General features: G+C 62.1%; 50 protein-coding genes, 1 tRNA gene and 4 pseudogenes. 22 read left to right on the plus strand and 33 right to left on the minus strand.

Going from position 1 to position 46864, the window contains the following annotated elements:
- The 17 genes from CRO75_RS29820 to CRO75_RS29900 form a co-directional block, all read right to left on the minus strand.
- The coding region (locus CRO75_RS29820) for a phage baseplate assembly protein V (RefSeq protein ID WP_143504051.1) at window positions 1–317 on the minus strand (317 nt) is incomplete at its 3' end.
- Window positions 314–844: a hypothetical protein gene (locus CRO75_RS29825; RefSeq protein ID WP_097140171.1), complete on the minus strand. Its 531-nt coding sequence runs from the start codon at window positions 842–844 to the stop codon at window positions 314–316. The genes CRO75_RS29825 and CRO75_RS29820, both read right to left, overlap by 4 nt.
- Window positions 837–1502 (minus strand): hypothetical protein, encoded by a 666-nt coding sequence (locus tag CRO75_RS29830; RefSeq protein WP_097140089.1) that lies wholly within the window; start codon window positions 1500–1502, stop codon window positions 837–839. Before CRO75_RS29830 ends, CRO75_RS29825 begins: the two co-directional genes overlap by 8 nt.
- The gene (locus tag CRO75_RS29835; protein ID WP_097140092.1) at window positions 1499–1819 is read right to left on the minus strand and encodes a hypothetical protein; all 321 of its coding nucleotides are present in this window, start codon (window positions 1817–1819) and stop codon (window positions 1499–1501) included. The genes CRO75_RS29830 and CRO75_RS29835 overlap by 4 nt, the downstream gene beginning before the upstream one ends.
- A 2-nt stretch (window positions 1820–1821) precedes the next feature.
- A complete protein-coding gene (locus tag CRO75_RS29840; RefSeq protein ID WP_097140094.1) occupies window positions 1822–2817 on the minus strand; it encodes a major capsid protein in 996 nt (331 codons plus the stop codon).
- A gap of 163 nt (window positions 2818–2980) precedes the next feature.
- On the minus strand, window positions 2981–3325 hold the full coding sequence (locus CRO75_RS29845; RefSeq protein WP_097140096.1) for a head decoration protein: 345 nt from the start codon (window positions 3323–3325) through the stop codon (window positions 2981–2983).
- On the minus strand, window positions 3319–4464 hold the full coding sequence (locus CRO75_RS29850; protein ID WP_097140098.1) for a head maturation protease, ClpP-related: 1146 nt from the start codon (window positions 4462–4464) through the stop codon (window positions 3319–3321). The genes CRO75_RS29845 and CRO75_RS29850 overlap by 7 nt, the downstream gene beginning before the upstream one ends.
- Window positions 4461–5942 (minus strand): phage portal protein, encoded by a 1482-nt coding sequence (locus CRO75_RS29855; protein ID WP_097140100.1) that lies wholly within the window; start codon window positions 5940–5942, stop codon window positions 4461–4463. The genes CRO75_RS29850 and CRO75_RS29855 overlap by 4 nt, the downstream gene beginning before the upstream one ends.
- Window positions 5942–6148, minus strand: a complete 207-nt coding sequence (locus CRO75_RS29860) for a hypothetical protein (RefSeq protein ID WP_097140102.1) — start codon at window positions 6146–6148, stop codon at window positions 5942–5944. Before CRO75_RS29860 ends, CRO75_RS29855 begins: the two co-directional genes overlap by 1 nt.
- Before the next feature lies 1 nt (window position 6149).
- The gene (locus CRO75_RS29865; RefSeq protein ID WP_097140104.1) at window positions 6150–8171 is read right to left on the minus strand and encodes a phage terminase large subunit family protein; all 2022 of its coding nucleotides are present in this window, start codon (window positions 8169–8171) and stop codon (window positions 6150–6152) included.
- Between the two features lie 4 nt (window positions 8172–8175).
- Window positions 8176–8775, minus strand: a complete 600-nt coding sequence (locus CRO75_RS29870) for a terminase small subunit (RefSeq protein WP_097140106.1) — start codon at window positions 8773–8775, stop codon at window positions 8176–8178.
- 145 nt (window positions 8776–8920) lie between these two features.
- Window positions 8921–9265, minus strand: a complete 345-nt coding sequence (locus CRO75_RS29875) for a phage holin family protein (protein ID WP_097140108.1) — start codon at window positions 9263–9265, stop codon at window positions 8921–8923.
- A gap of 541 nt (window positions 9266–9806) precedes the next feature.
- Complete coding sequence (locus CRO75_RS29880; protein ID WP_097140110.1) at window positions 9807–10166, minus strand: hypothetical protein; 360 nt, start codon at window positions 10164–10166, stop codon at window positions 9807–9809.
- Entirely contained in the window at window positions 10159–12378 is a 2220-nt protein-coding gene (locus CRO75_RS29885; RefSeq protein ID WP_097140112.1) for a VapE domain-containing protein, read from the minus strand. The genes CRO75_RS29880 and CRO75_RS29885 overlap by 8 nt, the downstream gene beginning before the upstream one ends.
- On the minus strand, window positions 12368–12595 hold the full coding sequence (locus CRO75_RS29890) for a TraR/DksA family transcriptional regulator (RefSeq protein ID WP_097140173.1): 228 nt from the start codon (window positions 12593–12595) through the stop codon (window positions 12368–12370). The genes CRO75_RS29885 and CRO75_RS29890 overlap by 11 nt, the downstream gene beginning before the upstream one ends.
- On the minus strand, window positions 12588–13106 hold the full coding sequence (locus CRO75_RS29895) for a phage regulatory CII family protein (protein ID WP_177409811.1): 519 nt from the start codon (window positions 13104–13106) through the stop codon (window positions 12588–12590). Before CRO75_RS29895 ends, CRO75_RS29890 begins: the two co-directional genes overlap by 8 nt.
- Before the next feature lie 328 nt (window positions 13107–13434).
- On the minus strand, window positions 13435–13659 hold the full coding sequence (locus CRO75_RS29900) for a helix-turn-helix transcriptional regulator (protein WP_097140116.1): 225 nt from the start codon (window positions 13657–13659) through the stop codon (window positions 13435–13437).
- A 101-nt stretch (window positions 13660–13760) separates the two neighbouring features.
- Here CRO75_RS29900 and CRO75_RS29905 point away from each other — a divergent pair, with 101 nt between their 5' ends.
- The 11 genes from CRO75_RS29905 to CRO75_RS29955 all read left to right on the plus strand — a co-directional run bounded on the left by CRO75_RS29905 (window position 13761) and on the right by CRO75_RS29955 (window position 18901).
- The gene (locus tag CRO75_RS29905) at window positions 13761–14480 is read left to right on the plus strand and encodes an XRE family transcriptional regulator (RefSeq protein ID WP_097140118.1); all 720 of its coding nucleotides are present in this window, start codon (window positions 13761–13763) and stop codon (window positions 14478–14480) included.
- Between the two features lie 76 nt (window positions 14481–14556).
- The gene (locus CRO75_RS33080; protein ID WP_177409812.1) at window positions 14557–14733 is read left to right on the plus strand and encodes a hypothetical protein; all 177 of its coding nucleotides are present in this window, start codon (window positions 14557–14559) and stop codon (window positions 14731–14733) included.
- Window positions 14730–15320 (plus strand): hypothetical protein, encoded by a 591-nt coding sequence (locus tag CRO75_RS29910; protein ID WP_097140120.1) that lies wholly within the window; start codon window positions 14730–14732, stop codon window positions 15318–15320. The genes CRO75_RS33080 and CRO75_RS29910 overlap by 4 nt, the downstream gene beginning before the upstream one ends.
- Before the next feature lie 10 nt (window positions 15321–15330).
- Window positions 15331–15615, plus strand: a complete 285-nt coding sequence (locus tag CRO75_RS29915; protein WP_097140122.1) for a phage antirepressor KilAC domain-containing protein — start codon at window positions 15331–15333, stop codon at window positions 15613–15615.
- 155 nt (window positions 15616–15770) lie between these two features.
- Window positions 15771–16094, plus strand: coding sequence for a pyocin activator PrtN family protein (locus tag CRO75_RS29925; protein WP_097140126.1), 324 nt, complete (start codon window positions 15771–15773; stop codon window positions 16092–16094).
- 45 nt (window positions 16095–16139) lie between these two features.
- Entirely contained in the window at window positions 16140–16559 is a 420-nt protein-coding gene (locus CRO75_RS29930; protein ID WP_097140128.1) for a hypothetical protein, read from the plus strand.
- Window positions 16556–16777 (plus strand): hypothetical protein, encoded by a 222-nt coding sequence (locus CRO75_RS29935; protein WP_097140130.1) that lies wholly within the window; start codon window positions 16556–16558, stop codon window positions 16775–16777. The genes CRO75_RS29930 and CRO75_RS29935 overlap by 4 nt, the downstream gene beginning before the upstream one ends.
- A complete protein-coding gene (locus tag CRO75_RS29940; RefSeq protein ID WP_097140132.1) occupies window positions 16774–17310 on the plus strand; it encodes a phosphohydrolase in 537 nt (178 codons plus the stop codon). The genes CRO75_RS29935 and CRO75_RS29940 overlap by 4 nt, the downstream gene beginning before the upstream one ends.
- Entirely contained in the window at window positions 17307–17597 is a 291-nt protein-coding gene (locus CRO75_RS29945; RefSeq protein ID WP_097140134.1) for a hypothetical protein, read from the plus strand. The genes CRO75_RS29940 and CRO75_RS29945 overlap by 4 nt, the downstream gene beginning before the upstream one ends.
- Window positions 17597–17833 carry a DUF4224 domain-containing protein gene (locus CRO75_RS29950; protein WP_053279510.1) on the plus strand — a complete coding sequence of 79 codons (237 nt, stop codon included), beginning with the start codon at window positions 17597–17599 and terminating at the stop codon, window positions 17831–17833. Before CRO75_RS29945 ends, CRO75_RS29950 begins: the two co-directional genes overlap by 1 nt.
- Before the next feature lie 3 nt (window positions 17834–17836).
- Entirely contained in the window at window positions 17837–18901 is a 1065-nt protein-coding gene (locus tag CRO75_RS29955) for a tyrosine-type recombinase/integrase (RefSeq protein WP_097140136.1), read from the plus strand.
- A 32-nt stretch (window positions 18902–18933) separates the two neighbouring features.
- Here CRO75_RS29955 and CRO75_RS32755 read toward each other — a convergent pair whose 3' ends face one another.
- The 3 genes from CRO75_RS32755 to CRO75_RS29965 all read right to left on the minus strand — a co-directional run bounded on the left by CRO75_RS32755 (window position 18934) and on the right by CRO75_RS29965 (window position 20883).
- Entirely contained in the window at window positions 18934–19473 is a 540-nt protein-coding gene (locus tag CRO75_RS32755) for a hypothetical protein (RefSeq protein WP_143504252.1), read from the minus strand.
- On the minus strand, window positions 19470–20399 hold the full coding sequence (locus CRO75_RS29960; protein WP_097140138.1) for a hypothetical protein: 930 nt from the start codon (window positions 20397–20399) through the stop codon (window positions 19470–19472). The genes CRO75_RS32755 and CRO75_RS29960 overlap by 4 nt, the downstream gene beginning before the upstream one ends.
- A gap of 410 nt (window positions 20400–20809) precedes the next feature.
- Window positions 20810–20883: transfer RNA gene (locus CRO75_RS29965), tRNA-Cys, on the minus strand.
- A 435-nt stretch (window positions 20884–21318) separates the two neighbouring features.
- Here CRO75_RS29965 and CRO75_RS29970 point away from each other — a divergent pair.
- The gene (locus tag CRO75_RS29970; RefSeq protein ID WP_097140140.1) at window positions 21319–22293 is read left to right on the plus strand and encodes a quinone oxidoreductase; all 975 of its coding nucleotides are present in this window, start codon (window positions 21319–21321) and stop codon (window positions 22291–22293) included.
- Between the two features lie 58 nt (window positions 22294–22351).
- Window positions 22352–23290: a LysR family transcriptional regulator gene (locus tag CRO75_RS29975; protein ID WP_097140141.1), complete on the plus strand. Its 939-nt coding sequence runs from the start codon at window positions 22352–22354 to the stop codon at window positions 23288–23290.
- 6 nt (window positions 23291–23296) lie between these two features.
- On the opposite strand, the gene CRO75_RS29980 is transcribed toward CRO75_RS29975, so the two are convergent.
- A complete protein-coding gene (locus tag CRO75_RS29980) occupies window positions 23297–24190 on the minus strand; it encodes a LysR family transcriptional regulator (protein ID WP_085530607.1) in 894 nt (297 codons plus the stop codon).
- Between the two features lie 85 nt (window positions 24191–24275).
- On the opposite strand from CRO75_RS29980, the gene CRO75_RS29985 reads away from it, so the two are divergent.
- Window positions 24276–25052 (plus strand): NAD(P)H-dependent oxidoreductase, encoded by a 777-nt coding sequence (locus tag CRO75_RS29985; RefSeq protein ID WP_097140144.1) that lies wholly within the window; start codon window positions 24276–24278, stop codon window positions 25050–25052.
- Between the two features lie 119 nt (window positions 25053–25171).
- Here CRO75_RS29985 and CRO75_RS29990 read toward each other — a convergent pair whose 3' ends face one another.
- Window positions 25172–25732, minus strand: coding sequence for a TetR/AcrR family transcriptional regulator (locus CRO75_RS29990; RefSeq protein WP_239990676.1), 561 nt, complete (start codon window positions 25730–25732; stop codon window positions 25172–25174).
- A 276-nt stretch (window positions 25733–26008) separates the two neighbouring features.
- Here CRO75_RS29990 and CRO75_RS29995 point away from each other — a divergent pair, with 276 nt between their 5' ends.
- The 6 genes from CRO75_RS29995 to CRO75_RS30020 all read left to right on the plus strand — a co-directional run bounded on the left by CRO75_RS29995 (window position 26009) and on the right by CRO75_RS30020 (window position 31491).
- Window positions 26009–27037, plus strand: coding sequence for a hypothetical protein (locus tag CRO75_RS29995; RefSeq protein ID WP_085530601.1), 1029 nt, complete (start codon window positions 26009–26011; stop codon window positions 27035–27037).
- A gap of 28 nt (window positions 27038–27065) precedes the next feature.
- A complete protein-coding gene (locus tag CRO75_RS30000) occupies window positions 27066–28010 on the plus strand; it encodes a DMT family transporter (RefSeq protein ID WP_097140147.1) in 945 nt (314 codons plus the stop codon).
- Entirely contained in the window at window positions 28007–28795 is a 789-nt protein-coding gene (locus CRO75_RS30005) for a glutathione S-transferase family protein (protein ID WP_097140149.1), read from the plus strand. Before CRO75_RS30000 ends, CRO75_RS30005 begins: the two co-directional genes overlap by 4 nt.
- A complete protein-coding gene (locus tag CRO75_RS30010; protein ID WP_007923604.1) occupies window positions 28785–29228 on the plus strand; it encodes a thioesterase family protein in 444 nt (147 codons plus the stop codon). The genes CRO75_RS30005 and CRO75_RS30010 overlap by 11 nt, the downstream gene beginning before the upstream one ends.
- 12 nt (window positions 29229–29240) lie before the next feature.
- A complete protein-coding gene (locus CRO75_RS30015) occupies window positions 29241–30527 on the plus strand; it encodes a cation:proton antiporter (RefSeq protein ID WP_097140151.1) in 1287 nt (428 codons plus the stop codon).
- A 151-nt stretch (window positions 30528–30678) separates the two neighbouring features.
- Complete coding sequence (locus CRO75_RS30020; RefSeq protein ID WP_097140153.1) at window positions 30679–31491, plus strand: enoyl-CoA hydratase-related protein; 813 nt, start codon at window positions 30679–30681, stop codon at window positions 31489–31491.
- A gap of 130 nt (window positions 31492–31621) precedes the next feature.
- On the opposite strand, the gene CRO75_RS30025 is transcribed toward CRO75_RS30020, so the two are convergent.
- Complete coding sequence (locus tag CRO75_RS30025; protein ID WP_097140154.1) at window positions 31622–33223, minus strand: serine/threonine-protein kinase; 1602 nt, start codon at window positions 33221–33223, stop codon at window positions 31622–31624.
- A 373-nt stretch (window positions 33224–33596) separates the two neighbouring features.
- On the opposite strand from CRO75_RS30025, the gene CRO75_RS30030 reads away from it, so the two are divergent.
- Window positions 33597–34358 (plus strand): alpha/beta hydrolase, encoded by a 762-nt coding sequence (locus CRO75_RS30030; RefSeq protein WP_097140156.1) that lies wholly within the window; start codon window positions 33597–33599, stop codon window positions 34356–34358.
- A gap of 87 nt (window positions 34359–34445) precedes the next feature.
- Here CRO75_RS30030 and CRO75_RS30035 read toward each other — a convergent pair whose 3' ends face one another.
- Window positions 34446–37589 carry a multidrug efflux RND transporter permease subunit gene (locus CRO75_RS30035; RefSeq protein WP_097140158.1) on the minus strand — a complete coding sequence of 1048 codons (3144 nt, stop codon included), beginning with the start codon at window positions 37587–37589 and terminating at the stop codon, window positions 34446–34448.
- 12 nt (window positions 37590–37601) lie between these two features.
- Window positions 37602–38798: an efflux RND transporter periplasmic adaptor subunit gene (locus tag CRO75_RS30040; RefSeq protein ID WP_097140160.1), complete on the minus strand. Its 1197-nt coding sequence runs from the start codon at window positions 38796–38798 to the stop codon at window positions 37602–37604.
- A gap of 96 nt (window positions 38799–38894) precedes the next feature.
- Between CRO75_RS30040 and soxR the strand changes: the two genes are divergently transcribed.
- Window positions 38895–39380 carry a redox-sensitive transcriptional activator SoxR gene (soxR, locus tag CRO75_RS30045; RefSeq protein ID WP_097140163.1) on the plus strand — a complete coding sequence of 162 codons (486 nt, stop codon included), beginning with the start codon at window positions 38895–38897 and terminating at the stop codon, window positions 39378–39380.
- A 165-nt stretch (window positions 39381–39545) separates the two neighbouring features.
- Here soxR and CRO75_RS30050 read toward each other — a convergent pair whose 3' ends face one another.
- The 8 genes and pseudogenes from CRO75_RS30050 to CRO75_RS30080 form a co-directional block, all read right to left on the minus strand.
- Window positions 39546–41402, minus strand: coding sequence for a hypothetical protein (locus CRO75_RS30050; RefSeq protein WP_143504258.1), 1857 nt, complete (start codon window positions 41400–41402; stop codon window positions 39546–39548).
- A gap of 202 nt (window positions 41403–41604) precedes the next feature.
- Window positions 41605–43530 (minus strand): lipase family protein, encoded by a 1926-nt coding sequence (locus tag CRO75_RS33435; protein WP_345789177.1) that lies wholly within the window; start codon window positions 43528–43530, stop codon window positions 41605–41607.
- A pseudogene (locus CRO75_RS33440) lies at window positions 43513–44013 on the minus strand (AAA family ATPase); the annotation flags it as partial. The gene CRO75_RS33435 and the pseudogene CRO75_RS33440, both read right to left, overlap by 18 nt.
- A 142-nt stretch (window positions 44014–44155) precedes the next feature.
- A complete protein-coding gene (locus tag CRO75_RS30060; protein WP_097140167.1) occupies window positions 44156–45514 on the minus strand; it encodes a coproporphyrinogen III oxidase in 1359 nt (452 codons plus the stop codon).
- A 91-nt stretch (window positions 45515–45605) separates the two neighbouring features.
- Window positions 45606–46049 (minus strand): hypothetical protein, encoded by a 444-nt coding sequence (locus tag CRO75_RS30065; protein ID WP_097140169.1) that lies wholly within the window; start codon window positions 46047–46049, stop codon window positions 45606–45608.
- Between the two features lie 12 nt (window positions 46050–46061).
- Window positions 46062–46260, minus strand: a pseudogene (locus CRO75_RS30070) (molybdopterin synthase sulfur carrier subunit).
- A pseudogene (locus tag CRO75_RS30075) lies at window positions 46257–46391 on the minus strand (cyclic pyranopterin monophosphate synthase MoaC); the annotation flags it as partial. The pseudogenes CRO75_RS30070 and CRO75_RS30075, both read right to left, overlap by 4 nt.
- 332 nt (window positions 46392–46723) lie before the next feature.
- Window positions 46724–46864: pseudogene (locus CRO75_RS30080) on the minus strand (IS5/IS1182 family transposase); the annotation flags it as partial.

The following is a 46864-nucleotide window of genomic DNA, read 5'->3' on the forward strand; positions in this document are numbered from 1 at the left end:
CCATCGTCGAAGCGCCAGGTCTCGACGTGGTCGCGGTTGTCCGGCTGGGCACCGGCGTTGCCGTACAGCCCCGGCACGAAGGTGCCCTGAGCGGGCTCGCCGCTCGGGCTGATCAGGACACCCTGCTCATTCAGGCTTGGTGCCCGCCAGTGACGCGCCTTACCCGCCGCCTGGCTGTGCCAACGCACCCAGGCACTGGTCCAACCGCTGCCGTCCGAAACCCGGACCATGGCGGCGGCGAGGTCGACCGCGACCACCCGACAAGGAATTACCAGGCAGGCCAGCATGCGGTCGTGCATTGCCGATACATAGCTCACTCCATGGCCTCCGGTGGCAGATAGTTGCCTTCACCACCCGGGCCGGTGTCGGGAACAAAACCCCAGACAAGCGAGCCTGGTGGCTGATTGAGCCAGGGCCACTCTTCCTCGCCGAGATAGATCTGCTGCGTCCACTCCACCAGCCAGACGGTGTAACTATCCAGCTCCGGCTTGGTCCAGTCCTGCATGGCCTGGACAAACTCTGCCTGTTCGATTTCCAGTCCCCAGGTCTGCATGCGCAATAGCACCGCGAGCCGGCCCGCCAGAAATACCGCTTGCTGATGATGATCAGCGTGAAGTGGGTCGGTCACAATCCGGGCTTCCATCTTGCAGACCAACCCCGTCTCGCCTGTTCCCGGATCCCTCCCTGGTTCGAACTCTGCCAGTTCGATGAAGATCGCCGGCAGCGGGATGCTGGTTCCAATGACCGGCCAGACCTTCACAATCGCAACACGGGGCAAACTTAACTGCAGGTGCTGCTCGATGGCCCCATAAAACTGCTGGAGGCTGGATTCTTCATCAGCCACGGGCATTCCCCTTCAGATACTTTTGCAGTTCAAAGTTGAGTTCCTGCTGCAGGACCTGCAGCAAGCGTTGGTCGGCTTTACGCGTCCAGCTGTCAAAGTGCGGTCGCGCCTGTTCCAGCGAGACCTTGGCCTTGGCCAAGGGAAAGCGATTGTCGTTTTCGGCGATCCAGCCCGAACTTGCCCCGACCTGCCTGGTCACCTCGCTGTCGGGATAATCCTCGGCATCGAAGTGTTTGCTCGCAGTACGGATCCAGATATCGGGGCTGTTGCCGTAGACCGTCTTGAGAAACGCGCCCTGAAAGCGCCGCCCCGCGACCGACACCCCGGACCTGTTCTGCCGGGCCCGACCGGTGCGGCTCGCCTCAATGGCATTGAGACCGAACCACAGCTTGCCGACCTGGGCGCCATTGGAAACCGGATAGCTGCGCAGTCGCTGCCGGACGGCCGCCAGAGCGACCCGCTCCGACCGGCTGACAGCCCGGGCAATATGCGTGCGCAACCACCCAATGGTCTTGTTGATAGCTCTCCGCTGAGCCGCAGCAGCAGCCTTGGGCACCACCGCCGCGAAGTCCTTGAACGCCTGCAGATCAGCCGACGACGCCTGCAGAGAAATCATCCCGCCGCTGGCCGAGGGCTTGTAATAGCTGCCGACGCTCATGGCCGCTTTCTCAGAATGAGAGCGACCAGACCGTCACCAGATGGCTCCAGGTTCATCAGATCGTAGTCGCCCCCACCGTCCAGCTCCGGCACATCTACCGTTACCAGCAGACCCTGGCGCAGACCACCGGAATCGCTGACGCGGATCTCAAACCGCGGCTCACGAATGGGCGTGCTGATCCTCCCCATACGAGGCTGAAGCCAGGGTGCTGCGAACATCCCCAGCACGGGCTCCTCCTTGCCCTCGATCCGGGCAGAGTCGCCCAGGGTCGAGAACACGGTTTCATCGGCGTCGCGTATCAGATCGCGAATGCCCATGATCAGAGTTCCAGCAGGATCTGCGCCAGTGGCCGGGTGCACAGGTGCAGCGGGTTGGACTGCGCTTCGCCGGCCATGCCTTTGCCAAAAGGCATTGGCTCGATCTTGCTGTAGTACGGCAGGCCTTCAGTGTTGACCGTTTCCATGTAATCGGCCGGAGCAAACCTCGAGATGTACAGTTCAGGAACCCCCTCGGGGATCAGCAGCGCCTTGTCATCGTGAACAAAGGCCACGCCTGCGATCTTGCCGCGATAGCGTTCCCAGACGATCCCACCGAACTCGAAGCTTTCACGAGCATCACCGCGCAGCGCCGCTGCCTGCTGACTGGCCAGGTAAGTCTCCTTCACGGAGCGATGAACAATCAGCCTGTTCCAGAAATTCTTCCCACAGAGCGCACGGGACCCGCTGCTGGTGATGCTGCCCAGCGCTTCCTCCTGCAAGTCCAGCGCCTCACCACATTTCACCCGCAACTCGGTATCGGGACTGGCAAGGCCCATGGACATCTTTTTGCGAGTCACCCCGAAGGTCTTGTAGATATCCAGGAGAGGAGTTTTTCCGTCCGCATCAAGGATCAGGCCATTCAGAGCCCCCATGCGCTGGAACTCATGGGTCGCGTCCAGCTGTCGACGGCACTTGGCCAGACGCTTGTTGACCACATCCGACACTGCTTGCAGTTCCGACCGCGTACCGAAAGCACGAATGCCCTGGATCTCGTCGGCTCTGATGGAGAATGTCTGAGGCAGGTGAACAGTATTGAATGGGATCAGGTTGCGCTTGCTCCCACCAACCACCAGCCCCGCGGTGCCACGCTCACCTGCTGGCACCAGCGCCAGGGTGTCACCGTCTTTTTCGATCTGCACCGTGATGGTGGGGATGCCCTCCTCATGAAACAGGCCCAGACTACTGATGCGGCCCGGCAGGTATTCCTGTTCGTTGATTGCTGCCGTGAGGGACGACACGGAAAACGCATCGTCGTTGAAGATTTGAATATCAGCCATGAATCTTTCTCCAGAAAGCAAAAAACCCGCTTAAGCGGGTTTGGGATTTGTCTGATGGATAGCAGCACCGTGTGCGGCTACCTTTTAGAAGTCCGTCCGGGTGGTTGTCCTGGCCCCTTTCGAGGCTGCCGACTGTAATCTGCCCGGGCGGGCCCTTCTGGCATCAGCGAACAATCACAGAATGGGTGGCCAGGGCCTTCTCAGCGGCAGGATCCAGGCCGGTCAGGTGCGCTTCGCTAACCTCGGCCAGACGGACCACAGCACGGCCTCGCCGCACCACGTCAGATTCGCCCAGCGGACCATAAAGAATCGCCTGGGCGTTCTCGCTGCCGTCTTCAGCGGTCGGGTTGTAAGGGGCGAACTCACCGGTCGCCGTGACCAGCCCGAGGATCTGGCCGGGCTCCAACGCTGGGCCGGCCTGAACGTTGATGGCTTCGCGAGAAATGGTGCCGGCCCCCTCGGACAGCAGGAACTCACCCGCGTGCATTGGCTCTCGTTGATTCATGATTTTACTCCTTTTGCGGATGGGGTATGTGCGACCTGGCGGGCAGCCCAGATAGAGGACTGATCAATCTGCCTGGCCTGCATCTTGGGTGGTGGATCGCTTTCCAGCGGCAGGCTGCTGTCGATTTCAAAGCCCTTCCCACTGCTGACGATCTTGTCGAACAGGCGAGCCCGAACAGCCGACGCATCCAGGCCAGCCTTGACGTACTCGACGCTGAACTCAGGTAACCGAGCTGCGACACAAAGGTCGTGCACGGCATTGGCCCGATCCAGCGCAGCCAGGACGATGGATTCGCTTTCCAGCTTGGTGGATGCCAGCAACGGCTCTACCAGATTGCTGATACCACCCGCGGCGCAGCGCTGGGTGATCATCAGGGCCAGCTTGGACGCATCAGCCACAGCCGGCACAGGAGTCGGGTCATCGGGCTCCAGTTCAGGATCCGACTCCGGCGGTTCATTGAACTGAGCGAGCAGCTCGGCAGGAGCATGCTGGTAGCGTTGCAGCACCACGCCTTGGCCGAGACAGGCCTTGACCTTCACCCCGTCGCCGATTTCGTCTGCCAGCCCCAAAGCCACCGCCTCGTTGGCAGTCAGCCAGGTTTCAGCATCGACCAATCGCCGCAACTCGGCCTCATCGATGTCCGGCGCCTTCGCTTTGTAAGCGGCAATGATAGCTTCCATGGTCTGATCGAGCACATCGGCCACCTTGCGGAAGTCTTCGGCATCGCCCGAGGCGTAGGTCCACGGGTTGTGGATCATCAGCATGGCGTTGCTCGCGATCACTACCTTGTGCGCGCCGCATACCGCGACACTGGCCGCGCTGGCCGCCAGCGCATCGATACGCCCCGTGCAACGCTCGCCCAGGCGCGCCAATGCGTTGTGCATGGCCAGTCCGTCGAACAGGTCACCACCGACGCTGTTGAATGCCGCGATCACCGGAGAAACACCGTCATCCAGGGCGCGCAGATCCTGCACGAACTGATTGGCGGTGATGCCCCAGGTGCCGATCTCGCCGTAAACAAAAATTTCAATGAGCCGTTCCGTGGCTTCGCCGTTGACCTGCAACGCGTACCAGGTCTTGTCCTTGACCTGCACTTGCTTGCCGGCGCGGTTGTAAATGCGCGGTCGCGCTGTTTTGCTCATGGTTGCTCCTTGTCGTCGAGCGGCTCGACGGCATCGAGGGTTGTGTAATTGAGGCCCAGGCTGGTCGCCCGAGCCAGATCGGCGGCGTTTTCTGCGTCGACCGCTTCAGCGTCATAACCGGTGCGCAGACACATCTCGCTGCGAGATGCGAACCCTGCCTGCACCTCCATCCGCCGTGCCTGTACGTCCTGTACCGGCTGAATGTAGGCCCAGCCCTGTGGAACCCAACGCGTGCGCAGGTATTCGCGGCGTCGTTGTGCGTAGTTGGCCAGCTCCACGGCACCCGACAGGATCGCCATGTCCAGCCACGCTGCCCGTACTGGCCGGCAGAGCTGATGCACATACACGCTGAACTGCAGCTGCTCCAGCCGCCGCCGAAACTCGTTGAGGACCACCCGCAACGCCCGGTCATTAACCTCCCGCATGTCGCCGGTGAGGATCTCGTAAGGCGTGCCCGTACCAGCAGCAGCGGCCATCAGTTGCTGTCGCATGAAGTCCGGATAGTTGTTGCCCGCGTCCGGTGGCTTGGAGAACTCCACCTCCTCACCTGGTGCTAGTTCCTGCATGGTTCCGGGCTCCAGCGCGACCATGGGCGTGAAGCCATCATGGTCGAGCGTCAACAGCTGGCCGGTGACCGGATCCCTCGGCGCTTGACCAGAATCCGGTGGCGGTCGACTGATGAAGCCAGCGAACAAGTTGGCCACCTCCTGCCGGAACAGCACGGCGTCGTCGTAGTTATCGAGGCTGCGCAGGCGTTTCAGAACCGGTGAAAGGCGCGGCACACCGCGCAGTTGGCCCGGCTCGACCGGCTCGAAGATGTGCAGCACCTGAGTGGCCGGCACGCGCACCAGCTGGTTGTAGCCGGCGTTCAGCGATGTGGCATCACGCGGATGTGCCAGGTACATCCAGTACGCCACCCGCTTGCCGCCTGGGGTGAACTCGATCCCGGCGCGGATGAAGTTACCGTCTCGCGTGGTCTCGTACTTGTCGTGAGGCACGAACTCAGGCGCCAGCGCCTGGAGTTGGAGAGGAACCGCTAGGCCCTCCTCCAGACTGCGTGGACGCAGTCGAACAAAGCATTCGCCTGAGGTCTCAACCGTCCGGGCGACCAGCGCCTGCTGGCCATAGAAGTCGGTACGATCATCGGCGTCCGACTCATCGACCCAGTCGTCCCACAGCTCCTGCAGCAAATTGCGCAGGGTGTCGTCTTCGATTCGCGGCCTTGGCGTGATGCCGGTGCCGATCAGGTTGCTGACGCGCTTGTCGATCACGTTGAAGGCATACGGGTCATTACGAACTGCTGCCCGCGAACGGGCACGCAGGTTGCGCAGCGCTGGGGTGTTGATGCTGTTGATCCCGTTGTCGGGAGCATCCCAGCCAGTGGACCGGCGGCCCTCTCCGGCGCCTTCGTAACTGGCCTTGATGTTCGACGGCAACAAGAATCCGCTACGGCTCAGCGTCGGATAATGTCGGGCCATCAGACTCCTTTGCCTCCGTGATAGATCCGAACCACGCGGGAGCGCGGTGCGGCCGAGTTGACCAGCGAGGTGCGGATCTCGTCGCGAGCCCTGATCAGCTCGTCGATGGACCGGTATTCCACGGTGCGGTCGCCGTAGCGCACGGTTTTCTCACCGCGCGCAATGGCCCCCTCAACCGCGTCGAGGTGCTTCTGGGTAAAGGACATATCAGCGTCTCTTCAGGTAACCGCTGCTGGAGCTGCGGCGTTGAGGTGGCGCAGCCGGTCGTGATTGCACAGCCGGTGCAAGGGGTTGCGGTGCGGGTTGTTGCGCTGCTGATTCAGGCACCGACACATCGGCACTGCTGAGGCGCTCGCCCTGAACGGGCTTGATGCCCTGGGCATCGTCGAACAACCCGGACTGAGCCAAGGCCTGACGCACCCGCTCCCAGTCGTGTTCCTTGTAGCGGTTGAGGCCCAAGTAATGAGCCATGGCCAGGCAATACACCATCAGGTCGAGCGCTTCGTTTCGCTCGGCCTTGCCCTTGACCCACTCGATGCGCTTATGGCCGCGCACGTAACGAGCGACCTTGCGCTCTGCGACGCACTGCGCGAAGAAGTCATCGGGCAAGTCATTGGCGAAGTGCAAGGCACCTGGTCCGGACTCGAACGGATAGCGGTTGTAGATCCAGTCCTTTGCCGTGTCAGTACCAACAAACCACAGCTCGGCACCACCCCGCTCCGTCTGGCCCTTCCAGGTGACATCCACCATGGACGGCCGCTGGGCAATCACTGGCTTACCGGGCTTACTCGCACCCTTGATGGCAAACACGTTGCGCCAGCGCCGCACACGGCAGAACTGGTAAACCTCGTCCGTGTGGTGACCGCCAGAGTCGACAGCCACCGCCAGAATGCCCAGGCCAACGCCGCACGGATGGCGATATTTGACCTTGAGCAACTCGTCCAGCGCCGCCCAGGTACGTTCGTCCGCTGGGTCGCCCGCGACAATCTGGTAGTCGATAACCCAGCGCTCCATACCGACGCCCCAGCCCATCGCCATAAACTCCAGGCGGTTGGCCTGTACGTCGACAGCACCGGTAATCATCAACACACCTGCAGGCATCGAGCCGAGGCCGTAAGCCTCCAGCCGTGCCCTGGCCTTCAGCGTGTCGGCCTTGGTCTGCTCTTGCGCGGAGTCCCAAACCTTCGCCAGACGGGTGTTGTAAAACACCTGCATGGGCTCAAGGTCGCCTTTAGCCTGGGCTTTTTTCGCTTTCTCGAACTGCTTGGCCAGGGACCGCCAGTCCATCCAGCCCGGCGGCGAGTACAGCGCATTGAGGTGGAACCCAATTGTCTCGCCGTCACCCTCGGCGTGGGCGCGCCATTCGCCTTTGGCGAGCATCTCGCCCTTGTGGTGTTCCTCGATCAGCACGTCACAGTCAGAGTTTGCGCACTGGTAATGCACAATGCTGTAGTCCTTCGAGTAGTACAGGCGCTCCCATTCCAGGGTTTGCATGTGCCCACAGGTCGGACAAGGGACGTAGAAGTAACGCTGGTCGCTACCCTGAAACAGATCGTCGATCCGGGAGGCGCCCTTGATCGTCGGCGAACTGGAGAAGTAGAACTTGGCGTTACGGCCAAAGGTACTCCCCCGAGTCTCCGCCAACTCGATAGGGTCGCCCTCTTCCCCCACGTCCACCTGCCATCGGTCAATCTCGTCACCGTAGACATAGCGCGCCGACAGCTCGGCCAAGTTGGCCGCCGATCCGGCGGTGGTGACGTACAACGAACCACCCTCGAACTCCTTAGTGTCCATGGTGTTGCGCGCATCCCGCGAGCGACTGGAGGCCACACGCTCGCGCAGAACCGGCGTAGCCTTGATCGTTTTATTGATCCGGGACGACACCCGCTTAGCCAGGCCGAGGCTTGGCAGCAGCGCCAGAATGTTGGACGGCGCCATGTGAATCAGGCCGCCAATCCAGTTCAAGGCGATCTGCGTTTTCATCAACTGCGAGGCCACCATGGTGACCACTCGCTTACAGGGGTGAGCCGGTGACAGGCAACGCATAGGCTCGCGTGCATACGGCGTGCGCGAGGTGCGGTACTGGCCGGGCTCGGCGGCACCGGCATCACGCGGGATGCGTATGTAATCGTCGGCCCACTCATTGATCCAGAGATCCGGGTCAGGTCGCAGCCCTCGGAAATACGCCTCGCGGTACACCTCTGCACCGTCAGGAAATTCCGTAGGCATGGGCTTAACTCGTTAGGTCGTGTTCAAGGTCCGCCGAGGACAGCCGCTCGGCATCCTCCAGCGAGCGGCGGAGCGCCGCCGTCAGGTGCTTCTCGATTTCCCAGGGATCCGTCATGGCTGCCAGTTCGGGAGCCAGTTGTGGCGGCATGCCCAGCAGCTGATCACGCAGCAAGCGACCGGCGTTGTAGGCGCCGGTTTCCACGGCCTTCATGACAACCAGCGAGCCCCTGGCCTTGTGCAGCTCGATTTCCGCCAACTGGGCCAGGTTGTGTTCGCGCAGTGCGCGGGCTTTCTGGAAGTCGGGAAGCTGCCCCGCAGGGGTGATCGCGGGCGGCGGCGCAGCCGTGGAAGTCGGCTCGGCCGAGGTGGAAAGCTGGCCGTAAACGTCGCGCTGAATCCGCTCCTGTTGGTGGCGGTCGGCGACGGCGGCCTTGCTCGGGTCCGCGGTGTCGCGAATCAACGCCTCGCTGGCCAGAACATCCACCAGCTTGCCGTCATCGGTCAGCACCAGTCGGTTGTTGTTTTTCAACCAGGTGATGTAACTGGGCGCCCTGCCAAGTCGAGCCGCGAAGGCGCTCTTTGACAGGAAAAGTGGTTCTGCCATGAGCCCTCCTTTTCAACGGCTTTTCAATGGAAACCTTTCAATTTCAATGGATTGAATTTCAGTAAGCTGGCAGCCCTGCCGCTAACACTTTCCCGCGGGTTTCGAGCCCCGTGTCCTCTGGATATCCCCAGGGTCCCCGGCAATTTCAGGCCGCCCCGCCGCTGCCGGGAGGCAAATCGGAAACGCCCAACCGCTTGGCGGCCCAGCGTTCGTACAAGCCAATCGCAACATCGGCGCCGGCCATTGCTGTGAGGCATCCGATCCCGCCTGCTGCGAGGATCGAAACCCCGGCGGCGTGCAACAACATGATGGTGCCCAGCCCGCAGACCACGCAGGCTCCCGACCGAAGTGCCAGGCGGCGAATCAAGGCCCAGCCCCGGGCGCCCGCCTTGTCAGCTCGCCACATCTCTCCGGAAACACCGCCGACCAGTGAAAGCACAATCAGCATCCAGATCGGCATGTCCACCAGCGTTTGCTGCTCGTTCGTCATTCCCCTGCCCCTTAAACGCAAAAACCCGGCGCAAGGGCCGGGTTTGGTGAGTGTGGTGCCTGCCGCTCTCTGCGGTCGCACCTATCGAAGATGGGTACTTTTTACAGGTCGATTCCGGTGGCAGCAAGTAACTTTTAATGCCACCGAGCAATACGGGTGCGATGTGGGTGTAATGCAGGGACAACACAGAGGTAACGCGGGGAGATTCAACACCTCGGCTATCAGAGCCTTCGGCTCTGTCTGGGCTGTCCCACTTTGCTAGGTCGAAGTAGGACGGCTACAGGCGCCTAAATTCGGGGCTCCGCCCCACTGTCCTACTTTTAACTCTGATTTCTCGTGTAAAGAAGGAATTATTAATACACGCTTGCGCGCCCATGGCGCGTATGCGCTCCCGCTGCGCTCATGTGTGTGCATGGCGTGCGGGAAGGCTGGACGGTAGGACAGACCAGAAACAACGCGGCCCGCGCTTGTCCGGCTGCATTAAAGTGCAGCTGGACAAGGCGAGCCAATAGGACTGTGACAGGCGAAGCCAGGGTAGGAGTCAAGCAGCCTTCCCCATCAACACCCACCATATGCACACGTGTGCGTCGTGCAGACGCTGGTAGTAGGTGTCACGACCGCACCCGCAGTGTGCGTAACGCAGCGGCATGTTGGAGTCATGACTGCAATAATGCTCACGCACGACTGTGGCAAGTTGTTCGTCCAGATGCTTCGTCACAATGAGTTCCATATCCAGCGAGCTTTCCAGCGGCGCCTTGCTTGCGCGTTTGCCGCGGATCAATTGACCATTGCTTTCCATCATCATCGCAACCATGTTACCACCAGCCAGCCCGCCGCTGGATAGATCACTATGAAGTTCCAGAGCCCATACCCTCAGTAGTGCGTCGATTTCCTTAATCATCGAAACAGGGCTCCTCGAACTTCTCCTGCACCAGGGCAACAGCCTTCCCCCACCCTGCCGGCTTCTTGTATGCCCATGGCCGGATCCCGCTTTTGGCGAGCGCTGACAGGCGCACCTTGCGCCATCCAAGCCGATGCATGATCGCTCCGACGCGCATCTGCTCAGGCTTACCCCAATGACCGAAGTCCAGCTTCAATGCACCGGACAGAATGTCCGTACCGGTCGCGGTCTCGCCGATCTGGGACTCTTCCAACCAGCTGAGAATTGGCCCCTCCCATTCGTCCATCACAAAGCGCTCCTCCTGCGCCTCAGCGAACAGCGGGGACTCATCCCGATTTACCCACCAGATATCCCCGGATAGGTAGCAAAACATCGCCTCTGCCCAGAGCTGATCGCGGATCTGCCGCAGCAGCTCAAGCTCGACCTTGGTGCATGCCACCGGCCAATAGCGACGGTTGCCCGTGGCGTCCTTCAGGTATTCGTCCTGGTTGGTCGTACCGACGAACACACACTGGCGTGGCACGTCCATAGTTCTGCGGCCATAGCTCTCGCGGTAGGTGTCGGTCGAGGCCGAGAAAAACTGCTTGGCCTTGGTCGACTCAGCCTTGTTGAAGCTGTCCAGCTCGCCCAGCTCGACGATCCACTTGCCGCGAATTGCCTGAAACCCGTCCTTGTCACCCAGGGCAAAAGGTGTGTCCATGAACCACTCGCCACCGAGGATGCTCATTGCGGTGGATTTACCAGCGCCCTGGGCGCCTTCGAGGATCATTACCGAGTCCGCCTTGCAGCCCGGTTTCATAACCCGGCCCACGGCGGACACCATCCAGCGCTTGCCAACTTTCGAGCTGTATTCAGTCGGAGCAACACCCATGATATCTGTCAGCCAAGAGTCAAGCCGAGGCACTCGGTCCCACTCCAGGCCGTTCAGATAGTCCCGCACGGGATGGAACGCGTGATCATGGGCAACCACGCTGACGGCCTCGATCACATGTGTGGATTTGACCCGCAAGTTGTATTGCTGCGCGAGCCATTTCATTACAAGCATGTCGTCGATGTCGGCCCAATCACCAACGCCACCGCCGTAGGGAGCTGCTCGCAGCTTGACGATCTTGGAGCTGAACGCGCTGAAACCGATCACCCCAGACCAACGCTCATCATTGCCAAGGATCAACTCCACGTTCTGCATGTGCGCAATCAGCGAACCGTTCTCAGTGCGTGCGAGCTGATCTTTCCAGCCGCCTGCTGCCGGCGGTTTGACCACCGCCAGCACTTGCCGGCGGACGGCCTCCAAACCCTCTGCACAATGCAGGTCGTTGAAGTCCGTCCACTTATCCTCGCGCTCACCAGAAAAGATTGGAGCCACCACCTGGCCGCCAACAACCGTTGCGGCGTTATTGGCCTTCTCCTCTCCAGGGTTCCAGGGTTCACCGTTTGGGCGCTTGGTCTTCCAGTCATCATCCCGGCAGACAATGATTGGGCGCCCCGGGAAGCGTTCACGCATGGCCTTGGCGACCGCCAGCAGATTGCCCGCATCAAAAGCAATCGCCACTGTCAGCGAAGTTGCCATATGCAGGCTGGTGCCGGTTGCATAGCCTTCACAGACCAGCACCGGCTCACCTGGCTCAGGGTGCGGGCCAATCAGGTGAAAGGAGCCTTCCTTCGCCATACCATAGGGCCAATAGGACTTGTCACGACCTGTCTCTGGTTGCGCCCCCGGATAGATCACCTGCAGGCCGACAATCTGATCCCGAACGTTGCACATAGGAACGAGGACCGCCCCAGTGCGCGGCGCATAACGCACCTTGAGGCCGACGATTTGCTTACGATCCAGATACGCGCTTCTGCCCTTCTCCGGCATGCGTCTGAACAGGCCCGCCGCCCGGTTCGCCGCCCGGCGAGCGGCATTGGCGGCAACCTCAGCTGCGCGACGCTTGGCCTCCTCTTGCCGAGCGCGCATTACCTCGCGCTCCTCTGGCGACATCCGCCCGGCCTTGACCTTGATCTTCTGCGTCTCGCCCGAGCGCCAGTCACCGAAGCTCCCGAAAATCAGCGTTTCGCCCTTTTCCGTCCGATGTTCGTGGACGACGTACCACCCGTTTTTTTCCTTGCCCTTGTCCTGCGCTGTCTTGCAGCGAGTCAGCTTGCCGAAAACCAAAGGCTGCGCGGGCTCAAGGCCGTAGTCTGCGAATTGCCCCAATACCTCATCGAGCATACCGGGCCTCCCGCGACTCAGTGAGAACCTGACAGCTCACACACTGGGTACACCCAGCCTGGGCCAAGCGGCGGGCCTCGGGGATCGGATCGTCACAATCCTCACAAAATATAAAGGAAGCAGCCGGCAATATCGGCTTGGCGGCACTGCGAGCAGCAAGAGCTTGATCGATACGCTCCTGCACCAGGTCGTTGGCGAAGTCGGCAATGTCAGCCACGGTCAGCACCCCGCGTTGTCTGGTTGACGTACGTGGCGCGGTTGAACAACCCCAGCAGCCCCTGAATACCGCGGAACACCTGCAGACGAATCGCGGCCAGCTCTTGGTCGCTCACCACCCCATCGCCGATGCTCTTGGCCCAAGTCTCGGCCAGATCAGCGACTTGCCGGAAGTACTCTGCGATGCCAGTGGTCAGGGTTTCGGGCATGTCGTTTGTGTAGGTCTCTGCCAGTTCCTGCCAGATCGTGTCGCCGACCAGGGCATGAACGGCATCAAGAATCCGGCGATCCTTGGTCAGTTCCAGGATCTCGCCGAACTCCTGAATGTTCACTGTGTGGCTGGGGTGGGTCGGGGACAACTTGTGCTGCAGCGTGGTGGCGTTTCTGCCGGTGGTGGCGGCGATGGCTGCGGCGCCGCCGGGGTAGTCCCGTGCAGCATGGTAAAGCGCTAGATCGAGTGGCAGGACTTCCCGCTGCGCCCGGTCAACACAACTAAGAGCAATTCGGCTCATGGCATTAATCCTAATAAGTTGCCAGTGCCGCGCGACATGCAGTGGTGATACATTTGCCGCGTGGCTTGAAAGGGCCCAAAAGCCGGCTAGGTCCGCAAGACCGACACCGGCACCGTGCCGGGGCAAGCGATCCGTCGCTCACCCCTGGCGCAACAGCTGCCTCAATCTGTGGTGGAGAAAGGCAGCAACCCAAGGCTTCCAAGCCCTGGAAAGCGCGGTAAAGGAAAGCGGTTTGCATGTGGTGTGCCCGCCTACCTTTATCGCGACCCGACAGCGCTGTGGTGGTGCGTGCCGGGAGGAACTGGGCGGCCTTTCGGTCGCCTTTTTTCTAAGCTGCACTCGGATAAACGGCATCCGGAGGAAAAACATCATCAAGTGAACAGGTCGCCCCCAAGTGATTCAGCGCCGCCGTAATTGCCCTACATTCGCTTAAGCCGGGCGTCCTATGACCAGACTCATAATTGCTGAGTCGAGCCTGAGTCCACCCAAGTAACTCGAACAAATCCCTTTGCTTGATGTTCGCCCCTTTTCTGAGGTGAGCAATTCGGTTCATACAGAAAACTCCTTTCGACGCCGCAACTCTAATCACGTTACGTGATTTTTTCAACACGATAAGTGAGAAAAATACATTTCAATACGTGATAAAAATCTGACATGGATACTTTAGGCTCCCGCATCAAGCGGCTCAGAAAAAACAAAGGGCTCAGCCAGAAAGCTTTGGCTGAGGTTTGTGGCTGGTCATCTCAATCGAGAATTGGAAATTATGAGAGTGATCTCAGAGAGCCGAACCTAACCGATCTGATTCTGCTAGCCCCAGCTCTGGGCGTTTCTGTTGCAGAACTGATAAGCGGAATTGACTCAAATTCCCTGCAGGACTCCATAAGCAATGTGGACCCAATGATCCTTGGCTTATCAACACAGGATCCAAACGGCGCCGTAACAAACCTAGGTGCAACTAAAAAGGGAGTGGTACCCGTTGTGGGGACAGCCAAATTGGGCGTAGATGGTTTTTTTGAACCGCTTGATTTCCCCGTCGGCCATGGCGATGGATACCTGCAAATTTACAGTGATGATCCAAATGCCTACGGCCTACGGGTCATAGGCGACAGCATGCATCCGCGCATAAAAAACGGTGAGTATGTGCTGATCGAGCCGAACAAAAGCTATTTAGCAGGCGACGAGGTCATGGTGCAGACCCATGATGGTCGATCCATGATTAAAGAATTCATCTATCTGCGTGACGGTATTTTTCGATTTGATAGCGTCAACAAGGACCATGGCCCCATCCACCTCACTCAAGTAGAAGTGTCCAAAGTTCATCTGGTTGGAGGGATCCTCAAGTCATCACGGTTTGTACATGATCACTCAAAATAATCACATTTCGTGTTGACTAAATAATCACAACACGTGATATTCGCCTCACTCTTCCACCACAGAGCGAGGCAATACCATGCACACCACAGCAACTCTGCACGTCCACCCGGCTGCTGCTGATCCATTCCGTACCTTTGAAATCCGCCGCCTGGCCCGTGAAGCCGGGTGCGAGTTCGTCGCCAGCAAACCCAAGCAGAAACCCCGCAGCACCCCTGCCCCCTTCGGCCCGAACGGCGGAGGGCATGCGGCATGAGGAAGTACAAACTCGACAATCGCACGCTGCAGCTGCTAAACGCCCAGGTCAATCTGACCGAAACCTTTACTCATACGCTCCGGTCCACCCCGCGGCGTGATGTGCTGTCGTTCCGTCTAAAGGTTGAACGCAGCAAATCCGACACGCTCTTCACTGTCGAGCTGGGTAGCGAACGCCACACGCTGACCCTACCGAACGAAAAGAAGATGCACCTCAAGCTGGCCGACTTTATCGAGGAGATCGTAAACGGCCCCTTCGACCCAAGCAGTTCAGGCGATCTGCTGACAGCTCCTCATGCAAACCGCCGCTTCGGCACCTTTGAAGCCGAACAACGGCAGCAGGTGTTTGAGCTGGTCCGGACAGGCGGCACTCTCAGCCTGGACATGGGGTTCGACCTCCCCATTCACATTGCCCTCCATCGCAACATCACGCGCAAAGCCGTGACGACCATCATGAGCATTGGTGTGAAAAAGCCCCGCACCAAGTGCTTCACCGTGTGCGGTAGCGACACCGAGATGTACGAGAAGATCGTCGAGTCCATCAACCACCTGGCTGCAGTCGCAACTCCTGCAGCACACGCGGCATAGGGGGTTAACCATGGAACGCAATCTCGCCAAAGCAGCCCAGTACCTGGGCATCACCCGGCCAAAACTGATCGACCTCATGCGCGAAAAGGGGCTACTCAACGAGCGCAATCTGCCGGCCTACCCCACCCGCGACCGTGAGTACCTGCGGATCAAAGACGGCCAGTGGTGGCACCCGGAGCTAGGCATGCAATACAGCCAATCCACCCGGGTGAAGCAAGCCGGCCTACCCTGGCTCGCCGAGCAGTTGGGACTTGAGATGCCAGCGATCCCGGCAGACCGTCGTGACGTGGCCTAGGGAATACGCCCGCCAGATCTTAGCCCTGAGCACCAAAGAGGAGCGCAACGCCGCGCTCCTCGAAGTACCAGAACATCTGCGGGAACTGACCAAACGCCACTGCCTTAATGCTTGGAACCACCCGGCAAGAAACAGACGCAAGGAGGCCCAGCCCCATGAGCAGTAACAACCAAGCACCGCTTCGACTACTACCCGCACCGGATTCATCCACCGTAGAGATGCTGCACCACATCTTTGGCGATGTACTTATCCCCCTAGACAAGCTGCGCGTGCACTACTTCAAAAATCTCAATGAGAAGACATTTACAGAGGCAATCAACAGCGGCCGCATACAGCTCCCAGTAACCACCCTGGACCACAGCAGCAAGTCATTGAGATACGCCCATATCCGACACGTTGCGGCATTGATCGACGTCCGCGCCTACAAGGCAGATGAAGAAATGCCGCGCCAATACGGTGTATCACCAGAGCAACCCTAATCGGCCGCCACCACCGGCCCAGCAAAACCACCAGGAGCACACCACATGACTACCACTGAAATCTGCGCATTGATCGCCCTCATCATCAGCACCGGCATGGTGTACTGGGCCGGCTACAGGTGCGGCCTCGTCAATGGCCGCACCGAGGGCATGGAGGAAGGAAAAAGTATCCAGAAAGCTGACAGTTCAGAAGAAATCCGAGAACTGCAGCTGCTGCTCGAACACAGCCGAGGCGAACACAAGAAGCTGTATACCCACTACAAGCACGCCTGGGCGGCTTCGAAACTCGGCGAAGGCGACCGCCAGACGCTGCTGGATATTGCGGAAAAGCTGCGAATTGCTGCAGCCACATTCAACGCGCTACGCACCGGCAAGGCCATCACTCGCGAAACAAACGCCCTCCGCGATCAAGCCCTCGCCATGGCCGCCCTACTTGAGCCGGTAGCTCAGGAGGACGCAGCATGAAGCGTCCTATCCCATTACTGCGCTTGAGCCCAGAGGCCGCCGGTGAACTGCAGCAGGCTTGCACCAAGGCCACCACCGAGTTGCAGGAGCTGTCGCGCTTTCGTAAAGAGTTCGACCGCCAGCTGACCGAGCGGATCGGTGCCGACGCCGTGCGCCAACTGCACAAAGACACCAAGCACGCTCTGCTGCTGGCAGATCTCGTCAAGGAGGCCGCATGAGCGGGATCCTCACCTTTACCGGTAAGCGATTTGACCCATGGTCGCCGGCCGCCAATCTGATCGAACCACGCGACATCACCCACTCGCTGGCGCTCCTGTGCCGTTTCAACGGGCACACCCGAGAGTTCTACAGCGTAGCGCAACACTCCTGCATGGTCGCCGACCTGGTGCCCGACGAGGATAAGCTTGCGGCACTCCTCCATGCCGCAACAGAAGCATACCTCGGCAACACGGGGCGACCGCTGAAGGAGCGAGTACATGTCGATGCAGAGGATTGGATCTGGCACTGCATCTGCACCCGCTTCAACCTCGACCGAAAGCTACCCGTAACCGTCCGCCACGCAGACCTGATCGCGCTGGCCACCGAGCGCCGCGACCTCATGCCAACCGATTCGGCTATCTGGGATTGCTTGGTCGGAGTCGAGCCCATGGTGGAAATCATCCGCCCCTGGTCCGCTGCCGAGGCACGGACCACCTATCACCAGCGCCTGATGGACCAGCTCGCTATCGAAAATCGGAGAAAAGCGGCATGAAAATCGAACAGAAAAAAAGCCAATCCATGCCCGTTTTGCTCCGCAACGCTTGCGGCGTCGACGCGCAAGAAACAAAGAGTCTCTGCTGCGAAGCAGCAGGCATTATTGACCCTATCAGCGCCACTGACGAAGCACTTATACCCCACGAAAAGCTGCGCGAGGCAGCCAGTGTTGATGCAGCGCTGATCGCTCAGGAACGCCCGCCCGCGCAGCCTGTCGTGGGGTATACGCCCCTTCCAACGATGCACAACTACCTATCCTTGCTACAGCCTAAGGACATTCGGTAATGGAACTACAAAGTGAAACCCTGGCCGATGAGGAGCTGTGCACGATCACCGGCTACCAGCTCCCGTCCAAACAAATCCAATGGCTGACAGAAAACCATTGGCAGTTTGTTTTGACCGGCGCGCGACGCCCTGTTGTGGGCCGTGTTTACGCCAGACTGAAGCTGGCAGGAGTAAAGCCTTCTTCGGTCAACGCGGTTGCTGAAACGTGGTCACTCAATCTGGCGAATGTGAGCTGACGCATGCGCAAGAAAACCACAGCCAACCGGGACCTGCCGCCACGTATGGTGCGGCGTATCAGAAAGGGTAAGAGCGGCCAGATCTGGACGTCTTACTACTACAACGGCAGGGATATTAACGGCAAACGAAAGGAGATCCCGCTGGGTACGGACCTCGATCAGGCTAAGGTGGAATGGGCCAGGCTGGAGCGTAAAGCGCCGCCAAAGCCCAACCACCTGATGAGCTACGTATTCGATCGATATGAAAGAGAAATCATCCCAGGCAAGTCGATCCGTACCCAGTCGGATAACCACAAGGAGCTCAAGCAACTCAGGAAAGCCTTTGAAAGTGCTCCTATCGAATCGATCACACCCCAGGTGGTCGCCCAGTACCGCGATGCCAGAACAGCCAAGGTCAGAGCCAATCGGGAAATCGCCCTGCTCTCTCACACATTCACCATTGCCCGAGAGTGGGGCCTGACCGATAAAGCCAATCCGTGCTTCGGCGTTCGTCGCAACAAGGAGAAGCCCAGGGACTACTATGCCGGCGAGACCGTATGGAATGCGGTCTACGCCGAGGCAGTGCAAGAGCTTAAGGACGCGATGGACTTAGCCTACTTGACCGGACAACGCCCCGCGGATGTGCTCAAGATCGCCGCCACCGACCTGAACAACGGTTTTTTGCTGATTGGTCAGGGTAAAACCGAAAAGAGGCTGCGTCTGCGGCTGGAAGAGGCAGGTGTCCAGTCTGGCTTAAGTGCGTTTATCGAGGATCTACAGGAACGCAGGGCCATTAACAGCATTAGGACATCAACGTTGATCACCAACGCATCAGGGCTGCGGATGAGCCAGCAAATGCTACGGAACCGATGGGACGATGCACGAGAGAAGGCCGCAATCAAAGCAGCGACTGATGGCGACCCGACACTGGCTGCTAGCATTCGGCAGTTTCAGTTCAAGGACATCCGGCCGAAAGCGGCAAGTGAGATTGAGTTAGCGCATGCAAGCCGGCTGCTGGGTCACTCAACCGAGGAGATGACCAAGAAAGTCTATCGACGAGTTGGTGAGATTGTTAAACCTACAAAATAGAAATCGCACAGCGCTGACCACATATGAAACAACTATATGGTCAGCATTGCATGCATTCTCTTCACTATCATTACAATTGTAAGAAGCAAATTTGCAGTAACAAAAATCACTAAAGGAGTAACAACATGCTTAGCATAACTAAACTGAAAAGCAGAATCCCCAATACCAAGATCGTATTTCATTCTATAAATAACCGAATGAACAAAGCATAGAGCAACGAGAACAATAGAACTCAATATTGAAAAGCAGATATTATAATAGAGCTGACCGAGCAATTTTCTTTTTGATTCATAAAGAGGGTCCTCTCCCTTTCTGGACTCTAACTTGCTCTCTTGATCGTAAACCAGGACTAAAACCGACAATAGTAAGGCAGTAAAAATTGCCCCAAAATTGACCAGCATCGACGAAACGTCCTTATTGAGATTGTATCCAGCCAACAAACCCAACCCGGCGACTAACACGGGAACTAAAAAAAAAGTAACATAGTCACCTATCGATCTTTTCCCTGCGGGATCAGATAGCGTTGCAATGTGACCCATCAGAATATCAGTTACATTTATCTTGCTACTCATACCTTTACCCCCATCTTAGGATAAAGCGAATCTGCGAGATCTTGTAGGACTCTTGTACACCACTTGTGCAGCGATTTCGACTCCGGGTTTCCAGCTACAAAATCTACGTCTTCTTCATCAATAGCGATCTCGCAAACCTGCTCATCTGCTGGCCTACCAATTGTGAATGTCCGTTTCTTACCGTCAAGTTCGAAAACAACTTTTACATGGGCACACATCGGCGAAAGATATTCAACAACTTTATATTCTTCGCTATTCGGATCAAGATAATCTTTGAATCTACCTAAGGAGGCGCGGCTTGGAGGCTTAATAACAAGCTGCTGTTCTTTGTGACCCAACCTCTTAATCTGATCTGTAATATCATTCATGCCTTCAAACTTTGTTAGCCTTAATTCTTTAGCATAAGCTTTCTCCCACGCAACAAATGCTTTCTTATACGCCAGTGGATTCATCTGCATATTTAATCTTGTTATCTTTAAAAACTCCACACGAAGCAAATCGTGCAGCAATGTTTTTATACCGCCCCCCTTAAAACTGTGAAGCAACGCAATACCTTCATTAAATCCAACGGGCACAAAAAACCTAACATAATGGCGTATTATTTCGGCGTTCTCTTGAGTTTTCTTATAGTCAACATTCCCTGTTTTAATATCTATAATATCATTTTTTACGCCATAGCTTCCGACCTCAAACCAACCAGCGACCTGACGTCGCTCAGGAAAAGTCTTCATCCCCTTGAATCGATAGACCTGTTTCGTTTCCTCAACGATGACAAACTTATCATCCAGTCTATTGACATAATCTTCTAAAACCTTAAACGCATCATACGCCCCAATCTTATCTAGCTTCGAGTACCGATCCTCGATATTTTTTTCATTGCTATTAGGGTCGTAAAAGCGGATCGAATAAGGTGCGATGGCATGCATAAAGCACTTCCCTGTGTATGTCAGCTAATTAGCCAAACCAAAATTTATTTTTCATCCCATGAAAAAGCGCAGCATTAGTTCTAAAATCGTAGCCACGACTTGCTCTACTGGGGCCCATCAACCACCCGTGCTCATGAACGGATAACATACTTTCCAGCCATGGAGCTTATGCTGGCATTGTGACCGCTGCAACATGAATCCCCTAATTTCAGAGGTACCTCAAGGCCGCTTAGACAGTCCAAGGTTCTGAGCCCGCAGGTTCATCAAGAGCGTTTCTCTACTAACCGTAACACCTCCATCAGCAGGAAAAAGGAGCACGTTGCGGAAGCGATGACAAAAATTGCGGAAGTGCCCCCCAAATCGCAGGCAATAAAAAACCCCGTAGACCTTGATCTACGGGGTTTTCAGTTTGGAGGCCGAGGTCGGAATCGAACCGGCGTAGGCGGATTTGCAATCCGCTGCATAACCATTTTGCTACTCGGCCAAACTTTCGATGCTTTGCAACCGCATCAAATGCATACAACTCGAAGCTGGAAACCTGAACTTGATCTAGCTTCCAACCCTTTGAATTCTAAGGGGTTTTTCGCATTCCTGAATCAGGAATGGACGCAATTCTGGACTTGTTCGCCGGGTATGTCAAGAACAGGAATAAAATAATTCAATGCGTTGCGCCTGCATGAGTCATCACTGGCGCACCCACCTTACCGGCCGAAAGAATCCACCCGCGCTATCAGGGCCCACGATAAGCGGCGAACGATGGTGCAACTGCCCTGGCCTGCGCACCGAAGCTCTCAATTAATTGCTGCACTCTATGCAGCAGTCAAATGCAAACAGACCAGATTGTTGAGCCTCTGGCACAGCCCTATCCTCGTTTCCTGCATCCCAGCTTCCTACCGCAAAGCTTCCAAGGAGATCGAGCATGGTCACACGTGTACAGCTTCACCAAGTCGGCGCCCCTCAGGTCCTGCAGTTCGAGCAGGTGCAAGCCCAGGCGCCCGGTGCCGGCGAGGTCTGGCTGGAGCAGACGGCCATCGGCGTCAATCCGCTGGACCTCAGCCAGCGCAGCGGCGCGGTGCCGGTTGCCCTGCCCTGCGGGCTCGGCCTGGAAGGCGCGGGGCTGGTCAAGGCGATTGGTCCCGGCGTCACCCAGGTCCAGGTAGGTGATCGCGTCGCCTATGCCACCGGGCCCCTCGGCGCGTATGCCAGCGCCCGCCTGTACCCGGCCGAGCGCCTGGTCAAGCTGCCGCCGGCGCTGGCCTCGGACGCCGCCGCGGCGCTGCTGTTCAAGGGCATCACCGCCCAGTACCTGCTCAAGACCACCTACCCCGTCGGCCCTGGCACCCGGGTGCTGATCTATGGCGCCGCCGGGGCCCTGGGCCAGTTGATGGTGCCCTGGGCCAAACACCTGGGGGCCACGGTCATCGGCGTCGTCTCCAAGGCGCAAAGCGTCGAGCGGGCCCGGGTCGCCGGTTGCGACGAGGTGCTGGTGTTCGATGCCGCGACCCTCGCCCAACAGGTCGTCGAGGTCACTCAAGGGCACAAGGTCGATGTGGTGTACGACCCGATCGGCCGGGTGTCCTTCGCAGCCTCCCTCGACAGCCTGCGTCCCCGTGGCTTGCTGGTGTCCTTCGGCGCGGCGTCGGGCGCTCCGGAGGCGGTGCAGGTCGGCACCCTCAACGCCAAGGGCTCGCTGTTCCTCACCCGCCCGTCCCTCGCCGCCCACAGCGCCAGCGCCAGCGAATACCAGGCGCGCGCCGCCGATGTGCTGGACGCCTTCGCCGCGGGTATCATCCAGCCCCGGATCTGGCAGCGTTACCCCTTGGCCGACGTGGCCCAGGCCCACGCCGACCTGCACGACGGACGCGCGCAAGGCGCCATTGTGCTGATACCTTGAGGCCGATCCTTTCCGTCCCTTCCGGCCATTTGGCCGCACAACGAGGCAGCCCAGGCACATGGATCCGTTCGACAGCCGACAGGCCGATGAACTCGCCACCTTGATGGCGCTCTTCGAGCACGGCTCTTTCGCCGCCGCCGGGCGGGTCTTGCAGCGCCACCCTTCGGTGCTGTCCAAGCGCCTGGCGGCGCTGGAAAATCGCCTGGGCATTCGCCTGGTGCAACGCACCACCCGGCAATTGCGCTTCACCGACGAAGGCGCGCGGTTAGTGGAGCGCTTGCGGCAGGCGGCGGGCCTGATCAGCGCAGCCGAACACGAAGCCTCCCAGGGCGCCGCGCAGATCCGCGGGCGCCTGCGCCTGGCCTTGCCTGCCGCCATGGGCCGGCGCTGGCTCAGCCCGATCCTCGCCGAGTTCGCCCTGGCCCATCCCGGGGTGACGCTGGAGACCGAGTATTCGGACCGCTTCGTCGACATCGTCGGCGAAGGTTTCGACGCGGCGATCCGCATCGGCGAACTGGCCGACAGCCAGCTGGTGGCGCGCAAACTCTGTGGGCACCGACGTATCCTCTGCGCGTCGCCCGACTACCTGCAACGCCATGGCGAACCGCGGCTGCCCGCCGATCTCGCCAGCCACAACTGCCTGGGCTTTACCGGCCTGCGTTCCTGGCCCGACTGGCGCCTGACCCGCCAGGGCCGGCTGGAAACCGTACGCGTCCACGGCACCTTGCAGAGCAACGACAACGAAGCCCTGCTGGCCGCGGCCCGGGCCGGCGTCGGCATTCTTGCCGGCGGCGACTGGCTGATGAACCAGGACCTCGCCTCGGGGCATCTGGTCCGGGTGCTGCCGCAGTGGCAGCTGGACAGCGACTCGGGGATCTTTCTGCTGCGCCCGTCGGCGCGCTTCAGCAGCGCCACCACCCAGGCCTTCAAGCAGTGGATCGAGGCACGCTTTGCCCAGGGCGCGCCCTGGGAAACGCCAGTCAGGGACGAGCCGTAGCAGCGTTCACAGCGAACTGACGATGAACTCCCGCAGCCACTGATGAGCCGGGTCGCGGTGGCAGCGCTCGTGCCAGAGCATGGCCAGGTCATAACCCGGGACTTCCAGCGGCGGCTCGACCACCTTCAGCGCCGGGTTGTCGCGCACCAGGCGCGACGGCAGCATCGCCACCAGGTCGGTGCTCGCCAGCGCCGAGAGCACAAACAGAAAATGCGGCACCGACAGCACCACCCGGCGCGTCAAGCCCACCTCGCCCAGCGCGCTGTCGGTGACACCCTGAAAACCGCCGCCATCGGGCGATACCACCACATGTTCCAGCTTGGCAAACTGCGCCAGGCTCGGGCGTCGTTGCAGGCGTGGATGGCCCGCGCGGCCCACCAGTACGTAACGCTCGCTGAACAGCACGCGGCGGCGCAGCCCCGGCGGCGAGTCCTCGCTGGTGTGCAGGGCCAGGTCGATGATGCCCTGCTCAGCCTGCTGGACCAGACGCCCCGGCTCCAGTTCGAGCACCGCCAGCCGGGTTCCGGGGGCCGCCGCGCGCAAGCCGGCCAGCGCCGGCAGGATCACCGTCGACTCGCCGTAGTCGGACGCCGATACGCTCCAGGTATTGGCCGCCGCGCCCGGGTCGAACGGGCTGGCCGGCGACACCGCCAGCTCCAATGCTTCCAGCGCCCGGCGCAACGGCTCGCGCAAGGCGTCGGCCCTGGCGGTGGGCCGCATGCCGCGCGGCCCCGGCAGCAGCAACGGGTCACCGAAGATCTCCCGCAGCTTGGCCAGGTGCACGCTGACCGAGGGTTGCGACAGGTTCAGGCGGTGCGCCGCGCGGGTCACGTTGTGCTCGGCGAGCAGCACATCCAGGGTCAGCAGCAGGTTGATGTCCAAGCGCCTTAAATTATTCACGACAATACCTGGGATATTGGATATTCATTTCCAATATACCTGGCAGCGGCCGATCCTGCTGTCTCCCGACATTGGAGACCCTGTGATGAATGTACTGCTGGTGTATGCCCACCCCGAACCCCGCTCCTTGAACGGCTCGCTCAAGGACTTCACGATCAAGCGCCTGGAGGCCGCCGGCCACGCGGTCCAGGTCTCGGACCTGTATGCGATGGACTGGAAAGCGCCGCTGGATGCCGACGACAGCCTGGGCCGGGCGCAGAACGCCCGCTTCGATCCATCCCTGGACTCCAAGCGCGCCTTCGAAGAAGGCCTGCAGTCGGCGGACATCGCCCGCGAGCAGGAAAAACTGCTCTGGGCCGACACCGTGCTGCTGCAATTTCCCCTGTGGTGGTTCTCCATGCCGGCGATTCTCAAGGGCTGGGTGGAGCGGGTCTACGCCTATGGTTTTGCCTATGGCGTGGGCGAGCATTCGGATGCGCGCTGGGGCGACCGCTACGGCGAAGGCACCCTGGCGGGCAAGCGGGCGATGCTGATCGTCAGCGCCGGCGGCTGGGAGTCGCACTACAGTCCGCGGGGCATCAACGGGCCGATGGACGACCTGCTGTTCCCGATCCACCACGGCATCCTCTATTACCCGGGCTTCGACGTGCTGCCGCCCTTCGTGATCTACCGCACCGGGCGCATCGACGAAGCGCGTTTCGCCACGATCTGCGACCAGCTCGGGCAGCGCCTCGACCACCTGGCGCAGACCGCGCCCATCGCCTTCCGCCCGCAGAACGCCGGCGCCTACCAGATCCCGGAACTCACCCTGCACCCGGACATTGCCGCGGACCGCCAGGGCTTTGCCGTCCACCTGCTGTAGCGCCGCTGCCCGGCTCGCTGCCAACCGCCACCCAGGACCTTGTCCCTGTGCCGCCAGAAATCTTGCAGATGCACGACGCAGCCCCTCTGGCGCGACAACCGGTAAAACAGCGCAGAGGCTCAGGCCCGCGCCTGGACGCTCGGCACCAGCATGCGCACCAGGGAGTCGGCCGTGCTGCGCAAACGCTGCGGCTCCTGGTAGATGCGTTCCATCACCGCCAGCCCGCGGGTGAAGGTGACCATGACCTGCGCCGCTTCTGCCGGCGCCAGGACCAGGTCGCCCCGGATCCGCTCGGCCGACAGCGCGCTGCTGATGGTCAGTTGCAGGGCGTCCAGCAGCTCGCGCAAGCGCTGCTGGATGCGCGGGCCGATCGCATCGGCTTCGGCGGCCGTCTTGGTGGTCAGGCAGCCTTTGGCCGGCGTGCCGCTGGTCATGTTGCTGATCGCCACTTCGAAAAACCGCCGCAGCGCGGTCTCGGCATCCGCGGCCTCGAGGGCCTTGGCGGCGTTGCCCAGAAAGCGCGTGGCGTAGGCTTCGAATGCCAGCAGGAACAACGCTTCCTTACCGCCGTAGGCATGGTACAGCGAGCCGCGCTGGACCTCGGCCGCCTCGGCCAGGTCGGCCATGGAGGTGGACTGCCAGCCCTTGCGCCAGAACACTTCAAGGACCGCCGACAACACTTTTTCTTCGTCAAACTGCCTGACACCCGCCATAAAAATCACTGCTCACATAATTGTTGACAACGTTGTCAAAGATACCAACACTGCGATCCTTGACAGCCCTGTCAATCATAGCCGATAGGCGCTGTGCGGTAAGCATGCTTGATGTACTGGTCCACGACTTTCGTTCCGCGCCACGGAAGGAAGTCGGCTTCACCTGCGCAGTCACGCCCGGTAACAGCGGTCGTGGGTGCGAGCGGTTTTCTCTTTTTACGTCAGGAAAAAGGAGTCTTCGAAATGGTTTCGAACAGTCGTATCCAGTATGGCTACATCAATGTCATCGAGCCCGCCGAGCACAAGGGCGAGCTCACCCGCGACAAGGTCGAGCGCTTCACCGAGGGGTTCAGCAAACCGGCCCTGCTGCGCAAACTCGCGCCCATCGGCGAGGAGTTCGCGCAACGGGCATTCTTCGATCAGGTCGGCTCGGGGAAAAACCTGCAATGGCGGGTCAAGTCCGGCGACCAGCCGGTGTCGATGCGCGACGAGAACGGCGCCTCGGACTACAACTACGTCACCGGTCGCGTCGGCACCGGGCAGGAATTCCTCGACGACATCTTCACCCACAACCTCGACGTCTACTCGCACCTGGGCACCATTTCCTCGAGCTACAACGACCCCTACGAGTGGGGCAAGGACGCCTTCAACCTGGTCAAGCAGCACGTCTTCAGCAAACCCTGGTTCAACATCGACGCCTGGAAAGTCACCGGCCACATGTTCCTCGGCTACAGCACCCAGGAATACGGCGAGCCGGCCCGCGGCGCGGTGGGCAGCGACTGGCACATTTTCCCGACCCTGAATATTTTCGTGATGATCGCCGGCACCAAGAAATGGAGCACCCGCCCACCGCAGCTGGGCGACCAGTTCCGCGACTACGACCTGATGTTCGAAACCAGCAGCGGCCGCGAGGCGCCAGGCGGCGACTACGAGGCCGACACCGTCTACGTCGAACCGGGCGACGTGCTGATCAACCCGCCCTTCGAATGGCACAAGGTGCTCAATGCCCGTGGCCTGAGCATCGGCGCGGCGTTCCGGGTGATCGACATCGACTACCTGGACAAGCTGGAGAACCGCCGCAACCTGGACCTCTCCAAGGTCGCCCATGACAATGGCCACTTCGCCGAGACCGAGGAGCTGGCGCACTTCCTCACCAGCGTCAACTACGCCTCGCGCCACATCAACCGGGCGCAGATGCTGCTCAACGACATCGAGTACGCCTACCTGCGCAAGCGCGGCAACGCCGGCTCGGTGAAGATCGGCCACCGCTAGCCCCGGGCATCGCAGCGAGGACCCGCTCATGACGCTCACCGTCAGTCCCGAACAGCGCTGGGCCGGCATTCTGTGCGGCCTCGCCGCGGCCTTGATCTGGGGCGCGTTCCCGGTGGTCACCCGGCTGGGGCTGACGCGCACGCCGCTGGATGCCTACGACATCACCTGCATCCGCTACAGCGTCTCGGGGCTAATCCTGCTGCCCTACCTGCTCCGCCATGGCCGCCGGGGCCTGAGCTGGACGAGCATCGGCCTGATGGTCGTCGGCATCGGCGCGCCGTACATGCTGGTGGTGGCCCAGGGGCTGGCCCTGGCCCCGGTGGAGCTGTTCGCGGTGGTGACTCCCGGCAGCATGATCCTGTTGTCGATCCTGATCAGCGCGCGGCTGTTCGGCACCCGCCTGGGCGCCCGGGCGAACGCCGGCACCGCGCTGATCATTGGCGGCGTGCTGCTGGCCGGCTGGCACAGTTTCGCCGGGGCCCAGGCCTCGCCCTACGCCTACCTGATGTTCCTGCTCGGCGGCCTGCTGTGGGCGATCTACACCCTGGTGTCGAAATGGTCCGGCAGCGCCGCGCTGCACGCCACGGCGATCGTCTCGGTGTGCTCGATGGTCCTGTACCTGCCGGTCTACCTGGGCAGCCGCGGGCTACGGATCCTCCAGGCGCCGCTCTGGGATATCGGCATCCAGGTGGTCTACCAGGGCCTGCTGGTGTCGACGGTGGCGTTGTTCTTCTACAGCCGCTCGGTCCAGTTGCTCGGTGCTGCGCTCGGTTCCACCTTCGCCGCGCTGGTGCCGGGCACGGCCATGGTGCTGGCCGCCCTGCTGCTCGGCGAGCGCGCGGACAGCACCGCCATCGCCGGCTTGCTGGTGGTGACCGCCGGCATGCTCCTGACCCTGCTGCCGCAACGCCCGCGCCCGCTGCCGGGCGCCATCGGCCAGCCGACACCCCGGCCACCAGGACCCACGCCATGAACGACCTGCATGAGCGGACAGCGGCCACTGTCCACAACCAAGGAAAATCAAGCATGAGCAGCCCCCCCCTGACCCTCTACGAACTGGCCGGCGCAGACCCGGACCTGCGCTTCAGCCCGCACTGCTGGAAGACCCGCATGGCCCTGGCCCACAAGGGGCTGCAAAGCCAGCGCATCGCCTGGCGTTTCAGCGACAAGGCGCGTATCGCCTTCTCCCGACAAGGCGCGGTTCCGGTGCTGGTGGATGGCGACCAGAGCATCAGCGACTCTTGGCGCATCGCCCTGCACCTGGAGCAGCGTTACCCCGAGCGCCCGTCCCTGTTCGGCGGCCGCGAGGCCATCGCGCTGTCGGCTTTCGTCAACCGCTGGGCCGACAGCATGCTGCTGCCCGCCGTGGCCCGAGTGATCCTGCTGGATGTCTACGCGCAACTGGCCGCCGAGGACCGGGCCTATTTCCGCAGCTCCCGCGAAGCGCACTTCGGCACCTCGCTGGAACAGCTGGTGGCCCCCCAGGCCCAGCATCTGGAACAGCTGCGCCAGGTCCTGACCCCGCTTCGCCAGACCCTCAAGGGCCAGCCCTTCCTGGCCGGCGAGGCCCCGGCCTACGCCGACTATTGTGTGTTCGGCATGTTCATGTGGGCGCGCTGCACCAGCGGCGAAGAACTGCTGGCCCCCAACGACGCCCTGCATGCCTGGCGCGAACGCCTGCTGGACGCCTTTGGCGGGCTGGCGCGCGCGGCCACCCTGGCCACCCCCCTCGAGACTGGAGCACGCCATGTCCAATGATCCCGCCCTGCACGACTTCGCCGTCCGTTCCTCGGACAAGATCCGCTACGCCGATACCGACCGCCAGGGCCATGTGAACAACGCGGTATTCGCCACCTTCCTCGAAACCGGGCGGGTGGAGATCATCTACGACCCCCACGCGCCCCTCGCCGAGCCCGGCAGCGAATTTGTCATCGCGCGCCTGGAGCTCGACCTGCGCGCCGAACTGCGCTGGCCCGGCACGGTGCAGATCGGCACCCGGGTCGCGACCCTCGGCAAAAGCTCGATGACCCTGGAACAGGCGCTGTTCCAGGACGGGCGCTGCGCGGCCCTGGCCAGCACCGTGATCGTGCAGATCGATGCCCAGAGCCGGCGCTCGAAACCTTTTGGCGAAACGGCGCGGCGCCGCTTGGGCGCCCTGACCACGGCCGCGGAGTCGTTCGCGGAAAAATAGGTGGAGGACGCCATGTCGACGCTACAGCAACTGTTCTCGGCCCTGCCGTTTTTCCAGCTGGCGGTAATTATCGTCGCCAGCCAGCTGTGCGGCGCGCTGCTGGCCCGCTGGGGGCAGTCGCGGGTGATCGGCGAAATCTGCGTGGGCATCCTGCTCGGTCCCTGCCTGCTGCTGGCCCTCGGCGCGCAGTGGCATGCCGCGGTCTTTCCGGCGGCCATCCGCCTGGGCATCGAGACCCTGGGCAATATCGGCCTGGTCCTGCTGATGTTCCAGATCGGCCTGCGCTTCGACAGCAACCACCTGGGCAGCCACAAGATCGGCTTCAGCGCCCTCTCGGTGGCCGGTGGCGGGGTGATCCTGGCCTTCGCCCTCGGGGCCATGGTCGGGCTGCTCTCCCACAGCGCCCTGGCGCCCGCCCAACCCCGGCTCGGCTATGTGCTGTTCTGCGGCATCGCGCTGTCGATCACTGCCCTGCCGGTGCTGGTGCGAATCATCAGCGACCTGGGGCTGGAGCACTCGCTGGCCGGGACCGTGGGCATCGCGGCCGCCGCCATCACCGACATCATTGGCTGGGTGCTGCTGACGGTCATCGTCGCCCTGTCCAGCAGCGACAGTTCGCTGTTCGGGGTGCTCCGCCAGCTGAGCTTCATCGTCCTGTTCCTCGCCCTCGCCCGCTGGGGTTTGCGCCCGCTCCTGCACACCTTGTTTACGCGGCTGCCCGCGACCCGCAGCGCGGCCCCCGCCGCCGATATGAGCATGGCGCTGATGCTGGCGACCGCCCTGCTGTGTGGCTGGATCACCACCCTGATCGGCCTGCACAGCGCCCTGGGCGGGCTGATCGCCGGCTGGCTGCTGCGCGAGCGGCGCCAGCACTGGCACCGCCACATGGAAGGCTTCGTCAACATCGGGCTGGTGCCCTTCTACTTCGCCGCCACCGGGCTGAAGATGGACCTCGGCGCCCTGGCGCCGCTCGACAGCTGGCTGTGGCTGCTGGCCTTCTTCGTCGCCGCGGTGCTGGGAAAAACCGCCGGCTGCTACCTCGCCGGACGCCTGGCCGGCCTCTCCGTGGAGGTCTCGCGCAGCGTCGCGATATTGATGAACACCCGTGGCCTGATCGAGATCATCGTGCTCTCCGTGGGCCTGGACATGGGGCTGATCTCCCAGAGCGCGTTCTTCCTGCTGTTGATGGTGGCCATCGCCACCACCCTGATGACCACCCCGCTGCTCCGGCGCCTGGCCAGGATCGAGGCCCTTCCATCCGCCCTGGCGAAAGGCGAGCTGCAGACTTCCGATCGGTAAGCATCGGCCGACCGGGTATCCCGCATAAAAATCAGGCACGGCACGGAGCCGGGAAACCCGCCGGCTACACTCGCAGCTTGTGCCTTGCCTGCGCCCGCAAGCCTGGCCGGGTACTGGATATCCCTCGCCAACCACAGGAGGTGCGGCGGCCATGGCCTTTAGCGAAATCGACTACGAAACCCAGGGACCGATCAGGATCATCCGTTTCAACCGGCCGCAGAAACGCAATTGCATCGGCCCCACCACCCACCTGGAACTGATCGAGGCCTGGAGCCGTTTTCGCGACGATCCGCACGCCCTCGTGGCCATCATCACCGGCGCCGGCGACCAGGCTTTCTGTGCCGGCGGCGACCTCAAGGCGGCGCTCGATCTGGTGCCCACCACCGCGGACGAGATCGCCGCGCACAATCGCGGCGAGCGCCCCGGGATCATCGGCCCGAGCCGCTGGACGGATATCTACAAACCGGTGATCGCCGCGGTGAACGGCGTAGCCTACGCCGGCGGCCTGGAGTGGGCCTGCTTCGCCGATATGCGCATCGCCGAGGAACACGCCACCTTCGGCGTGACCTGCCGCCGCTGGAACATCGGCCTGGGCGATGGCGGCACCCAGCGCCTGCCACGCATCGTCGGCATGGGCCGGGCGCTGGAATTGATCCTCACCGGCAAGGTGATCTGCGCCAGCGAGGCGCTGGCTATCGGCCTGGTCAACGAGGTCGTCGCCAAGGGCCGCTCGCTGGAGCGGGCGCTGGAACTGGCGCGCCTGCTCTGCACCCTGCCCCAGCCCGCCATGCGCTCGGACAAGGAAGCCGTCATCCGCGGCTACGGCCAGCCCCTGGCCGAGGGCCTGCGCATCGAAGCCGAGTGTTTCAACCGCTCCATCCATGAGCCGGAAACCCAGGAAGGACTGCGCCGCTTCCGCGAACGCGACCACCCGGACCTGCGCGACGACGCCAGTCAGCGGTGAAAGGCCTGCGTATCCATGATCGGTAGGCCTCCTGGGTGGATGCCTACCTTTCAGACCAGTTCTTGCAACAGGCTATTGGGACATAGCCTTCTTTTATGTCTCGGCCTCGGCTCCGCGTGCCCTGGTCACCTCAAAAGAGCCTGTTCCACAGGCGCTTGAGCGCATTCGGCTGTTCCGCCCGCTCGCCGGTCGATTGAGGTGCCGAGGGCGGCGGTGAAGGCCGCGCAGCGGACGGGCGCAGCGCTTGGCCACTGCGTTTGCGCTGCTCATGCCGGTCCCGGAGTGCGAGTAGTTCGGGGCTGTCCGGACGGGCTTCCAGACCATGCTTGATATAGGCCCGCGCCAGGTCGCGATCGCCCTTGGCATACGCGCTTTCGCTCATCTCGGCGTAGAGCAGTGCCACCTGGTTCAACCCGGCTAGCGCCTGGGCGTTCCCCGGCTCCAGGCCGAGTATCTGCCGGTAATAGAACACCGCGCTGTCATCCTCGGGCTCCAGCAGGTGTTCTTCGGCGATGCGCTGCTCGGCCAGTTGCCGGTAGCCGGCGATCCGTGCCGCGGCTACCCGTTGCAGTCCTTGCCGGGCCTGCGCGCTGGCTTCGTCGAGCTGCAAGGCCTGGTTGAAGAAATACTCGGCATTGTCCTGCGCCGGCTCGACCAGCTGGCCCGCCGCCAGGCGCTGTTCGCCACGCGCCAGCAGCTCGGCGATCTCGAACCGCTGCTGCAGGTACAGGCCGGTGCCGCTGGCAGCGCCGAGCAGCAGCAGGCTGCCGAGTGCCCACAGCGCCAGGCGCCTGTTCGGGCTGCGCCGGCGGGCGGGCTCGGGCTCGGCCTGGGCCTGGGCCTGGGGCGGCGCAGGATCGACCAGGGCCGGCGCGAAGCGGGTAGATTCCAGCGCCACCTCGCTGGGCTCGTCCGGTTCGTCCGGTTGCTCTGGCTGGTCCAGCTCATCGAGTGCCTGCAGCAGCGCCCGGCAGTCGGCGAAGCGCTGGTTGGGGTCCTTCGCCAGCATCCGCTCGAACACCGCCTTGTACGGGCTGATGTGCGCCGGCAAGCTCGGCGGCGGCATCTGCACGTGGTTCATCACGGTCTGGGTATAGCTGGCGCCGCGGAACGGATTGGTGCCGATGAGCATCTCCAGGAAGATCACGCCCAGGCTGTAGATGTCGGTGCGGATATCCAGCGGCTGGCACTGCGTCTGTTCCGGGCTGCTGTAGGCCGGGCTGCCGACCGCGATGCCGAGCCCGGTGAGCTCGCTGTCCATCTCCAGCGCCTTGGCGATGCCAAAATCGGTGATCACCACCGTGCCGTCGCTGCGGAAGAGGATGTTCGCCGGCTTGATATCGCGGTGGATCAGGCCCTGCTCATGCACCACGGCGAGGCCGGTGGCGATCTGCCGGACGATATCCAGGGCGCGCCTCGACTCGAACACCTCGCCCTTGTGCTGGGCCAGGTCGCCGCCGCCGACAAACTCCATGGCCAGGTAGTAGCGGCCATCGGCCAGTCTGTTGATGTCGTGGATGGTGATGATCGAGGGGTGGTGCAACGAGGCGACGATATGCCCCTCGCGGATGAAGCGCTTGCTGAACGCCTCGTCATTGGCGTTGAGCAGTACCTTCACCGCCACCTTGCGGTGCAGCGACTCCTGGGTTGCCAGGTAGACTTCGGCCATCCCGCCTTGGCCAAGCCGGCTATGCACGCTGTAGCCGGGTATCTCGGGTAATCGTTCGTCCATGAAAGAATCCGTGCGCAGCCGCTGATTGAGGTATCACCGATACTGTCGGGCCGGATGTCACCCGTCGGATCAGGTCTCTATGAATTAAGAGCGGGGAACTTTTCCGATAGTTCCTGGCTCGCCGTCTGCTGCCGTCCTGGCGTTTCGCGCTGCGCCTGGCTGGGCAGAACCCCGGCCTGTCGGGCCGAATGTCACCCGTCGGGGCTCTAATTGATAAGAGCGGGGAACTTTTCCGATAGTTCCCGGCTCGCCGTCTGCCGTCGTCCTGGCGTTTCGCGCTGCGCAATGCCGACATATGAGCCTATCCTGGGCGCTGCAAGCGCCCGCCGGCGGTCGTTCAGCAGCGCTTCGTAGCCCAACGGAGGTGAGCCACATGTCACGAATGGTTTCGCTCCTGGCATTGCTCGGCGCCTTGTACCTGGCGCTCTGCGTCGTGGCGTGGGGGTTTCAGCGTTCGCTCATCTACTTCCCCCAGCCCCGCGCCATCGCCAGCCCCGCCACGCTGCTCAGGCTGCCGGTCGCCGACGCCGAGGTACTGGTTTCCGTGAGGCCCCACGACGGCCCGAAGGCGTTGCTCTACTTCGGCGGCAACGCCGAGGACGTGTCCCGCAACCTGCCGGAGTTTACCCGGGCCTTTCCCGAGCATGCACTCTACCTGCTGCACTACCGAGGCTATGGCGGCAGTTCCGGATCGCCCTCCGAGGCGGCCATCGCGGGCGATGCCATGGCCCTGTTCGACAAGGTGCAGGCCACCCACCCGAGTATCGCGGTGGTCGGGCGCAGCCTCGGCGCGGCTGTCGCCGTGCGCCTGGCCAGCCAGCGTCCGGCATCGCGCCTGGTACTGATCACGCCGTTCCACAGCCTGCAGGAGTTCGCCGCCAGCCGGTTTCCCTATCTTCCGGTGAGGTGGCTGCTGCGGGACAAGTTCGAATCCTGGAAATACGCACCGCGCATCGCCGTGCCGACTTTGCTGATCGCCGCCGAACACGACGAAGTCATCCCGCGTTCGAGCACCGAGACGCTCTATGCGCATTTCGCCCCCGGCGTGGCCAGGCTCGAGGTCATCCCGGGCGTGGGGCACAATTCGATAGGCGCGAGCCCGCGGTTCCTGGAACTGCTCCGCAGCGGGCTGTGAGCGCGCCGGCCTTCCGGCTAGCTGCGAGGGGGCGGGGCGTGTGGGATACAGGCCCGGGGCGCCCGCCTCGGCACCCCGGGCTGCCTGCTACGCCGTGACCGCCGGCGCGTAGCGCACCGCCAGCTTGCGCAAGGCGACGTAGAACACTGGGGTCAGGAACAGCCCGAACAGGGTCACCCCGAGCATGCCGGAGAACACCGCGACCCCGGTGGCGCGGCGAATCTCGCTGCCCGCGCCGCTGCCGATCAGCAACGGCACGGAGCCGGCGATAAAGGCTACCGAGGTCATGACGATCGGCCGCAGGCGCAGGCGGCACGCCTCCAGCGCCGCCTCGATGATGCCCTTGCCCTGGAGCTCCAGCTCCCGGGCGAACTCGACGATCAGGATCGCGTTCTTGCAGGCCAGGCCCATCAGCACCACCAGCCCTACCTGGACGAAGACGTTGTTGTCGCCGCCGCTGAGCCACACCCCCGACAAGGCCGCGAGCATGCACACCGGCACGATCAGGATCACCGCCAGGGGCAGCGTCCAGCTCTCGTACAGGGCGGCGAGGACCAGGAACACCAGCATCACCGCCAGCGGGAACACCACCGCCGCGGCATGGCTCTGCGTGACCTGCTGGTAGCTCAGGTCGGTCCATTCCAGGGTGATGCCGCGGGGCAATACCCGGGCGGCGATCTCTTCCAGCTTGGCGATCACCTGGCCCGACGACAGCTGCTTGGGATCGGAGTCGCCGATCAGGTCGGCCGCCGGGTAGCCGTTGTAGCGCACCACCGGGTCGGGGCCATAGCTGGGCGTCACGGTGATCATCGCGCCGAGCGGCACCATCTCGCCCCGGTCGTTGCGCACCCGCAGGTTGCCGATGTCCTCGGCGGTCTGCCGGTAGGAGCTGTCGGCCTGGGCCATGACCCGGTAGACCCGGCCGAACAGGTTGAAGTCATTGACGTAGACCGAGCCCAGGTAGGTCTGCAAGGTATTGAACACATCGCTCAACGACACCCCTTGCGCCTTGACCTTGACCCGGTCCACCTGCACCTCCAGCTGCGGGATGTTGGCCTGGTAGGAGCTGACCGGGTAGGTCATGCCCGGGGTCTGCGCCACCGCGGCCTGGAAGGCGCTCAAGGCATTCTGCAGGGCGCCGTAACCCAGGCCGGCGCGGTCCTCGAGGTACAGCGAATACCCCGAACCGTTGCCCAGCCCCTGGATCGGCGGCGGCAACAGCGCATAGGCAAAACCTTCGTGGACCTGGGACAGCTTGGCGTTGAGTTCGGCATTGATCTGCGCCGCGCCGCGCTCGCGCTGGTCGAACGGCTTGAGGATCACGTAGGCGGCCATGACATTCGGCGTGTTGACCGATTGCAAGGCATTCAGGCCGCTGAAGGCCGGCACGGTCTCCACGCCCTCCACCGAGAGTGCCGTCTCGATCAGCTCGCTGGTCACCGCATCGGTGCGGGCCAGGGACGCGCCTTCCGGCAGCTTGGCGCCGGCGAACAGGTAGAGTTTGTCCTGGGTCGGGATAAAACCGCCCGGCACCAGGTTGAACATCCAGGCCGTACCGACCAGCAGCAAGGCGTAGAGCAAGAACACCGAGCCGCGCCGCCCCAGGGAGTAGGACACCAGGCCGTGATAACCCTCGGAGCGGCGTTTGAACATCCGATTGAAGGCGCGGAAAAAGCCCCCGAAAACCTTCTGGATGCCCCGCTCCAGCCAATCCTGCGGCGCGCCGTGGGGCCTGAACAGCTTGGCCGCCAGGGCCGGCGACAGGGTCAGGGAGTTGATCGCCGAGATCACCGTGGAAATCGCGATGGTCACCGCGAACTGCTTGTAGAACTGGCCGGTGACGCCGGAGAGAAAGGCCATGGGAATGAACACCGCGCACAGCACCAGGGCGATGGCGATGATCGGCCCGGACACCTCCTTCATCGCCCGGTGCGCCGCCTCCCGCGGGTCGTAGCCCTTTTCGATGAAGCGCTCGACGTTTTCCACCACCACAATCGCATCGTCGACCACGATGCCGATGGCCAGCACCAGGCCGAACAGGGTCAGGGTGTTGATCGAATACCCCAGTAAATACAGCCAGGCGAAGGTGCCGATCACCGACACCGGCACCGCGATCAGCGGGATGATCGAGGCGCGCCAGGTCTGCAGGAACAGGATCACCACCAGCACCACCAGCACCACGGCTTCCATCAGGGTGTGCTGCACCGCGCTGATGGACTCCCGGACGAACACCGTCGGGTCCCACACTGCCTTGTAGGCCACGCCTTCGGGGAAATGCCGGGACAGTTCGTCGAGCTTGCCGTAGACCGCCTCGGCGACCTGCAAGGCGTTGGCCCCCGGCGAGAGGAAAATCCCCACCGTCGCCTGGTTGCGGTCATCCAGGCGCGCGCGCAGGGTGTAGTCGCCCGCGCCAAGCTCGACCCGGGCCACGTCCGACAGCTTCACCAATTGCCCGTCCGCCCCGCTCTTGAGGACGATATCGGCAAACTCCTGTTCGCTGCGCAAGCGCCCGCGCACGCTGATCGACACCAGGAAATCGGCGCCCTGGGGCGAAGGCTCGGCGCCCAGCTGGCCGGCCGAGACCTGCACGTTCTGCTCGCGGATGGCATTCACCACGTCGGCCGCGGTCAGTCCCCGGGCGGACAGGCTGTTGGGGTCCATCCAGATGCGCATCGCGTAGTCGCCCGAACCGTAGACCCCGACATCGCCGATCCCGGACAGCCGCGACAGCTCGTCCTTGACGTGCAGGGTCAGGTAATTGCGCAGGTACAGCGAGTCGTAGCTGTTGTCCGGGGACAGCAGGCTGACGTACATCAGCGGCGTCGGCGATTGCTTCTGGGTGGTCACGCCATACTGCCGCACCTCTTCCGGCAGCCGCGACAGCGCCTGGCTCACGCGGTTCTGCACGCGCACCGCGGCGGTGTCCGGATCGACGCCGGGGACGAACGTGATGCTCAGCGCCAGGCTGCCGTTGGAGCCGGTGACCGACTTCATGTACATGATCCCTTCGACGCCGTTGATCGCCTCTTCCAGGGGCACGGCGACCGATTCGGCGATCTCCTTGGGGTTCGCCCCCGGGTAGGTGGCGCGCACCACCACGCTGGTCGGCACCACCTCGGGGTATTCCCCCGACGGCAGCACCGGGATGGCGATCAGGCCGAGAGCGAAAATGATGATCGACAGGACGATGGCGAAGATCGGTCGGTCGATGAAAAACTTGGAAAAATCCATGGCCGCTCTTCCTTATTTCACCAAGGGCATCTGGGGCGTGGCGGCCGCGGCCTGCTGCGGCGGCGCGGCGATGTCCCTGGGCTCCACCGCCATGCCCGGGTAGAAGATCTTCTGCGCCCCGTTCAGCACCACCCGGTCGCCGACCGCCAGCCCGGCGCTGATCACCCGCAGGCCATCGAGCTGGCGGCCCAGGGTCACGTCCTTGCGCAGGGCCTGGTTTTGCGGGCCGATGACGTATACGTATTTGCGGTCCTGGTCGGTTTGCACCGCGCGATCGTCGATCAGCACCGCACGGGTCTCGCTGCCGCCTTCAAGACGCACCCGGGCGAACAGGCCCGCGGTCAGCCGGCGCTCGGGGTTGGGCAGCACCGCGCGCACGCGGATGGTGCCGGTGGCCGGGTCGACCTGGTTATCCAGGAAGTCCACGGTACCGGTCAGGGGGAAGGTCCCGACATCGTTGGCCAGGCCGACCCGCACGGTATTGCTCACCCCCGGGCGCTGGCCCTTGCCCAGCAGTTCGGTGTAGCGCAGCAGGCTCTGCTCGTCAGCGTCGAAATAGACGTACATCGGGTCCTGGGAAACGATGCTGGTCAATATGCTCTGGTCGGCCTGGGCCAGGTTGCCGAGGGTCAGCATGGCCCGGCCGACACGCCCGGAAAACGGCGCGCGGACCTGGGTGAAATCGAGGTTGAGCTGGGCCGTGGCCACTTCGGCGACGGCCGCGTTCACGTCCGCCACGCCCTGGGCCAGGGAGGCGCTGCGAATGTCGCCCTCCTCCCGTGACAGCGCCGACTGCTTGACCAGGGCCTGGCCGCGGCGGTCCTGCTCGCTGGCGAGGCGCACCGTGGCGCGGGCCCGGGCCAGCCGGGCCTGGGCGCTGGCCAGCGCCTCGCGGTAAGGACGCGGATCGATGACGAACAGGGTCTGGCCCTTTTCCACCTCGTCGCCCTCGCGGAACGCCACCCGGTCGACATAACCGCTGACCCGTGGCCGCAGGTCGACGGCGTCGATCGCGCTGATGCGGCCATTGAACAGGTCCCACTCACGCACCGCCTGCACGCTCACGGTCGTCACCTCGACCACCGGCGCCGCGGCGGCGACCGGCTCGGTCTTCTCGTTACAACCGCCCAGCGCCAACAGGAGGCACAGCGCTCCGAGTCGATGGGTTGAAGAACAGCCTCGACCGACTACTCGGCGAATTCGATTCATGAACGTGGACTCCCGCTGCACCAGAGGTGTTGATTTATAGGCAGATGGAATATAAAAGTTAAAGCTAACTTTAAGTAAAGCCCCTTCGGAGGCCCCATGAAAAAGCCCAGCGAACCGCTGCTGACCATCACCGAAGTCGCCCGGCGCAGTGGCGTCATGGCCTCGGCCCTGCGTTTCTACGAGACCCGCGGGTTACTCCACTCGATCCGCGTGGGCAACGGCCACCGCCGCTACCCACGCTCGATCCTCAGGCGGGTCGCCTATATCGTGTTCGCCCAGCGCATCGGTTTCTCGCTGGATGAAATCATCCAGCAACTGACTGGCCTGCCCATCAACACCGCACCGGCGGGCGCGGACTGGCGACGCCTGACCGCCACCTGGAAAACCCGGGTGCAGCAACGCATCGCCGAACTCGAACGGCTGAACATGAGCCTGGAGGAATGCATAGGTTGCGGCTGCATGTCGATGGAACACTGCCAGCTCAACAACCCCGAGGACATCTACTCGCGCAACGGCTGCGGCGCCCGGCGCTGGCTGGGGGACCAGAAAATCGTTATCGCCCCTGGGCAGGAGGCGGATTGATCCGGACTGCGACCTCCTGGTCCGATGCCGGGATATCTCAGGCCAGCACGTCAGTCAGAGGCATGAGTCCCACTGCCAGATGCGCCGGGCTCTAGGGCCACTTGATGCAATCAGCGCTAGAGGTGCATCCACCTGGAGCAAGCGTGGCCAGCACCTCGTCCAGCTTTACCAGGACAACGTCTGCGCAACCTGATTTGCCTCGGTCTCGGTTTGACCTCCGCTCATCACGGGTGCCCGCAGCAATGACCGCTGGCCTTTGCGGTCCACGATCCAGAACGCCATCCCTATCGGCGTTGCTCGTTGGGCGCCGGTGATGGGGTCGACATCGGCAACACTTTCGTCCTTTACTCCCTTCGTTACGTCGAATACCCATTTACGACCGACTACCGGCGCTGCCTCGCGCTTGACTGACTTGGGCACGAACGTCGTCTTGCGCACGTTGCCCGCTTGCAGCTGCAGCTGTCCTGCCATGAAGGCACGCAGCATCGACTCGAGCTCGTCGTCAGATGACGTGTCCAATCCCGCGCTCAGGCCCAACTGCATCCCTGTCTGCACATTCTCGTAGTAGAAACGATTGGCGCTGCCATAGCTCAGGCGATAGGTGCCCACGCGCATGGGTAATTGCATGCCCGTCGCTCTGTTGACCAGGGCATTTGCGCCTTCGGGTATGCCCCAACCCCACAGCGCATCGCTCTCCTGCCAATCGAGGAAGGTCCTGTTCAAGGCGCTGGCCTCGCGGTTCCGGCCTTGGCGGTAGGCAATATCCGCGGCATAGTCCAGCGCAGTCTGATAGATCCCGCCGTCGGGATCGCCGCCGTTGTACTGCCAGGCGGACAGGGCCTGTTCCAGCGAACTGCGAGCGTCCTCCAAGGCCCCGCGCCGGTACTGTGACACGCCGACAAAGGTATTCAGGCGGGCGATTTCCAACGCAAAAAACGCGTCAGGCAGCGCCTGTTCCGCCAGCTCGCCGGCCTTGGACCAACCGCCCGGTGTCGCCCAGTGCAAATCGATTACCCGGTCCTGTTCAGCCATGGTGCGCTCACGGAACAGCGGATGCTCGCCCTGCCATTGCAGTGTTGCGAAAAACTTGCCCAGTTGCTCCATGGCCTGGGCCTCGTCCTGCAAACTGAAGTCAACGGCAACGTGCAGGCGCCAATCACCCCGCAGCGCCACCCAAATGCCCCTGACACCTTGCTCGCCCGAGTCCTCCCATTGCGCTCTCCCTTTGACTGACATCAGACCATCGAAGGGTAGATCAGGCATTGCCGACGCACGCACTTGCTCAGCGGGCGTTCCCTGATAGGGTTTGAGCGACTCCTGGCGCTGGGTAGCATCCCGTCCGCGCTGTGTTTCGTCGTAATACAAAGAAATCTCGGCGCTTAGAGGACCGTTCACTAGCGCCTGGGTATAGCGCACTCGAGCGCCGAAGTTCCGCTTATCGGCCGGTTCGAACTCCGTTAACTTCCACTGCCCCACCATCAGCGGCAGCGATAAACCGGCAAGCTCGTAACGCAAACGCGGCTCGTCTGGCGCCAGGCGCCATAACCTGGAATAGGGCCTGCCGACGGCAAAGAGCTTTTCCTGCAGACGGGTGACCTCCGCCCTTTCACCTGCACGCATGCTTGCCTCGATGGCCACACCCAACAGCTTCGCGCTGTGGTAGTTGCGAAATCGCCTCCCGTTGGAAAGCGCTTCCGCCGCGTCTTCATACGCCACCTGCTCTTCGGCGGCGGCGCGGGCCTCGGCGTACTGCCCCTGCTTGAACAGCAGGTTGACCAACAAGGTGCCCCCGTCCAGCCTCGCGTTGATGCCGTTGATACCCTCCTTGCGGCCCGCCTCCATCGCCACCCGCGCCGCGACGGTGGCCGCCGCCAGAGATTCCTCGCGATCCAGGCGCTGCGCCTTAAGCAATAGTATGTAAGAGAGTTCCTGTTTCGGTTCCGCAGCCCAGGCGGGGGTGCATAGTGACAACAGGACTGCGGCCAAAAGAGAGACATATCGATTTCGTTTTCGGCACTTCATATCAGGTTCCGGGACAGGCGCCATACATTTGAAACTCATTATTCAACTTCTCCATTCAACTTCTCCGAAACACAGCCAGAAAGTACTTTTTTGAGCATTTCGCTCATCCTGATAAAGGGACAGTTGGCACCCTTTAACTCCTGCTCCCGGCAACGACTCGAACAGCAAGGTGGGGTTAGCCGCCGAACCACTTGGAGTGGCGCTAGCGAATAGCATCGACGTCCAGATCGAACGCGGCACCCGGGACGGGGCCGCCCACCAAGGCGGCAATCGCACGATCGTTGCTGTCGGCATCCGGCGGTGCCATCGCGAATTGTTCAGGCACGCGATTGAAGGGGTGCGCCAACCAGCGCTCCAGACTCATTGCCAGTACCTCGGGCTGGTTGGCGATCAAGCCGTAGACCTTCGCCTCAGTGACCTGGTCTTTGCTTAATTTCAGCAGGCGAAGCCGGGTCTCTCGGACCTTGGCGATTTCGTCTTGTAGCTGGGATGCCTTGAACGTTCCCGCTGGGGTGGAATTGGAGAGCTCCTTCATCATTTGCCTGGTGATTTCCTCCAGGGCCTTTTCTATCTCGAAAAGCTCTGTATCAGTCACCGAGGCGCTTTTTTTCTTCAGCGCCTCTTGCCAGCGACGCAAGGAAGCCCAGCAGTGGGGGATGTAGCTGGCCACCATCTTGTGATCGGCATTGTCCAGCATCTGGCGTATCAATCCACCACGATCGGGTAAACCGCCTTCCGCCTTCAGCGCCTTGGCACATACCGCCCCCGCATGCTCGGTGACGGTTTCACAACCCGGAGTCCAGAGGATTGCCGAGCGGTCGCCATCCTTGAACGAGATCGGCATGAAATGGCGCAGCCTACCGTGGTGCGTATAAGACTCGCCAGTCATGTTCACCGGGCTCAGGGCCAACACCGCCAACCCCGCGGGGACGTTGGCGAATGTAAGAACGGCACCCAGGCCAGTCATGCCCCAGGAGGTCTTCATCCAGGGAGCCGGGACACTCGGCACCGGATCGTTCTGGTTGACCATGCGGTGGTGCGTCAACGCATGGGCGCTTTCGACAAAGGTCTTGTCGCCTGCGCGGGGGCTGCCGTAGGTGTAGAGCAGGATATCCGCTGCATACCGCTCCTCGCGTCGCAGCATCTCCGCGACCAGCAAGGCCACGGCACCGCCCAGGCTGTGACCGGTAATCACCAGCTTCTGCCCGCTGTAGAATTTATCCAGGTAAGTTGCGACGAAGGTCCGAACGGCCTTTGCAGAACCATAGAAGCCGTTATGTACCTTGCCCACGCCCTCCTCGAAAGGTACCTGTGCAGCATCTATATCGCGCAGCATATCAGGCCCCCCGGCGGTCCCCCGTATCGCCAGCAAAACCAGCTCATCGTTATGGGTGATAAACACCTGAGAGTCGGTACCACCCTGCTTGCCCGCATCGTCAAAGAAGTGGAGCTTGGCGGGATGCTCCTGCTCCGTCCCCAAATCAGGACTGTTCACATCAGGGTACAGTTCAGGGTCGAAAGGGATAACTTCCAGACGTTTGGAATACGCCACGTCCGTATACAGGGGGTAGTAGGTTTCCTTGGACACCTGGCTCGCTTCGACCCGCCAAAGCTCATCGAACCTGGCCAGCCCATCGCCAAACCAGTTACCGACGCTGGGCTGAGTCGGGAAACTCACGCTATCGCTCACCACCGGCTGTGTATCAGGGACCTGGCCAAACGGGCTGTAGCTCAGGGTCGCCATCAATGCCAGTTGGTACAGGTTGAGCAAGCAGAACTCCTTGTCCGTGGAGAGCAAGGGGCTCAGCGCCCGCAGTGGACGCACCTCCAGCACATGATGCTTGTTCGGCAACAGCGCAATGCCTCGAATCCGGGGAGGTTTAGAAACTCCAGATTCAGGCTGGCGCATCAGCGAATGCACATGGTGCTGCGGCGGAAAGTTGCGGGGCGCCAGGGGCGGTAGGTGGGCACCATGCCCCACCAGCTCGCTCACCTCGACCTGACAGAAGAAATCGGCTTGGCCTTGCGCAGGGTTGGATTGAGTACGGGCACCGCTTGGGTTCAAGAAACGGGTCTTTTCGGCACGGACTTGCAGTTCGGTGATGGGAAGCGGGTAGTCGAAGCGCATCGCCACGAAGCGCTGGCGGGTGCTGGGCTTCATGCCCTTGAGCAGGTTCTGGTAACCGGGGTTGTAGGACACCACCAGCATGAAGGACGGCGGCGCCCGCAGCACTTCGCCGGTGCGTTCCAGGAACAGCTCGCGGCGGTCGTCGGCCAGGGGGTGCAGGACCACCACCGTGTCCTGGCGCGCCTCGACCACTTCGTCGAGGTAACAGATGCCGCCCTCGCGCACCGCCCGGGTCAGCGGCCCGTCCTGCCACCAGGTGCCCTGGGCGCCGATCAGGTCGACGGCGCTGAGGTCGTCGTGGCAAGCCACGGTGTGCAGCGGCAGGTTCAGGCGGTGTGCCATGTGCTGGACAAACCGGGTCTTGCCGCAGCCCGTGGGGCCTTTGATCAGCACCTGCATGCCGTGCCGCCAGGCCTGTTCGAACAGCGCCTGTTCATTGTTCAAGGGTTGATAGAAGGGTTCGCAAGCCGTTCCGAGATCCATGGGCTACCTGATTCACAGCGGGGTTCGGGGACCACGCTAAGGCGCCACGCAAGGGAGCTGCAAGCGAACCGGCGGGCAAACTTGATCTCCGTCAAGCGTGCCGCGCCGGGCTGCGCTCAGGCCTCGAAATCAGCGCCTGCAATCAACGCTCGCGATCGGGCTCGACGCACTCGCAACCGCAGGCTTGCCCCGGGCTGTCCAGGTCCTCCTGGAACAGCTGGCAGATGCTGTCCACCTCCAGCCGGCCGGCGGGCAGGATGCTGATAAAGCGCTCCGAAAGCTCCACCAGGCCGTTCCAGCTCAGCTGTTGCAGGCGCAGCCAGGCGGACGCGAAATACTGGCGGAAGATCAGCCCGTAGCGGCTTTCGATGGCCAGGATGTCCAGCTCCAGGTCGCACGCCAGGCGCTCCATGACCAGCTGCCGGACCTGGTCGCCGGCCTCGCAGCGCCAGCCGCGACAGGTCGCCAGCTGGCCCAGGTCCAGCTGTTGCAGATAGTCGTCGAGCAGCTCGCTGTTCTGCGTATACAGCTCGTCGAACTGGCTGATGGCGCCCAGGCCGAAGCCCACATGGTCGCAGTAGCCGTGGCAGGTAAACCCCTGGCAGTTGCGGCGCAGCCGGCCACGTTCCTGGGCCATCATCAGGTCGTCGTCGGGGGGCACGAACTGGCCCAGGCCGATGTACTGGTAACCCGCCGCCAGCAGGCGCTCGAAGCAGATGCGCCGCATCGTCTCCTTGGCCTCCTGGCTGCAGGCTGCCGCGGGGCGCTCCTGGCTCTGGCGCCGGTAGCGCAACGGTGGCCGGGAATAGTCGAACACCTGCAGGCGGTCAGGCTCCAGCTCGATCAGGGTGCCGAGCTTCGAGGCGAAACTCGAAGGGGTCTGCCAGGCATGGCCGTACCCCAGGTCGACATTCACCGAGCGATAGCCAAAGGTCCGCGCGGCGTCGATCAGCGAATGGATGGGCGCCGGGTTCTGGTAGCAGGCCACCGACAGCTGGCTGTCGCTGCCAATATCCGGCACCCCGATATTGACCTGATTGAACCCCTGCTCGCGCAGCAGGCCCATGGTCGCCCAGTCGGTGGGGTGCAGGTCGACGTCGATGCTGTAGTCGCCGCAATCGTGTTCGAGGAAGTGGAAGCGCTGGCGCAGGTGCTGCATCAAGCGTTGCAGTTGCGCCGCCTCCGGGGTGCCGCCACCCAGGTGGAACTGTTCGATGCGCTGCTCCGGCCCCAGGTGGCAGCCCACCAGGTCGATCTCCCGCTCCAGCCGCCGCAGGTAGCTTGCGCCAGCGTCCACCGCCGCGCCCGACAGGCGCGGCGGGAACTGCACGCTCAAGGACAGCGGCCGGCGCTTCTTCCGGCTGTTGCGCAATGCCCGCAGCAGGTCCAGGGAACCGATGCCGCCGTGAAAGCGGCGGGTGTCGGCATGGCCGTTGGGATCGAGCACGCCTTGATCGCGTCGAACGACCGGCTCGCTGCGGTGCGGCAGTAGATCAGGCATGACAGGGCTCCATGGCTGGCGGTGGAGGGCCAGTGTCCGGCGTTAACGCCCGGGGCTCCTTGACTTGCATCAAGCGTGGGGCGCCGCCGGCCTACCAGTTCAGGTAGAACATGCCCTTGGCCAGCAGCACGATCAGCAGCATATGGCCGAACAGGCTGTGATGGATAAAGCGCGAATAGCGGGCATTCATGCGCCCGCTCCTGAACAGCAGCATGGCCACCAGGAAGTGCCCGAGCACGCTGGCGGCCAGCAGGATCTTCAGCAGCAGCAAGGTACCGAACGACGACGCCAAGGGCGCCGCCAGCACCGGCAGGTAACGCACCCAGACCATGCCCAGCCCGGCGCCGAACAGCACCAGCAGCACCCAGGGCATCAACTGGCGGGCACGCCGGGCGATGCCCTGTTCGAGCAGCACCATGAGCTTGGCCGGCAGTTGCTGGCGGATGTGTTCCAGGAACAGCACCTCGAAGAACACCGTGCCGATGAAGACCAGCGCGGCGAACAGGTGCAAGGTGAGCAGCAGCGGATAGATCATGGGGCCTCCGGATCAGGGTTGCGCGGCCTGGGCCAGCGCCTCGTCGAGCCCGCACAGGTCCTGGTTGCGGGCACACATCAGGCTCGGTTCGTCCAGCACCCGCCAGATGCCGACGCAAATGCTCGAGGCAGGCAAAATCGCCTTCGACCACCTCGCTCGCGCAGCCCAGGGTTTCCCGGTAGCGGGAGAAATACTGCACCTGCAGTTTCATGCCGCCGGCGCCTGGTAATCGCCGCGCTTGCCCCCGGACTTGCGCAACAGCCGGATCGATTCGATATGCATGCCGCGGTCCACCGCCTTGCACATGTCGTACAGCGTCAGGGCGGCGACACTGGCGGCGGTAGGTTATCGGTGACATCGACCATGCGCGCACGGTCGAGGGAATCGAGGTGGGTCAGTATCGCGTCGTTCATGGATGCGATGGGCTCGGACCAGACGGGATCGCCCCGGCCTCGCACGTTGCTGCGAGACTACTGCGCCGCCCCGCTGGCACGGTTGACGTCAATCAAGAAAGCCACAAGTCCCCAAGGGATGGTCTGAAGTAGCCCAATATTTACTGGCTAATTCTTCATCCTCGATGCCAAAAGCGGCAGCAGGTCAAGATGCGATCAGATCTGCTGTCTATTTCATATTTTTTCGCCGTTGCGAGCACCTCGTAGCAACCATTTCGCGTACTACAGATGCACCTCTCCTGTCTTCGATAGCAAATGCCGACGAGCCATCCACAGGTTCGATAGCGCGAACAGCATCACCATCTGCGCGGTGTTCTTGACCAAGCCTCGGAACCGCACCTTGGTAGAACCAAACTCGCGCTT

This window comes from Pseudomonas sp. LAMO17WK12:I10 (assembly GCF_900215185.1).
Classification (GTDB): domain Bacteria; phylum Pseudomonadota; class Gammaproteobacteria; order Pseudomonadales; family Pseudomonadaceae; genus Aquipseudomonas; species Aquipseudomonas chlororaphis.

What these genes read in the sequence shown, in the direction of transcription:
- CRO75_RS29995 (WP_085530601.1), top strand. Translation starts at nt 26,009, where the DNA reads ATGGTTTCGAACAGTCGTATCCAGTATGGCTACATCAATGTCATCGAG.
- CRO75_RS29935 (WP_097140130.1), top strand. Translation starts at nt 16,556, where the DNA reads ATGAAGCGTCCTATCCCATTACTGCGCTTGAGCCCAGAGGCCGCCGGT.
- CRO75_RS30065 (WP_097140169.1), bottom strand. Translation starts at nt 46,049, where the DNA reads ATGATCTATCCGCTGCTGCTCACCTTGCACCTGTTCGCCGCGCTGGTC.
- CRO75_RS29975 (WP_097140141.1), top strand. Translation starts at nt 22,352, where the DNA reads ATGGATCCGTTCGACAGCCGACAGGCCGATGAACTCGCCACCTTGATG.
- CRO75_RS30000 (WP_097140147.1), top strand. Translation starts at nt 27,066, where the DNA reads ATGACGCTCACCGTCAGTCCCGAACAGCGCTGGGCCGGCATTCTGTGC.
- CRO75_RS29860 (WP_097140102.1), bottom strand. Translation starts at nt 6,148, where the DNA reads ATGTCCTTTACCCAGAAGCACCTCGACGCGGTTGAGGGGGCCATTGCG.
- CRO75_RS29985 (WP_097140144.1), top strand. Translation starts at nt 24,276, where the DNA reads ATGAATGTACTGCTGGTGTATGCCCACCCCGAACCCCGCTCCTTGAAC.
- CRO75_RS29960 (WP_097140138.1), bottom strand. Translation starts at nt 20,399, where the DNA reads ATGCATGCCATCGCACCTTATTCGATCCGCTTTTACGACCCTAATAGC.
- CRO75_RS29970 (WP_097140140.1), top strand. Translation starts at nt 21,319, where the DNA reads ATGGTCACACGTGTACAGCTTCACCAAGTCGGCGCCCCTCAGGTCCTG.
- CRO75_RS29955 (WP_097140136.1), top strand. Translation starts at nt 17,837, where the DNA reads ATGCGCAAGAAAACCACAGCCAACCGGGACCTGCCGCCACGTATGGTG.
- CRO75_RS30015 (WP_097140151.1), top strand. Translation starts at nt 29,241, where the DNA reads ATGTCGACGCTACAGCAACTGTTCTCGGCCCTGCCGTTTTTCCAGCTG.
- CRO75_RS29855 (WP_097140100.1), bottom strand. Translation starts at nt 5,942, where the DNA reads ATGGCCCGACATTATCCGACGCTGAGCCGTAGCGGATTCTTGTTGCCG.
- CRO75_RS32755 (WP_143504252.1), bottom strand. Translation starts at nt 19,473, where the DNA reads ATGAGTAGCAAGATAAATGTAACTGATATTCTGATGGGTCACATTGCA.
- CRO75_RS29885 (WP_097140112.1), bottom strand. Translation starts at nt 12,378, where the DNA reads ATGCTCGATGAGGTATTGGGGCAATTCGCAGACTACGGCCTTGAGCCC.
- CRO75_RS30020 (WP_097140153.1), top strand. Translation starts at nt 30,679, where the DNA reads ATGGCCTTTAGCGAAATCGACTACGAAACCCAGGGACCGATCAGGATC.
- CRO75_RS29830 (WP_097140089.1), bottom strand. Translation starts at nt 1,502, where the DNA reads ATGAGCGTCGGCAGCTATTACAAGCCCTCGGCCAGCGGCGGGATGATT.
- CRO75_RS29880 (WP_097140110.1), bottom strand. Translation starts at nt 10,166, where the DNA reads ATGATTAAGGAAATCGACGCACTACTGAGGGTATGGGCTCTGGAACTT.
- CRO75_RS29940 (WP_097140132.1), top strand. Translation starts at nt 16,774, where the DNA reads ATGAGCGGGATCCTCACCTTTACCGGTAAGCGATTTGACCCATGGTCG.
- CRO75_RS29850 (WP_097140098.1), bottom strand. Translation starts at nt 4,464, where the DNA reads ATGAGCAAAACAGCGCGACCGCGCATTTACAACCGCGCCGGCAAGCAA.
- soxR (WP_097140163.1), top strand. Translation starts at nt 38,895, where the DNA reads ATGAAAAAGCCCAGCGAACCGCTGCTGACCATCACCGAAGTCGCCCGG.
- CRO75_RS30010 (WP_007923604.1), top strand. Translation starts at nt 28,785, where the DNA reads ATGTCCAATGATCCCGCCCTGCACGACTTCGCCGTCCGTTCCTCGGAC.
- CRO75_RS29865 (WP_097140104.1), bottom strand. Translation starts at nt 8,171, where the DNA reads ATGCCTACGGAATTTCCTGACGGTGCAGAGGTGTACCGCGAGGCGTAT.
- CRO75_RS30035 (WP_097140158.1), bottom strand. Translation starts at nt 37,589, where the DNA reads ATGGATTTTTCCAAGTTTTTCATCGACCGACCGATCTTCGCCATCGTC.
- CRO75_RS29930 (WP_097140128.1), top strand. Translation starts at nt 16,140, where the DNA reads ATGACTACCACTGAAATCTGCGCATTGATCGCCCTCATCATCAGCACC.
- CRO75_RS30040 (WP_097140160.1), bottom strand. Translation starts at nt 38,798, where the DNA reads ATGAATCGAATTCGCCGAGTAGTCGGTCGAGGCTGTTCTTCAACCCAT.
- CRO75_RS30050 (WP_143504258.1), bottom strand. Translation starts at nt 41,402, where the DNA reads ATGAAGTGCCGAAAACGAAATCGATATGTCTCTCTTTTGGCCGCAGTC.
- CRO75_RS29915 (WP_097140122.1), top strand. Translation starts at nt 15,331, where the DNA reads ATGGAACGCAATCTCGCCAAAGCAGCCCAGTACCTGGGCATCACCCGG.
- CRO75_RS33080 (WP_177409812.1), top strand. Translation starts at nt 14,557, where the DNA reads ATGCACACCACAGCAACTCTGCACGTCCACCCGGCTGCTGCTGATCCA.
- CRO75_RS29905 (WP_097140118.1), top strand. Translation starts at nt 13,761, where the DNA reads ATGGATACTTTAGGCTCCCGCATCAAGCGGCTCAGAAAAAACAAAGGG.
- CRO75_RS29925 (WP_097140126.1), top strand. Translation starts at nt 15,771, where the DNA reads ATGAGCAGTAACAACCAAGCACCGCTTCGACTACTACCCGCACCGGAT.
- CRO75_RS30005 (WP_097140149.1), top strand. Translation starts at nt 28,007, where the DNA reads ATGAACGACCTGCATGAGCGGACAGCGGCCACTGTCCACAACCAAGGA.
- CRO75_RS33435 (WP_345789177.1), bottom strand. Translation starts at nt 43,530, where the DNA reads ATGCGCTTCGACTACCCGCTTCCCATCACCGAACTGCAAGTCCGTGCC.
- CRO75_RS29895 (WP_177409811.1), bottom strand. Translation starts at nt 13,106, where the DNA reads ATGAGCCGAATTGCTCTTAGTTGTGTTGACCGGGCGCAGCGGGAAGTC.
- CRO75_RS29950 (WP_053279510.1), top strand. Translation starts at nt 17,597, where the DNA reads ATGGAACTACAAAGTGAAACCCTGGCCGATGAGGAGCTGTGCACGATC.
- CRO75_RS29875 (WP_097140108.1), bottom strand. Translation starts at nt 9,265, where the DNA reads ATGACGAACGAGCAGCAAACGCTGGTGGACATGCCGATCTGGATGCTG.
- CRO75_RS29835 (WP_097140092.1), bottom strand. Translation starts at nt 1,819, where the DNA reads ATGGGCATTCGCGATCTGATACGCGACGCCGATGAAACCGTGTTCTCG.
- CRO75_RS30030 (WP_097140156.1), top strand. Translation starts at nt 33,597, where the DNA reads ATGTCACGAATGGTTTCGCTCCTGGCATTGCTCGGCGCCTTGTACCTG.
- CRO75_RS29945 (WP_097140134.1), top strand. Translation starts at nt 17,307, where the DNA reads ATGAAAATCGAACAGAAAAAAAGCCAATCCATGCCCGTTTTGCTCCGC.
- CRO75_RS29870 (WP_097140106.1), bottom strand. Translation starts at nt 8,775, where the DNA reads ATGGCAGAACCACTTTTCCTGTCAAAGAGCGCCTTCGCGGCTCGACTT.
- CRO75_RS29910 (WP_097140120.1), top strand. Translation starts at nt 14,730, where the DNA reads ATGAGGAAGTACAAACTCGACAATCGCACGCTGCAGCTGCTAAACGCC.
- CRO75_RS30060 (WP_097140167.1), bottom strand. Translation starts at nt 45,514, where the DNA reads ATGCCTGATCTACTGCCGCACCGCAGCGAGCCGGTCGTTCGACGCGAT.
- CRO75_RS30025 (WP_097140154.1), bottom strand. Translation starts at nt 33,223, where the DNA reads ATGGACGAACGATTACCCGAGATACCCGGCTACAGCGTGCATAGCCGG.
- CRO75_RS29900 (WP_097140116.1), bottom strand. Translation starts at nt 13,659, where the DNA reads ATGAACCGAATTGCTCACCTCAGAAAAGGGGCGAACATCAAGCAAAGG.
- CRO75_RS29840 (WP_097140094.1), bottom strand. Translation starts at nt 2,817, where the DNA reads ATGGCTGATATTCAAATCTTCAACGACGATGCGTTTTCCGTGTCGTCC.